At 60.9% G+C, this 56594-nt stretch carries 51 protein-coding genes, 1 tRNA gene and 1 pseudogene (1 of these 53 running past the window's edge); 30 read left to right on the forward strand and 23 right to left on the reverse strand.

Translation table 11 applies throughout. The features are described 5' to 3' along the window. Together LMG28727_RS33940 and LMG28727_RS00010 are read left to right on the forward strand one after the other, a co-directional pair. Positions 1-423: pseudogene (locus LMG28727_RS33940) on the forward strand (Y-family DNA polymerase); the annotation flags it as partial. Positions 424-428: 5 nt separating this feature from the next. Beyond that, a complete protein-coding gene (locus LMG28727_RS00010) occupies positions 429-4064 on the forward strand; it encodes an error-prone DNA polymerase (RefSeq protein WP_201640261.1) in 3636 nt (1211 codons plus the stop codon). A 25-nt stretch (positions 4065-4089) separates the two neighbouring features. Here LMG28727_RS00010 and LMG28727_RS00015 read toward each other — a convergent pair whose 3' ends face one another. After that, positions 4090-5040: a dTDP-4-dehydrorhamnose reductase family protein gene (locus tag LMG28727_RS00015; protein WP_201640262.1), complete on the reverse strand. Its 951-nt coding sequence runs from the start codon at positions 5038-5040 to the stop codon at positions 4090-4092. A 13-nt stretch (positions 5041-5053) separates the two neighbouring features. Then, complete coding sequence (locus tag LMG28727_RS00020) at positions 5054-5296, reverse strand: heavy-metal-associated domain-containing protein (protein WP_201640263.1); 243 nt, start codon at positions 5294-5296, stop codon at positions 5054-5056. A gap of 123 nt (positions 5297-5419) precedes the next feature. Between LMG28727_RS00020 and cueR the strand changes: the two genes are divergently transcribed. From cueR to LMG28727_RS00040, 4 genes are all read left to right on the forward strand, one after another. After that, on the forward strand, positions 5420-5845 hold the full coding sequence (gene cueR, locus LMG28727_RS00025; protein ID WP_201640264.1) for a Cu(I)-responsive transcriptional regulator: 426 nt from the start codon (positions 5420-5422) through the stop codon (positions 5843-5845). A gap of 306 nt (positions 5846-6151) precedes the next feature. Next, on the forward strand, positions 6152-6298 hold the full coding sequence (locus LMG28727_RS00030) for a DUF3563 family protein (protein WP_201640265.1): 147 nt from the start codon (positions 6152-6154) through the stop codon (positions 6296-6298). Positions 6299-6527: 229 nt separating this feature from the next. After that, positions 6528-6878 carry a hypothetical protein gene (locus LMG28727_RS00035; RefSeq protein ID WP_201640266.1) on the forward strand — a complete coding sequence of 117 codons (351 nt, stop codon included), beginning with the start codon at positions 6528-6530 and terminating at the stop codon, positions 6876-6878. A gap of 259 nt (positions 6879-7137) precedes the next feature. After that, positions 7138-8184, forward strand: a complete 1047-nt coding sequence (locus LMG28727_RS00040; RefSeq protein ID WP_201640267.1) for an ABC transporter substrate-binding protein — start codon at positions 7138-7140, stop codon at positions 8182-8184. A gap of 43 nt (positions 8185-8227) precedes the next feature. Here the strand turns inward: LMG28727_RS00040 and LMG28727_RS00045 are convergent, their stop codons facing one another. Both LMG28727_RS00045 and LMG28727_RS00050 read right to left on the reverse strand, forming a co-directional pair. After that, positions 8228-9073 (reverse strand): 23S rRNA (adenine(2030)-N(6))-methyltransferase RlmJ, encoded by an 846-nt coding sequence (locus LMG28727_RS00045; RefSeq protein ID WP_201640268.1) that lies wholly within the window; start codon positions 9071-9073, stop codon positions 8228-8230. A gap of 240 nt (positions 9074-9313) precedes the next feature. Beyond that, complete coding sequence (locus LMG28727_RS00050; protein ID WP_201640269.1) at positions 9314-10285, reverse strand: potassium channel beta subunit family protein; 972 nt, start codon at positions 10283-10285, stop codon at positions 9314-9316. Between the two features lie 223 nt (positions 10286-10508). Here LMG28727_RS00050 and LMG28727_RS00055 point away from each other — a divergent pair, with 223 nt between their 5' ends. Together LMG28727_RS00055 and LMG28727_RS00060 are read left to right on the forward strand one after the other, a co-directional pair. After that, on the forward strand, positions 10509-11306 hold the full coding sequence (locus LMG28727_RS00055; protein WP_201640270.1) for a 3-hydroxybutyrate dehydrogenase: 798 nt from the start codon (positions 10509-10511) through the stop codon (positions 11304-11306). Positions 11307-11316: 10 nt separating this feature from the next. Next, the gene (locus tag LMG28727_RS00060; RefSeq protein ID WP_201640271.1) at positions 11317-12555 is read left to right on the forward strand and encodes a DUF3734 domain-containing protein; all 1239 of its coding nucleotides are present in this window, start codon (positions 11317-11319) and stop codon (positions 12553-12555) included. A 128-nt stretch (positions 12556-12683) separates the two neighbouring features. On the opposite strand, the gene LMG28727_RS00065 is transcribed toward LMG28727_RS00060, so the two are convergent. Further along, the gene (locus tag LMG28727_RS00065; protein WP_201640272.1) at positions 12684-13883 is read right to left on the reverse strand and encodes an amino acid aminotransferase; all 1200 of its coding nucleotides are present in this window, start codon (positions 13881-13883) and stop codon (positions 12684-12686) included. Positions 13884-14392: 509 nt separating this feature from the next. Here LMG28727_RS00065 and uvrB point away from each other — a divergent pair. The 5 genes from uvrB to LMG28727_RS00090 all read left to right on the forward strand — a co-directional run bounded on the left by uvrB (position 14393) and on the right by LMG28727_RS00090 (position 20180). Further along, entirely contained in the window at positions 14393-16483 is a 2091-nt protein-coding gene (uvrB, locus tag LMG28727_RS00070) for an excinuclease ABC subunit UvrB (protein ID WP_201640273.1), read from the forward strand. Positions 16484-16830: 347 nt separating this feature from the next. Next, positions 16831-17379 carry an iron transporter gene (locus tag LMG28727_RS00075; RefSeq protein ID WP_201640274.1) on the forward strand — a complete coding sequence of 183 codons (549 nt, stop codon included), beginning with the start codon at positions 16831-16833 and terminating at the stop codon, positions 17377-17379. 134 nt (positions 17380-17513) lie between these two features. Next, positions 17514-17846, forward strand: coding sequence for a cupredoxin domain-containing protein (locus LMG28727_RS00080; RefSeq protein ID WP_201640275.1), 333 nt, complete (start codon positions 17514-17516; stop codon positions 17844-17846). 76 nt (positions 17847-17922) lie between these two features. Then, entirely contained in the window at positions 17923-18777 is an 855-nt protein-coding gene (locus LMG28727_RS00085; RefSeq protein WP_201640276.1) for an FTR1 family iron permease, read from the forward strand. Further along, positions 18774-20180, forward strand: a complete 1407-nt coding sequence (locus tag LMG28727_RS00090; RefSeq protein ID WP_201640277.1) for a 4Fe-4S binding protein — start codon at positions 18774-18776, stop codon at positions 20178-20180. Before LMG28727_RS00085 ends, LMG28727_RS00090 begins: the two co-directional genes overlap by 4 nt. A 271-nt stretch (positions 20181-20451) precedes the next feature. On the opposite strand, the gene hemP is transcribed toward LMG28727_RS00090, so the two are convergent. The 4 genes from hemP to LMG28727_RS00110 all read right to left on the reverse strand — a co-directional run bounded on the left by hemP (position 20452) and on the right by LMG28727_RS00110 (position 23091). Beyond that, the gene (hemP, locus tag LMG28727_RS00095; RefSeq protein WP_201640278.1) at positions 20452-20715 is read right to left on the reverse strand and encodes a hemin uptake protein HemP; all 264 of its coding nucleotides are present in this window, start codon (positions 20713-20715) and stop codon (positions 20452-20454) included. 209 nt (positions 20716-20924) lie between these two features. Beyond that, entirely contained in the window at positions 20925-21407 is a 483-nt protein-coding gene (locus LMG28727_RS00100; protein ID WP_201640279.1) for an SRPBCC family protein, read from the reverse strand. A 77-nt stretch (positions 21408-21484) separates the two neighbouring features. Then, the gene (locus LMG28727_RS00105) at positions 21485-21883 is read right to left on the reverse strand and encodes an OsmC family protein (protein WP_201640280.1); all 399 of its coding nucleotides are present in this window, start codon (positions 21881-21883) and stop codon (positions 21485-21487) included. A gap of 329 nt (positions 21884-22212) precedes the next feature. Further along, positions 22213-23091, reverse strand: a complete 879-nt coding sequence (locus LMG28727_RS00110; protein WP_201640281.1) for a pirin family protein — start codon at positions 23089-23091, stop codon at positions 22213-22215. Between the two features lie 122 nt (positions 23092-23213). On the opposite strand from LMG28727_RS00110, the gene LMG28727_RS00115 reads away from it, so the two are divergent. Continuing rightward, positions 23214-24200, forward strand: coding sequence for a LysR family transcriptional regulator (locus LMG28727_RS00115; RefSeq protein WP_201640282.1), 987 nt, complete (start codon positions 23214-23216; stop codon positions 24198-24200). Positions 24201-24547: 347 nt separating this feature from the next. On the opposite strand, the gene LMG28727_RS00120 is transcribed toward LMG28727_RS00115, so the two are convergent. The 10 genes from LMG28727_RS00120 to LMG28727_RS00160 all read right to left on the reverse strand — a co-directional run bounded on the left by LMG28727_RS00120 (position 24548) and on the right by LMG28727_RS00160 (position 32441). Continuing rightward, entirely contained in the window at positions 24548-24967 is a 420-nt protein-coding gene (locus LMG28727_RS00120; RefSeq protein WP_201640283.1) for an ExbD/TolR family protein, read from the reverse strand. 16 nt (positions 24968-24983) lie between these two features. Continuing rightward, on the reverse strand, positions 24984-25733 hold the full coding sequence (locus tag LMG28727_RS00125; RefSeq protein WP_201640284.1) for a MotA/TolQ/ExbB proton channel family protein: 750 nt from the start codon (positions 25731-25733) through the stop codon (positions 24984-24986). Between the two features lie 33 nt (positions 25734-25766). After that, positions 25767-26504 (reverse strand): energy transducer TonB, encoded by a 738-nt coding sequence (locus LMG28727_RS00130; RefSeq protein ID WP_201640285.1) that lies wholly within the window; start codon positions 26502-26504, stop codon positions 25767-25769. A gap of 263 nt (positions 26505-26767) precedes the next feature. Further along, the gene (locus LMG28727_RS00135; protein WP_201640286.1) at positions 26768-27007 is read right to left on the reverse strand and encodes a (2Fe-2S)-binding protein; all 240 of its coding nucleotides are present in this window, start codon (positions 27005-27007) and stop codon (positions 26768-26770) included. Between the two features lie 215 nt (positions 27008-27222). Then, positions 27223-28110: a glutamate racemase gene (gene murI / locus LMG28727_RS00140; RefSeq protein ID WP_201640287.1), complete on the reverse strand. Its 888-nt coding sequence runs from the start codon at positions 28108-28110 to the stop codon at positions 27223-27225. Positions 28111-28128: 18 nt separating this feature from the next. Beyond that, positions 28129-28263 (reverse strand): hypothetical protein, encoded by a 135-nt coding sequence (locus LMG28727_RS34480; RefSeq protein WP_268960417.1) that lies wholly within the window; start codon positions 28261-28263, stop codon positions 28129-28131. A gap of 31 nt (positions 28264-28294) precedes the next feature. Beyond that, complete coding sequence (gene bfr / locus LMG28727_RS00145) at positions 28295-28774, reverse strand: bacterioferritin (protein WP_201640288.1); 480 nt, start codon at positions 28772-28774, stop codon at positions 28295-28297. Between the two features lie 213 nt (positions 28775-28987). Beyond that, positions 28988-30511 carry a fumarate hydratase gene (locus tag LMG28727_RS00150; RefSeq protein ID WP_201640289.1) on the reverse strand — a complete coding sequence of 508 codons (1524 nt, stop codon included), beginning with the start codon at positions 30509-30511 and terminating at the stop codon, positions 28988-28990. 110 nt (positions 30512-30621) lie between these two features. After that, complete coding sequence (locus LMG28727_RS00155) at positions 30622-31191, reverse strand: TIGR00645 family protein (RefSeq protein WP_236591570.1); 570 nt, start codon at positions 31189-31191, stop codon at positions 30622-30624. Between the two features lie 356 nt (positions 31192-31547). Next, positions 31548-32441: a DMT family transporter gene (locus LMG28727_RS00160; RefSeq protein WP_201640291.1), complete on the reverse strand. Its 894-nt coding sequence runs from the start codon at positions 32439-32441 to the stop codon at positions 31548-31550. Between the two features lie 532 nt (positions 32442-32973). Between LMG28727_RS00160 and acs the strand changes: the two genes are divergently transcribed. From acs to LMG28727_RS00185, 5 genes are all read left to right on the forward strand, one after another. Next, the gene (gene acs / locus LMG28727_RS00165) at positions 32974-34956 is read left to right on the forward strand and encodes an acetate--CoA ligase (protein WP_201640292.1); all 1983 of its coding nucleotides are present in this window, start codon (positions 32974-32976) and stop codon (positions 34954-34956) included. Positions 34957-35158: 202 nt separating this feature from the next. Next, positions 35159-35548, forward strand: a complete 390-nt coding sequence (locus LMG28727_RS00170) for a DUF4212 domain-containing protein (protein WP_201640293.1) — start codon at positions 35159-35161, stop codon at positions 35546-35548. Positions 35549-35556: 8 nt separating this feature from the next. Then, positions 35557-37575 (forward strand): sodium:solute symporter family protein, encoded by a 2019-nt coding sequence (locus LMG28727_RS00175; protein WP_201640294.1) that lies wholly within the window; start codon positions 35557-35559, stop codon positions 37573-37575. 60 nt (positions 37576-37635) lie between these two features. Next, positions 37636-37726: transfer RNA gene (locus LMG28727_RS00180), tRNA-Ser, on the forward strand. A gap of 323 nt (positions 37727-38049) precedes the next feature. Beyond that, entirely contained in the window at positions 38050-39303 is a 1254-nt protein-coding gene (locus LMG28727_RS00185; RefSeq protein ID WP_201640295.1) for an MFS transporter, read from the forward strand. An 86-nt stretch (positions 39304-39389) separates the two neighbouring features. Here LMG28727_RS00185 and LMG28727_RS00190 read toward each other — a convergent pair whose 3' ends face one another. Further along, positions 39390-40196: a response regulator transcription factor gene (locus tag LMG28727_RS00190; RefSeq protein WP_201640296.1), complete on the reverse strand. Its 807-nt coding sequence runs from the start codon at positions 40194-40196 to the stop codon at positions 39390-39392. 119 nt (positions 40197-40315) lie between these two features. On the opposite strand from LMG28727_RS00190, the gene LMG28727_RS00195 reads away from it, so the two are divergent. The 5 genes from LMG28727_RS00195 to LMG28727_RS00215 all read left to right on the forward strand — a co-directional run bounded on the left by LMG28727_RS00195 (position 40316) and on the right by LMG28727_RS00215 (position 46676). Beyond that, on the forward strand, positions 40316-41719 hold the full coding sequence (locus LMG28727_RS00195) for an APC family permease (RefSeq protein ID WP_201640297.1): 1404 nt from the start codon (positions 40316-40318) through the stop codon (positions 41717-41719). 17 nt (positions 41720-41736) lie between these two features. Then, the gene (locus tag LMG28727_RS00200) at positions 41737-42855 is read left to right on the forward strand and encodes a DmpA family aminopeptidase (RefSeq protein WP_201640298.1); all 1119 of its coding nucleotides are present in this window, start codon (positions 41737-41739) and stop codon (positions 42853-42855) included. Positions 42856-42961: 106 nt separating this feature from the next. After that, positions 42962-43879, forward strand: coding sequence for a LysR substrate-binding domain-containing protein (locus LMG28727_RS00205; RefSeq protein ID WP_201640299.1), 918 nt, complete (start codon positions 42962-42964; stop codon positions 43877-43879). Positions 43880-44059: 180 nt separating this feature from the next. After that, positions 44060-45367 carry an MFS transporter gene (locus LMG28727_RS00210; protein ID WP_201640300.1) on the forward strand — a complete coding sequence of 436 codons (1308 nt, stop codon included), beginning with the start codon at positions 44060-44062 and terminating at the stop codon, positions 45365-45367. Positions 45368-45428: 61 nt separating this feature from the next. Beyond that, positions 45429-46676 carry a metal-dependent hydrolase family protein gene (locus LMG28727_RS00215; protein WP_201640301.1) on the forward strand — a complete coding sequence of 416 codons (1248 nt, stop codon included), beginning with the start codon at positions 45429-45431 and terminating at the stop codon, positions 46674-46676. 49 nt (positions 46677-46725) lie between these two features. Here LMG28727_RS00215 and LMG28727_RS00220 read toward each other — a convergent pair whose 3' ends face one another. After that, positions 46726-47637 carry a DMT family transporter gene (locus tag LMG28727_RS00220; RefSeq protein ID WP_201640302.1) on the reverse strand — a complete coding sequence of 304 codons (912 nt, stop codon included), beginning with the start codon at positions 47635-47637 and terminating at the stop codon, positions 46726-46728. Between the two features lie 124 nt (positions 47638-47761). On the opposite strand from LMG28727_RS00220, the gene LMG28727_RS00225 reads away from it, so the two are divergent. Next, positions 47762-48691: a LysR family transcriptional regulator gene (locus LMG28727_RS00225; RefSeq protein ID WP_201640303.1), complete on the forward strand. Its 930-nt coding sequence runs from the start codon at positions 47762-47764 to the stop codon at positions 48689-48691. Between the two features lie 160 nt (positions 48692-48851). Continuing rightward, positions 48852-49940: an asparaginase gene (locus tag LMG28727_RS00230; protein ID WP_201640304.1), complete on the forward strand. Its 1089-nt coding sequence runs from the start codon at positions 48852-48854 to the stop codon at positions 49938-49940. Positions 49941-50049: 109 nt separating this feature from the next. Here LMG28727_RS00230 and LMG28727_RS00235 read toward each other — a convergent pair whose 3' ends face one another. Then, the gene (locus tag LMG28727_RS00235; protein ID WP_201640305.1) at positions 50050-51024 is read right to left on the reverse strand and encodes a chemotaxis protein; all 975 of its coding nucleotides are present in this window, start codon (positions 51022-51024) and stop codon (positions 50050-50052) included. A 383-nt stretch (positions 51025-51407) separates the two neighbouring features. Between LMG28727_RS00235 and LMG28727_RS00240 the strand changes: the two genes are divergently transcribed. The 3 genes from LMG28727_RS00240 to LMG28727_RS00250 all read left to right on the forward strand — a co-directional run bounded on the left by LMG28727_RS00240 (position 51408) and on the right by LMG28727_RS00250 (position 55035). After that, positions 51408-51983, forward strand: a complete 576-nt coding sequence (locus tag LMG28727_RS00240) for a DUF4142 domain-containing protein (protein WP_201640306.1) — start codon at positions 51408-51410, stop codon at positions 51981-51983. 200 nt (positions 51984-52183) lie between these two features. Then, positions 52184-53890, forward strand: a complete 1707-nt coding sequence (locus LMG28727_RS00245; RefSeq protein ID WP_201640307.1) for a tetratricopeptide repeat protein — start codon at positions 52184-52186, stop codon at positions 53888-53890. Positions 53891-54009: 119 nt separating this feature from the next. Then, positions 54010-55035 (forward strand): aldo/keto reductase, encoded by a 1026-nt coding sequence (locus tag LMG28727_RS00250; RefSeq protein ID WP_201640308.1) that lies wholly within the window; start codon positions 54010-54012, stop codon positions 55033-55035. Positions 55036-55283: 248 nt separating this feature from the next. Here LMG28727_RS00250 and LMG28727_RS00255 read toward each other — a convergent pair whose 3' ends face one another. Then, on the reverse strand, positions 55284-56027 hold the full coding sequence (locus tag LMG28727_RS00255) for an SDR family oxidoreductase (protein WP_201640309.1): 744 nt from the start codon (positions 56025-56027) through the stop codon (positions 55284-55286). Positions 56028-56176: 149 nt separating this feature from the next. On the opposite strand from LMG28727_RS00255, the gene LMG28727_RS00260 reads away from it, so the two are divergent. Next, positions 56177-56594, forward strand: the start of a protein-coding gene (locus tag LMG28727_RS00260) for a LysR family transcriptional regulator (RefSeq protein WP_201640310.1). Its footprint extends 491 nt past the window's final position; 418 of the gene's 909 nt are visible here — the first part of the coding sequence; its start codon is at positions 56177-56179; its stop codon lies off the right edge, out of view.

Genomic DNA, 56594 nt, shown 5'->3' on the forward strand with positions numbered 1-56594 from the left:
ACCAACACAACCAACACAACCAACACAACCAACACAACCAACACAACCAACACAACCAACACAACCAACACAACCAACACAACCAACACAACCAACACAACCAACACAACCAACACAACCCAACCCGCCGGACCTTCCAACGCCCAACAATCCCTAGCCTTCCCTGACACCCCTTTACCTACCCAGCCGCGCCCCATCTGGATGCTCGACAAACCTCTACGCCTGATGGTGCGCGATCAGCGTCCGGTCTATCGTCGGCCGTTAAAAATGCTGACCCGCACCGAGCGGATCGAAGCGGGTTGGTGGGACGGCGATATCGTCGAGCGCGATTACTACGTTGCCGCTGACGATCGTGGCCACATGTTCTGGGTGTATCGCGAGCGCACGAAAGGTGAATGGTATTTGCAGGGCCTGTTCGGTTGAACACGATGAAAACTTCTCATCCATCGCCACTGGCTCAGCAGACGTCGACCGCTCACTTGCCGCCGTACGCAGAGTTGCATTGCCTGACTAATTTCACCTTCCTGCGTGGCGCTTCGCATCCGTATGAGTTGGTCGAGCAGGCCATGTCGCGTGGCTACAGCGCGCTCGCGATCACTGACGAATGCTCGTTGGCGGGTGTCGTGCGAGCTCACGTCAGGCTGAAAGAAATCAGAGATGAGCGGGAGCGTCAGCAGACAGAACGCGAGAAGGCAAAAGTCGCCGAAGTTGCAGACATCGCAGAAGCACAGGCATCCCCGGAAAACCTTAAGGAAGCCGCAACCCCACAAGAACAAACAACAAAAACCCAGGCAAAAAGCGAAGCAGAAACTCAACCCGAAGCCCAGCCGGAACCACAGGAATCCCAGGAACCCGACCCCTCCAAACCCATCCCTCAACTCATTATCGGCAGCGAACTCAATCTGACCGATGAACACGGCGAGCCTTTCTGCACGCTGGTGGCGTTAGCCACCAACCGCAACGGTTACGGCAACCTCTCCGAGTTGATCACGCTGGCGCGATCGCGCGCGGACAAAGGCAGCTACCGTCTCAGCCCATCAGACTTTACCGATTCACTACCGCATCTGGCGCATCTGAAAACGTTGCCCGATTGCGTGTTGCTCCTCGTGCCGCAGCGTACCGCGACGCTCTCGCACACGTTGCGTTGCGCGCACTGGCTTGCATCGTTCGCGACAGGGCGGGCGTGGGTCGCACTCGAGCTGTGGCAAACCGGCAGCGACGATCTTCAGATCGACGCGTTGCGAATGATTTCACAAGCGAGCGGCTTGCCTCTGGTCGCAGCGGGTGGCGTGCTCATGCACACGCGCTCCCGCAAGCCTCTCCAGGACACGATGACCGCGATCGGGCTCGTCACGCCACTGTCGGCATGCGGCTACGCGCTCGAAGCGAACGCGGAGCGGCACATGCGCACGCGTGTTCGGCTTGGCAAGCTGTATCCACGGGACACACTCGAAGAAACGTTGCGTATCGCTGCGCTCTGTCATTTTTCGCTCAACGAGCTCGCGTACGAGTATCCGGAAGAACTGGTGCCCGCCAGTGAGTCACCGTCGAGCTATCTGCGCAAGCTGGTCATGGCGGGTGCCATGGAACGTTGGCCGAAAGGCCTGGACCTGAAGCGGATCGGCCAGATCGAGAAAGAGTTGAGCCTGATCGCTGATCTGGAATACGAAAAGTATTTTCTGACGGTGCACGATATCGTGAGTTTCGCGCGCTCCAGAAACATCCTGTGCCAGGGGCGAGGGTCGGCGGCGAACTCGATTGTCTGCTACTGCCTGCATGTCACGGAAATCGATCCGATCAGCATGAACATGCTGATCGAGCGATTCATCTCTCGCGCGCGCAACGAACCGCCTGATATCGACGTCGACTTCGAGCATCAGCGTCGCGAGGAGGTGATTCAATATATTTACACGAGGTACGGTCGTCATCGGGCGGCGTTGACGGCATCGCTGATTACTTACCACACCCGCAGTGCGCTGAAAGATGTCGGCAAGGCGCTGGGCCTCGAGGCGTCGCTGATCGAGCGCATCAGCAAGTCGCAGCAATGGTGGGATGGTCCGGATGCGGTTGCCAGTTATCTGGCTGAAGCAGGCTTCGACGCCAGTTCTCACATCACAAAGTATCTGATTCGTCTCACGAACGAGTTGCGCACTTTTCCGCGCCATCTGTCGCAACACGTCGGTGGTTTCGTGATTGCGAAAGACAAGCTGTCGAGGCTTGTGCCGATCGAAAACGCGACGATGAAAGACCGCAGCGTGATTGAGTGGGACAAGGACGATATCGACGCGCTCAAGCTGCTGAAAGTCGACGTGCTCGCACTCGGCATGTTGTCCGCGATTCGACGCGCACTGGAATTTGTCGCGTTAAGGCGCGGGTTTCCGGTGTTCAGAATGCAGGACATTCCGCGCGAAGATCGCGGCGTCTATGAGATGTGTGGTCACGCCGACACGATCGGTGTGTTCCAGATCGAATCGCGTGCGCAGCAAAGCATGCTACCGCGCCTGAAGCCGAAAGAGTATTACGACCTGGTGATCGAAGTGGCGATCGTGCGGCCCGGGCCGATTCAGGGTGGCATGGTGCATCCTTATCTGCGTCGCAAGCAAGGTCTGGAGCCGATCGATTACGCGAAAGACGAATTGCGGCCCGTGCTCGAACGCACTCTCGGCGTACCGATTTTCCAGGAGCAGGTCATGCATCTGGCGATGGTCGCGGCGAAATATACCGGCGAGCAGGCCGATGAATTGCGACGTGCAATGGCCGCGTGGCGCAGAAGTGGCAATCTTGCGAAGTATCAGAAAGATTTGAGCGACCGCATGCGCGCGCGCGGTTATGAGCAGGAGTTTATCGACCGTATCTGCAGCCAGATCGAAGGCTTTGGCGAGTACGGGTTTCCGGAAAGCCATGCGGCGAGCTTCGCGTTGCTGGTCTATCTCAGCGCATGGTTGAAGCGCTATGAGCCGGCCGCTTTTCTGGCGGGTTTGCTGAACAGTCAGCCGCTGGGTTTCTATTCGCCTTCGCAACTCGTGCAGGATGCGAAACGCCACGGCGTCAAGGTGTTACCGCCCGACGTGACACACAGCGATTGGGAGTCGACTTTCGAACAGCGCGAATGTGAAGGGCGGCGGATTTCGCCGGCGCAGACATGTTTGCGTCGTCAGCAGGCGGTGTTGTCAGCGCAGCAATTGCGCGATCTGTCTTTGCGGCGATTGTCGGTGAGCCGGACGATCCGGGGGGCGGCAAAACGATTGGCCGCACGCATTTATCAGCCGTCGAATACGTATGGTTTGCGCGGTCCCGCTGTACGCCTCGGTCTGCATCTGATCAAAGGGCTCGCGCAAGAGGCGGTCGCGCGCATCATGGCAGCCCGCAAAGATGCACAGTTTTCCAATGTCGACGATCTGGCGCGTCGGGCCGCGTTGACGCGACGCGATCTGGAAGCGCTGGCCGCGGCGAATGCGCTGGTCGGTATCGCTGGGCATCGGCGGGAGGCGTGGTGGGCGGTGAGTGCGCAACACATCGTGCCGAAGCTGCTGCGTGACGCGCCGATTACCGAAGCGCCGCTGGCGTTGCCGCAGGCAACTGAAAGCCGCGAGATCGTCGACGACTACGCAAGTATCGGCTTGACGCTCAATCGTCATCCGCTCGCGCTGTTGCGGGCACGTCTTGCGCAGCAGCGTTTTCGCACCGCGGCTCAGCTAGCCGACGGCCGCCACGGCGCGCTGGTGCGTGCATGCGGCATCGTCACCGTGCGGCAGCGCCCAGGCACGGCGAACGGCACCGTGTTTGTTTCTATCGAAGACGAGACCGGTTCGGTCAACGTGATCGTCTGGCCTTCGCTGGTGGAAAAGCAGCGCAAGGCGCTGCTGGGCTCAACGCTGCTAGCGGTGTATGGCGTTTTGCAACGCGACGACGGTGTGGCCACCGGCGGTGACAACGCCGATAACAAAGCGAGAACAAACAGGCAGCAGAACCAGGGCGAGGTGGTCCATCTTGTCGCGCACCGCCTCGAAGATCTCAGCGAATGGCTCGGCGAACTGGCCACGACGAGCCGCGATTTTCATTGATGGCCGGTTGACTGGCTGACCGGCGTCAGGTGGCCAGCGTCTCACCTCGCCACGGAAACGCGGCCAGTACCTGCCGGATTGCCGTATCGAACGGCGTGCGACGGCCGATCCCGAGCGCCTCTAGCTGGCCTGAGGCCAGATGGCAGTTGTGCGGGCGCGGCGTCGCATCGGTCGGCGTGTGTTGCGGCGTCAGGTGTGCATCGAGTTGCAATGCGTCGGCAAGGCGCACGGCGATGTCGTATTTGGTCATGGGTTCGTCGCCCGACCATTGGACGATGCCGCGAATCGTCTCGCCGCGTGCATGTCGTTCGAGCATCTGCCGGATCACAAACGCGACGTCCGGCGTGAAGGTCGGATAGCGGATCGCCCACGCGTCCATGACGGCGGGCTTGCCATTCGTGACATTCGTGTCACCCGTTCCATGCGCGGAAGCCGATGCAGCAATCGCCGGCACGAGGCTGGTCACAGCCGATTCCGCCCAGCTCACGATAGGTCCATACAGTAATGGCAAACGCAACACGCAGCCCAGGCTGGTCGTTTCGATCAGCGCACGTTCGCCGTCGAGTTTGCTGTGCCCGTATGCATTGAGCGGCGCAGGTGTGGAGTCGTGCGCGTAAGGCGGGTGGGTGCCGTCGAACACATAGTCGGTGGAAATGGACAACGTCCACGCGCCACGCCGGCTTGCCGCTGCGGCAAGCACTCGCACCGCGTCGACATTCAATGCGCGGGCCAGCGCTGGATCATGCTCGCATACATCCGGACGACGCTCTGCCGCCGCAATCACCAGCGCGTCTGGTGCCACATGTTCGACAAACTGCTCGACTGCTTGTGCGTCGCGAATATCCAGTGGAATCGTATTCGGACCCGGCCGGCTAAACGACGTAGCAACGACTTGCCAATCAGCCTGCCGCGCAAGTTCGTTCACCAGCGCGCGACCAAGCAACCCGGATGCGCCGATCACAGCAACTTTGAACATGGTCGGGGCTCGCTTAGCGGGTTACGTTGCCAGTCAGACCGCTCGCCGTTCCGCTTGCTGCGGACTTGACCGTGTAGCCGGCTTCGTCGATCGCAGCTTTCAGCGCGTCGACCGATTGCGTGGAGTCGACCAGGACGCGGCCGGACGCGAGATCCACCTGGACCTGCGCGGCGTCGTCGTGCTCGCGAATCGCGTTGGTGACGGCGGCGACGCAATGCTGGCAACTCATGCCTTCTACGTGGAATTCGATGGTCATCGGGATTGCCTCGGGAAAAATCAATATGGCGATGGTTGAATTATGCCTGCTGATCTGTATTTGAGTAGATGACCTTCCCATCATAGGAAGGTGTACGATCGATTCACTTTGTGAGGAAAAGTCATGAATATCGGCGAAGCGGCTCGCATGTCGGGTGTCACGGCGAAGATGATTCGCTACTACGAAAGTGTGGGTTTGCTGGCGGCGAAGGCGCGTACGAGCGCAGGCTACCGTGTGTATGGACCGCAGGAAGTCCATTCGCTGCGCTTTATCCGCCAGGCTCGGCGGCTGGGCTTTCTGGTTGAGGATATTCGACGGCTGCTCGCGCTGTGGCACGACCGGTCGCGTGCAAGCGCCGAAGTCAAAGGAATTGCGCTGGAACACGTGGCAGAACTGGATCGCCGCATCGCCGAGTTGACCGACATGCGCGACACGCTCGCCCATCTTGCGGACCATTGCCATGGAGACGACCGACCCGATTGTCCGATTATCGAACGGCTCGCCGATACGGATTCTGCTTCGGAGAAACCGGGCTGTCATGCCGGTTGAGCTCGATGCGGAAGAGTGGGTGCAACCTTTTGAAGACAATTGGCGCAACCGGCGGCCATTTGCACCGTTATAGTGCGTAAAAGCGTAGGGCAACTTCGACAGGCGCAAAAAAATGCGTACGGAATCGTGTGAAATCAACAGCTTGAATGCACCACGGAAGTGCATCATTCCAAAACGGAATGCACGTCATTCGGGCATTTCACTAGCAAGGTTGCACCTTCGGGTTATAATCCGGGTTAACCCTTTTACGGGAAATCCCTGATGTCCAACTTCACCGGGGATTCAATCTGATCCTTGGAGAACATCATGTTTGCGTACATTCTTGAAAAGCTGAGCACGTGGTTTGAAACTGCAGAACGTAACCGTCGTGAAGCGTATCTGGCTTCGTCGTCGGATATCGTCCAACTCGAACAGCGTATCCGCTCGCTCGAAAGCAACGGCTACTCGCTGTAAGCTGCAGTTGCGTCATGCTGGACCCGGCAGCGTCTGTCGCGCGGCCATTGCAGTAAAGCGTCAAGCCCCGTCAAAAAGCGGGGCTTTGTCACATCTGGACCTCTGAATCTCGCTTTTGAGGCGTCCAAAAGCTAGTCCTGGCGAATCTCGACTAGCCGCGCGGCTCACACCGGGGTAAGGTAAAGCGTTGCACGAGCAATCCGGCATCTTCAAATCAACCGGTCCGCCTATGCCTTCTGTCCGCCCGCTCAAATCCAATCTGGCCGTGGCCGCTCTGGCTGCGTTGACGACAATGCTTGTCGGGTCGACGGCATTCGCCGCGTCGGATAACACCCGCAGGCCGGTCATCCTCGATTCGCAAGGCGGCATTTACGACGGTCAGGGCGGCACCATGCTCCAGACTGGCCCGCTCTCGCGGGAGCCGATCGTAGGCGCACAGCCTATCGCCGCACCCGCCGAGCTGGCGCCTCCAGATTCGTCGACACCCATGGTCGTCGCGCCGTATATCCAGCTTCCCGTGGGTGGTGGCTCAATGCCGCGACCGCAACCGCAGCCACGTCCGATTCTCCGCCCGCAATAAGAATTCGCAGCGCGCGTTCCTCCCGCAATTCTGTTCTGTTCCATTTCTGTCAAAGCTTCTCCGGCACGCCGGCCGCCCGGTCGTCGGGCGCTCGTGCATTCGCACTTGAGGTGAACTGCCGCGTGCCATTGGGGTTTCGGCGAATGGCCTGTCCGGGATCGTCCGACGACAATCGTTGCGCGGCCTTTCGCTGGCGATCCGCGTCATGCGTATCGTGTAGCGCCGTCGCATCGAATAAAAAGGACCAAGGAGAGATTGGATGCACGCTGACTGGATGCGCCGTGCCACAAGCGTCTGCGTGGCGCTGCTCGTGCTTGCTGCCGTCGCGCTACCCGGCGCCGCGCACGCTAAGGACACCCCGGAAACGCCTGAGTTGACCCTGGCCGTCGGTGGCTTGCCCGGTCTTTACTATTTGCCGGTACTTGCCGCGCAACAACTGGGCTACTTCAAGGAGGAGGGGCTGGACGTTACGCTCGAAGATTTTGCGGGCGGATCGAAAGCGCTGGAAGCGGTGGTGGGCGGCAGTGCCGAGGTAGGCGCCGGCGCGTTCGAACACACATTGTTCATGCAGGAGAAAGGGCAACACTACCGTGCGTTCGTTCTGATGGGCCGCGCGCCGCAGATCGTGGTCGCGGTACTGAAGTCGAAAGCCGATCAGCTCAAGACGCTGGCTGACTTCAAAGGTGCCAAAGTCGGCGTGAGCGCGCCGGGTTCGTCGACGGATCTCGTTCTTACCGTGGCCTTGCGCAAAGCCGGCGTGCAGCGCAACGAGATCTCGGCGATCGGCGTTGGCAGCGGCGCCACGGTGATGGCCGCGGTGAGCGGCGGCCGGATCGACGCGCTCTCCAATGTCGATCCGATGATGACCAAACTCACGCGCAGCGGCGCAATCAAGGTGCTGATCGATACGCGGACGGTGAAGGGCACGCAGGATGTGTTCGGCGGAACGATGCCTGCGGCGACGCTCTATGCGTCAGATGAGTTCATCCAGAAGAATCCGAAGACGACGCAGGCACTAGCCAACGCGATCGTGCACGCGAACCGCTGGCTGCAGACCGCGAGCGACGCTGATTTGCTGAAGATGGTGCCGCCAGCCTATTTGCTCAACGATTCGGCGCTGTATGTCGAGGCATTCCACAACGTGCGTGACGCCTATTCGCCGGATGGATTGATGCCGGCAGACGGGCCCGCGACTTCGTTGCGAGCGTTAGCGTCGTTTGATAGCCGGCTGGACGCGAAGAAGATCGATCTGAACGCGACTTATACGAATGACTTTGCCCAGAAAGCCGCGGCGCAGTTCAAGTAGACGGAGGAGCAGGCAGCGTTGAGCGCCGAACTCCTCTGCAACGTCAATCGCCGCGATATTCCACTGTGAATTCCGCAGCCTTGTCTTCGCCGAGCGCCTTAACCAGCCAGGGCATCTGCTCCTTCAGCGTTTTCGCGAGCGTATAAGGCGGGTTCAGAATGAACATGCCGCTGCCGAAAAGCCCGAAGCCGTCTGCCGGCGGGTTGCTGACGGTCAGGCTCACATGGAGCCAGTTACGCGCCTGCAGTTTCTTCAACTGCTCAGGAAAGCGCTGCGATTCCGGACGTCTCACCTGCGGATACCAGACTGCATAAGTGCCGGTCGGAAAGCGCTTCAGACTTTCTTCGACACAGCGCAGCGTGCGCGTGTAATCGCGTTTGTCTTCATAGGACGGATCGAGCAGCACCAGCGCGCGGCGCGGCGCCGGCGGCAGCAACGTGATAATGCCGTCGAAGCCATCGCCCGCGAACAGCATCGCGCGACGACCCGCATCGCGGAAATTGTGGCGCAGTACGTCGATTTCGGTGGTGTGCAGCTCGAACAGCCGCATGCGGTCCTGCTCGCGCAATTGCCGCCATGCGATATACGGCGAGCCGGGATAAAAGCGCAACTGGCCGTCTGGGTTCAGCGCACTGACTTCCTCGATGTAGTCGGCGAAGATCGGCGGCAGATCGTTGCGTTCCCACAGTTTGGCAATGCCGGTCTGGAACTCGCCGGTCTTGATCGCGAAGCCTTCCTTCAGCGAGTAAACGCCGGCGCCCGCATGCGTGTCGATATACCAGTAGGCTTTGTCCTTCTGGCCGAGGTAGCGCAAGAGCTGCAATACGACGGCGTGTTTCAGAACGTCGGCGTGATTGCCTGCATGAAAGGCGTGGCGGTAGCTGAGCATGATGAGGAGACGCTGAAAGAGACCATGCCGGTCCGGACGGATACGGCGGTGCGGTGCAAGGCGGCTGCGCAACGGACAAACAGTGCCGGTGCGCAGCGCGGTCGCGTATTGTACGCGACGCCGCGATGCGCTTTGCGGGAAGTTCCTCCTGAAGATAGTTCTTGCGATCCATCTTCAGATCCGCGTAGCACCACGCCGTTGCCGCAGGCAGTCATGCTACGCGCTCTCACGCAGGTCCGGTCAGTCGTACAGGTCGCCGATGATGTCTTCGATCTGCTTCTTGATCTCCGGCGTAATGCGTTGCGCGACCTCAGCCGATTTCATGTTCTCACCGATCTGCTCGACCCGCGACGCACCCGTGATCACCGTGCTGACGTTCGGATTCTTCAGGATCCAGCCAATCGCGAGTTGACCAATCGTGCAGCCCAATTCGTCCGCCACGGCGCCGAGCTTGCCGACCACGTTGTTCTTGCCCGCGTCGGTGACCATATTGCGCAGCCAGTCGTAGCCCTGCAATTGCGCGCGGCTGTCGGCCGGCACGCCGTCGCGGTATTTGCCGGTCAGCAGGCCGGACGCCAGCGGGCTCCACGTGGTCAAGCCGAGGCCGATGTCCTCGTAAAGCCGCTTGTATTCTTCTTCGACGCGCTTGCGATTAAACAGGTTGTATTGCGGCTGCTCCATCACCGGCTTGTGCAGATGGTGCCGTTCGGCGATGTCGTATGCGGCGCGGATTTCGTCGGCGCTCCATTCGGAGGTGCCCCAGTACAGCGCCTTGCCGCGCGTGATCATGTCGCTCATCGCCCAGACGGTTTCTTCGATCGGCGTGTTCGGATCAGGACGGTGGCAGAACGCCAGGTCGACGTAATCGAGTTGCAGCCGTTTGAGCGAAGCGTCGATCGCGTTCAGCAGGTATTTGCGGTTCAGCGTGTGGTACTGGTTCGGCGCTTCCGTGAGACCCCAGAAGAATTTCGTCGATACCACATAGCTCACGCGCGGCCATGCCAGTTCCTTCAGCGCCTGACCCATGATTTCTTCGGATTTGCCGCCGGCATAGGCCTCGGCGTTGTCGAAGAAATTGACGCCGGCGTCGCGCGCGGCGGCGAGCGATTCACGCGCCGCGTGAGTGTCCACCTGGCTGCCGTAGGTGACCCACGAGCCGATGGACAGTTCGCTGACTTGCAGGCCGGAGCGGCCCAGACGTCGATAATTCATGCATGCCTCCTTGTTGTTGATGTCACGGGAATTTCACCGAAAACGTCCAGTTTAAAGAGATATGGCGCGATGTGCGTTTTACCTATGGAGTTCACAGGGTTCATGCACAATAGCAGCGTTGGCCGCAATGCAGCATTCGGCTGGATGGCCTATGCCGTTTGGCTGACTTCACGGCGCTTGCGGCCCGTGGTTTCATTGCTCATCAACTGCATGGAGGTTCTGGATGTCGTCTACGAACATGAATCTGAATGGCAAGGTCGCCGTGGTGACTGGCGCCGCAAGCGGCATCGGCAAACAGATTGCGCTGACCCTTTCAGCGGCGGGCGCAGCGGTTGCGATCGCCGACCTGAATCAGGACGGCGCGAACGCCGTGGCTGCGGAAATCACGAAAGGCGGCGGTAAGGCGATCGGCGTGGCCATGGACGTCACGAGCGAAGAAGCCGTCAATCAGGGTATCGACAAGGTCGCGGCTGAACTGGGCTCGGTCGACATTCTCATTTCGAACGCCGGCATCCAGATCGTTAATCCAATCGAAAACTACTCGTTTTCCGACTGGAAGAAAATGCAGGCTATTCACGTGGACGGTGCGTTCCTGACCACGAAGGCCGCGCTCAAGCATATGTACAAGGACGACCGCGGCGGCATTGTGATCTACATGGGTTCGGTCCATTCGCACGAAGCGTCGCCGCTGAAGTCCGCGTACGTGACGGCGAAACACGCGCTGCTCGGCCTCGCTCGCGTGCTGGCGAAAGAAGGCGCGAAGCACAACGTGCGCTCGCATGTGGTGTGTCCGGGTTTCGTGCGCACGCCGCTCGTCGACAAGCAGATTCCCGAACAGGCAAAGGAACTTGGCATCAGCGAGGAAGACGTGATCAAGCGCGTGATGCTGGGCGGCACGGTGGACGGCGTTTTCACCACAGTGGAAGACGTCGCGCAGACGGTGCTGTTCCTCTCCACCTTCCCGACGGCGGCGCTGACCGGCCAGTCCTTTATTGTGAGCCACGGCTGGTACATGCAATAAGGAGCCACCCATGGCGCAACGCAATCTCAAGCGGGCGCGCGTGGGCGCGCCCGGCGACGGGGAAGGCGAGGGCGCAGGGCCGGCCACCGCTGCACGCCCGGGCCGGCACCTCCATTTGCCTAACTACGAAACCGTCGCACTGATGCTGCAAGGCGGCGGCGCATTGGGCGCCTATCAGGCTGGCGTCTTTCAGGGACTTGACGAAGCGGGCATCGCGCCGAACTGGCTCGCCGGCATTTCGATTGGCGCGTTGAACACGGCGATCATTGCCGGCAATCCGCCTGGAAAACGCGTCGAACGGCTGCTGCAATTCTGGGAGACGATTTGCCAGCCGGCATTCGGGCCGCCGTTGCCGGCGTTCATCGAACACGCGCTGTTCAACTCCAGTGATGCCGTGCGCAAGGCGTTCACGGCAACGCAGGCAATGGGCGCGATCGTCGAAGGACAGAAAGGCTTTTTCGTGCCGCGCTTTCCGCCGCCGTTGCCCACGGTGTCCGGGCCGCCGCAACAGGCCAGCTACTACGACACCACGCCGTTAAAGGCCACGCTCGAAGCGTTTTGCGATTTCGACCGGATCAACTCGAAGGAAATGCGCGTGTCGGTGGGGGCGGTCAATTGCGGTACCGGCAATTTTGCGTACTTCGACAACACCCACACCACGCTGAGGCCCGAGCATTTCATGGCGTCAGGGGCGTTGCCGCCGGGCTTCGCGGCAGTTGAAATCGACGGCCAGTTTTACTGGGACGGCGGTTTGATGTCGAATACGCCGCTCTACGAGGTGATTCAGTCCACGCCGCGTCGCGACACGCTCGCGTTCCAGGTCGATCTGTGGAGCGCGATCGGACCGGTGCCTGACAACATCACCGACGTTCAGGGGCGTATGAAAGACATTCAGTATTCGAGCCGTACGCGCCTCGTGACCGATATGCTGCAACGATCACAACGGTTCCGCCACGTGCTGCGCGAAGTGCTGGACCGTGTGCCCGCTGAAGGACGCGACGACCCGTGGTGCAAACTGGCCGAAGATCTCGCGTGCTCGAAGCGCTACAACGTGATCCACCTCATCTACCGGCACAAGGAGTACGAGGGGCATTACAAGGACTTCCAGTTTGGTCTGTCGACCATGCGTGAACATTGGCAAAGTGGGCTGGACGATATCCGCCATTCGCTTGCGCATCCTGATTGGCTCGATATGCCTGATAACGACGCAGGCTTCGTCACGCACGACATTCATCGCGATTCGCGTTGAAGCCGCGCTTGCCAAAACCGCCTGCGAAGTCCGGCCAATAAAAAACGGCGCCCTTTCGTCAGAAAGGGCGCCGCTTTCACAAGCATTTCTAGCAGAGCAGGCGACGAACGCCTCCTGCCCAAGCTCAATTACTTCAACACGTGAGCAATCGCGTTGGCGACCACGTCGAGGTTGCGCGTGTTCAACGCAGCCACGCAGATACGGCCCGTGCCCACCGCGTAGATGCCGAACTCTTCACGCAGACGGTCCACTTGCGCGCCCGTCAAACCGGAGTACGAGAACATGCCGCGTTGTGCGTTCACGAAGCTGAAGTCGCGATCCACGCCGCTTGCCTTCAGACGCTCGACCAGACCATTGCGCATTGCGCGGATACGGTCGCGCATTTCGCCCAGTTCCGCTTCCCACGTTGCGCGCAGTTCCGGCGAAGCCAGCACCGCTGCGACCACCGAGCCGCCGTGCGTGGGCGGGTTCGAGTAGTTCGTGCGGATCACGCGCTTCAGTTGCGACAGCACGCGTGTCGATTCTTCCTTGCTCGCGGTGATGATCGACAGTGCGCCGATACGTTCGCCGTACAGCGAGAACGACTTTGAGAACGACGACGAAACGAATACGTTCAGTTCCGATGCCGCGAACAGACGCACGGCTGCTGCGTCCGCTTCGATGTTGTCGCCGAAACCCTGATAGGCGATGTCGAGGAACGGCACGAGATTGCGCGCCTTCACGACCTCGACGATCTGCTTCCATTGATCGACCGAGAGGTCGACGCCGGTCGGGTTGTGGCAGCAAGCGTGCAGCACGACAACCGTGCCGGCCGCGTAACTGTTCAACGCGCTCAGCATGCCGTCGAAGTTCACGCCGTGCGTTGCCGCTTCGTAGTACGGGTACGACACGACTTCGAAACCGGCGCCTTCGAACAGCGCGCGGTGGTTTTCCCAGCTCGGATCGCTGATCGCGACCTTGCCATTCGGGTTCAGACGCTTCAGAAAGTCTGCGCCGATTTTCAGCGCGCCCGTGCCGCCCAGCGCCTGCGCCGTCACGACGCGGCCAGCCGCGAGCAGCGGCGAGTCGTTGCCGAGCAGCAGCGTTTGCACGGCTGCATCGTAAGCGGCGATGCCTTCGATCGGCAGATAACCGCGCGGCAGCGCGGCTTCGACGCGGGCCTTTTCAGCATCGCGGACAGCGCGCAGCAGCGGAATCTTGCCTTCTTCGTTGAAATACACGCCAACGCCCAAGTTGACCTTGGTGGGACGCGCATCGGCGTTGAAGGCTTCGTTCAGGCCCAGAATCGGGTCGCGGGGAGCAAGTTCGACGGCGGAGAACAGAGACATGATGGATGGGCAGCAGTAGTGAAAAGAGGGCGGCTTCGAGCGCGAGCGGCCCGGCCTGGCGCGTATGACGCAGAACGCGGATCAGGTGATGGACAGCGGCGGGCGAGCGCAACTTCGCATTGTAACGAATCCGCGGGCATTTTTAGGACGCCAAGGCTCGCAACAGGGGATTATTTGCTTGAAAAACAGGCACTCCGGCGTCATGTGGATGGAGCCGGTCAGCGTGGAAAGCGCCCGGCGAAGCCGTTGCACGGCGCTCGACCGTGGCCTGGGTGCGCGGCGCAACGACTCGAAAACGTCCTGAAAACGACCCGAAAACCGTGAGCTAAAAGCGACGGACTGTTTTTTCAAAGGGGCGGAAGCGGCGTCTCGCCTCAGGTGGCGGCAAGCCCACCGGAGGCGCCTGAAAACCTGCACGAGCCACCCCGATCCACGCGCAAGCTCGACCCAATGCGCGTTTCCCGCAACCCGTTAGAATGGTCCTTTGCCCAAGGCCGGTGCCGTCCCCCATGTCCGAACAACATCTGACTGAAGTCGAAGACACGCTCGACGAATCGAAATTCGCCACGTTCGAAGGCTCGCCGTTCCAGTTGTACCAACCGTACCTGCCCGCCGGCGATCAGCCGACGGCGATCGAGACGCTCGTCGAAGGGGTCGAGGACGGTCTCGCGTTCCAGACGCTGCTCGGTGTGACGGGGTCCGGCAAGACTTTCACGATGGCGAACACGATCGCGCGTCTCGGCCGTCCTGCCATTGTGTTCGCGCCGAACAAGACGCTCGCCGCGCAGCTCTATTCCGAGTTTCGCGAGTTTTTCCCGCGCAACGCGGTCGAGTACTTCGTGTCGTACTACGACTATTACCAGCCGGAAGCGTATGTGCCGCAGCGCGACCTGTTCATCGAAAAGGACTCGTCGATCAACGAGCACATCGAGCAGATGCGGCTGTCGGCCACCAAGAGCCTGATGGAACGGCGCGACGTGGTGATCGTCGCCACGGTGTCGGCGATCTACGGTATCGGCAACCCGTCCGAATACCATCAGATGATCCTGACGCTGCGTACCGGCGACAAACTGGGCCAGCGCGACGTCATCGCGCGGCTGATCGCGATGCAGTACAACCGCAACGAAGCCGATTTCCAGCGCGGCTCGTTCCGTGTGCGGGGCGATACGATCGATATTTTCCCGGCAGAGCACGCCGAGATGGCGGTGCGCGTCGAACTCTTCGACGACGAGGTCGACACGCTGCAACTGTTCGATCCACTCACTGGCCGCGTGCGCCAGAAGATTCCGCGTTTCACGGTCTATCCGTCGTCGCACTATGTGACGCCGCGCGACACCGTGGTGCGCGCGGTCGAAACGATCAAGAACGAGTTGCGCGAGCGGCTCGAGTTCTTCTATAGCGGCGGAAAACTCGTCGAAGCGCAGCGGCTCGAACAGCGCACGCGTTTCGATCTGGAAATGCTTCAGGAGCTGGGTTTCTGCAAGGGCATCGAAAACTATTCGCGGCACTTTTCCGGCGCGGCCCCGGGTGAGCCGCCGCCTACGCTGGTCGATTACCTGCCGTCGGACGCGATCATGATGCTCGATGAATCGCACGTGCTGATCGGTCAGTTGAACGGCATGTACAACGGCGACCGGGCGCGTAAAGAGAATCTGGTCGACTATGGTTTTCGCCTGCCATCCGCGCTCGACAACCGTCCGCTCAAGTTCAACGAGTTCGAGCGCAAGATGCGCCAGGTCGTGTTCGTGTCGGCCACGCCCGCTGATTACGAAAAGAAGACCGCCGGTCAGGTCGCGGAGCAACTGGTGCGGCCAACCGGCCTCGTCGATCCGGAAATCGAGGTACGACCCGCACGCACTCAGGTCGACGACGTGCTTGGCGAGATCAACGAGCGCGTCAAGGTGGGCGACCGCGTGCTGGTCACCGTGCTGACCAAGCGCATGGCCGAACAGCTAACCGAGTTTCTGGCCGACCACGGCGTCAAGGTGCGTTACCTGCATAGCGATATCGACACGGTCGAGCGGGTCGAGATCATCCGCGATCTGCGTCTCGGCACCTTCGACGTGCTGGTCGGGATCAACCTGCTGCGCGAAGGGCTGGATATTCCCGAAGTGTCGCTGGTCGCGATTCTCGACTCGGACAAGGAAGGCTTCCTGCGTGCCGAACGCTCGCTGATCCAGACCATCGGCCGGGCGGCGCGGAACGTGAACGGCAAGGCGATTCTGTACGCGGACAGGATCACGGATTCAATGCGCCGCGCGATCGACGAAACCGAGCGGCGGCGTGCCAAGCAGATCGCGTTCAACCTGGAGAACGGCATTACGCCGCGCGGCGTGGTCAAGCGGATTCGCGACATTATCGACGGCGTGTACAACGTCGACGACGCGCGCGCCGAACTCAAGGAGCAGCAGACCCGCGCGAAATTCGAGGACATGTCCGAGAGGCAACTCGCCAAGGAACTGAAGCGCCTCGAAAAGCAGATGATGGAGCACGCCAAAAATCTCGAATTCGAAAAGGCCGCGCAGACCCGCGACCAGTTGGCGTTGCTGCGCCAACGCGTGTTTGGCGCGAACGTCGGCGATCACATTTCCGGGGTCTAAGACGTTTTTCTCATTGGGGCGTGGCTATGTGCCGCGCCCCGTCAATTGCAGACGGCGAGCGGCCAGACGCGATCGCCTCCTCTGTCTTAAGCGCTTACCCGCGCCATTCCTTAAAACACCCTTAAGACCCTTTCGCGACAAGGATTGGGGCGTTCCGCAATTTGTCGTCCCTGGAGATCAATGATAAACTCCGTCAATATTGAGAATGGTTCGCATTAACGTTTCCGTTTATGCGGTTTGCGGACGGTCGATCGCCCGTTGAGGCCGGTGGAACCCGCTGCGCGCAGACATGCGCGACCAACTGTTCCAATGGGTTTGATCCAGTCTGATAAAAACAAGGAGTTTCAATGCGAATTTCTTCAGTGGTGCGCGGTGGCGCAGCAGCCGTTGCCGCAATGGCAGCGTTGTCGGCGACGGCGGCGGAATACCCGATCGCCAAACAGCAGATTCACGGCGGCATGGAAATCGGTGTCGTCTATCTGCAGCCGATCACGATGGAACCGGAAGGCATGATGCGCAAGGCGTCGGATTCGGACATTCACCTCGAAACCGACATCCACGCAGTCAAGAACAACCCGACCGGGTTCGCTGAAGGCGACTGGATGCCGTATCTGCAAGTGCACTACGAGCTGAACAAGGTCGGCTCGAAGAACGTGCAGAAGGGCGACCTGATGCCGATGGTCGCCAACGACGGCCCGCACTACGGTGACAACGTGAAGCTGGAAGGCCCGGGCAAGTATCACCTGAAGATGATCGTGGAACCGCCGATGCAGATGGGCCACATGGCTTTCGGCCGCCACGTCGACAAGGAAACCGGCGTGGGTCCGTGGTTCAAGCCGATCACGCTCGAGTATGACTTCCCGTTCGCCGGCATCGGCAAGAAGGGTGGCTACTGATCGCTGCCAGGCGCGCGGTGCGTCGTCGCTCCTTAAAAGCGGCAGTGAGGCATCGGCAGGTCAGTGATTGAGTCAATGCAGCAGGCGGCGCGCAGGCGATCAGACCCGGCGCGCCGCGTTTTCCGGAAGGGCTAATGAGAATCAACCGAAAGATCGCGATGTTGGCCGCCACGGCTTTGCTGGCTGGCGCAGCTCACGCAGCGGACCTGCCGACCTTCAAGCTGGAAATGAACGACGGCAAGCTGAATCCGGCTCGCATCGAAGTACCGTCGGGCAAGCGTATCAAGATCGAAGTGCGCAATGTCGGCAAGGGTGCGGCCGAATTCGAAAGCGTGCAGTTGCGTAAAGAAACGGTGTTGGCGCCGGGCGCCGAATCGTTCGTCGTGATTGCTCCTCTGGAGCCGGGCGAATACAAGTTTTTCGACGATTTCCACCAGCAGGCGCAGGGCGTAATCGTCGCGAAGTAATCGTCTGAACGCACGCGCCGGCCCTGCAGAGGCGGCGCGTTCGCCAGGCAGTAGAAGGATCGAAGGGAGAGCTTGAATGGGTCAGATTCTGTTCGTCGTATGGCGGGAAAGTGTCGAGGCGTTGCTGGTCGTCGGCATCCTGTACGCGTGGTTGAAAAATGGCGACGACGATGCGCGGCGCGGTTTGCCTTACCTGTGGGGTGGCGTGGCGGCCGGTTTGGTCGCGGCGGTGGCGCTGGGCGCCGCGCTGGTCGGTTTCACCGAAGTGCTGTCGGGCGACGCGCAGGATTATTTCCAGACCGCGATGGTGCTGGTCGCCTGCGTGCTGATCGTGCAGATGGTGCTGTGGATGAAGCAGCACGGCCGCACCCTCAAGCGTGACATGGAACAGTCGCTGCAGAAGAGCAAGCGCGACTCGAACTGGTGGGGCGTCGCGTTGCTGGTCGCTCTCGCGATTGCACGCGAAGGCAGCGAAACAGTGATCTTCCTGTACGGCCTCGGATTCGGTCAGTCGGGTCATGTGGGCGGCAGCCAGATGCTTGCCGTCGCGCTCGGCCTCGGCCTCGCATTCCTGACTTTCTACGTGCTGCAACTGGGCGGCAAGATCTTCTCGTGGCGGCTGTTTTTCCGCGTCACCGAAATCATGCTGCTGTTCCTCGGCGCGGGCCTGTTCCAGACCGGCGTCGACAAGCTGATCGACAAGGAAATCCTGCCGACCATCATCGACCAGGTATGGAATTCGTCGGCGCTCCTCGATGACTCCAGCACCGTCGGTTCACTGATCTCGACGCTGACCGGCTATCGCGCCCATCCGGCGCTGATGAACCTGATTGCCTACGCGGTCTACTGGGCGGTCGTCTACCTGCTGGTGCGCCGGGCCAACCGAAAAAACAGCAAGCCGGCGCAGCAGGCGGCAGGGCGCGCAGCATGAGCACCGTCATGACCCGTCCGGGCCGCCTCGCGGCGGCTGGGCAGTGGATGCAGCGGCACGGCGCCGTGATCCGCGGCATTCAATGGGTCGTGGTCGCGGTGTATGCGTTTCTGATCATCGTCCCGGTGCTGATGCCGCTGCCGGACGATACCGCGCATCTATGGAACAACCTGACGCTCGCCGCGCAGTTCGTGTTCTGGGGCATCTGGTGGCCGTTCGTGCTGCTGTCGATGGTGATGCTCGGCCGCGTCTGGTGCGGCGTGCTGTGTCCGGAAGGCGCGCTCGCCGAGTTCGCCAGTAAATTCGGCCGCGGCCGGGCGATTCCGCGCTGGATGCGCTGGGGTGGCTGGCCGTTCGTCGCGTTCGGCATCACCACGATCTACGGTCAGATGGTGAGCGTCTACCAGTATCCGAAAGCGGTGCTGCTGGTGCTGGGCGGGTCGACCTTCGCGGCGATCATCATCGGCTTGTTATACGGCCGGGAGAAACGCGTCTGGTGCAAATATCTGTGCCCCGTCAACGGGGTTTTTTCGCTTCTGGCGCGGCTCGCGCCGTTTCACTACAAGGTCGATGAAGACGCGTGGCGCCGCTCGTACAAGAACGGCGAGCATGGGCATCGCGTGATCCCGATCAATTGCGCGCCACTGGTGCCGTTACGCAACATGAAGGGCGCATCGGACTGCCATATGTGCGGCCGTTGCAGCGGACACCGCGACGCGATTGCGTTGACCTGGCGCAAGCCGTCGTCGGAAGTGGTGCAGCTTGGCGACAAGCAGGCCAATGCGTGGGACACCGCGTTGATCCTGTACGGTCTGCTCGGCATCGCGATTGGCGCATTCCACTGGACCGCTTCGCGCTGGTTCGTCGACCTGAAGATGTTCTTCGCCGGCTGGCTGGTCGATCACAACATTCTCTGGCCGCTCGACACCAACGCGCCGTGGTTCCTGTTCACGCACTATCCCGAACAGAACGACGTGTTTTCGTGGCTCGACGGCACGATGGTGATCGGCTACATCCTCGCGACCGCGCTGGTGTACGGCACGACATTGCTGGTATTGCTGGCGGGCGCGACGCGTATGCTCGGGCGCTTCAACACCGTGCGTTTGCATCATCTGACGCAGGCATTGATTCCGATTGCAGGCACCGGCGTGTTCCTCGGCCTGTCCGCTACGACGTTGTCGTTGCTGCGCGCCGAGCACGTGTCGCTGTGGTGGGCGTCGGACATGCGCATTGCGATTCTGGCGATTGCCAACCTGTGGAGCGCGTGGCTCGCGTGGCTGGTCACCCATCGTTATAGCGAGCGATTCATTCAACGCGGTATTGCGATGGTGTGGTTCGTTGCGGCATTGGCGGTAGTCGATAGCGCGTGGTGGTTGATGTTCTGGGGCTGGTCGTCGAAGTAACGCCCAAGCTTTTCGCCGACCTTGGCGCTGCATAAAAAAAGCCGTGGAGATGATCCCACGGCTTTTCATTTTCTGCGTTAGCGTTACACGGCATGTCGTGCAATCGCATTGGGTGAGAACCAAAAAAAGCGGCCTGGCTTGCTGCGACGGCTGGCTTGGTGTCTGCACGAAGGGGTCTAGTTCTCACGTGCAAGCCGTCGTTGCTGGCTACTGCCTAACACCTCTCTGGGAGGTGGTCCCCACAATACCCGGTACTGACTGCAATTCGTTCTTACTTGGTCAGGATCAGCTTGCCTAAGCGCGTGGCACGCAGCTGGTAGGTTTCGCCGTTATGCAAGATGCTGATGTGGCTGTGGCCTTGCAGCAGTGCGTCGCTGCGGACCGAGCGCTCCGAAGACGTCTCGGCCGAACCGCTCGCACGGTCCGCGGCAGGCTTCGCTGCGGAGGTGCTCGCCGTCGACGCTTTCGGACGGCTGGTCAGCGCGGCTGCCGAACGGCGCAGGCTGAGGGTAGAGGTTCGGTTGAGATCGGTCATTCGTTTTAGGTGTTTGTCGATTCGATGGATTAATTCTAAATGATAACTATTCCCATTTACAAGGAAGAGAAATTGATCGGTTTCTATTTCTGATAGTCGGGTGGAAAGGAGTAGCAGATCGAACGAGGCCGCTCATGGCTAGCGGCCTCATGGCAGGCGGACGGCGGCGCGGACAGGGCGTCCGCGCAGCGTTCAGGGCAACGAGTGGTTCAATGCAACGAACCCGGCGCCTGCTTCGTCTGCACGTACTGGCGGATCAGCCGAACCGTGTCGATATCGTTCTCCCGATACGCGGACTTCACGATCTCCTGCGTTTGCACCGCGTCCTGATCGGTAGAAACAGGCAGCGTGGTCGCGTACTCGAAGCGCAGGAACAGTTGCAACTCGTCCGGCTGCTCGATCGTCATGGTCAGCGAGCCGCCCACGTAATCTGCGGTCGGCAGGATGTCGTAGCGCACGCTGCGGCTTTCCTCCAGCGTGACGCGATCGCGCACGGTAGCTTTGCCATAATGCAGCTCACGTTCGAGCACATTGCCTTCGCGCGACAGAATCGTGCAGCTGTCGAGCCCCATCACGAACAGTTGCGGCTGCTCGGCGCGCAGCACGAGACCCTCCCACAACTGGTCGCGGGTCATCGAGTCGACGAATGGATTCAACGGATCGTTGATCTGGATAAGGTGTTCGAAATTCAAGACGACAGCGTCCTATGAAAGCGTTGCAACACGTGCGGCCCGTGCGAACCGGGCCGGCTCTTCAGCCCCTCGCCGCATTATGCGACGGCGAGGCCCGAACGGATCGTGATGGAATGCGTGAGAATCTTGTGAACTGGGCACGCATTGGCGATTTGCAAGAGCCGTTCCCGCTGCTCGTCGGACAGATCGCCTTCGAGCACGATCTTACGGTCGATCGTCGAGCCTTCGGCGCCAGTTTCGATCGACAGGGTCACGCGCACATCGTTGAGCGGCCAGTTCTTGCGTTGAGCGTACATTTTCAGCGTGATCGACGTGCACGCACCGAGACTCGACAGCAACAGCGTGACGGGCGTCGGACCGCGATCGCCGCCGCCGAGCGACTCGGGTTCGTCGGCCAGCCACGTGTGCTTGCCGTCGTCAAATAAGACCTGGTAATTCGTCGAACCGATGTGGGCGGTGACGGTGGGCTCTGCCATGCGCGCTCCTGAACAGGACGGAAAATCGCCGCGCGCCAACGCTCATTGCGATAAAACGGCGAGACGCGCGGTTCGAGCCGCTATTGTGAACGAAAGTGAACGGAATTACCGGGGTTGGCGCCTTCGTGCTGACCTGCGTGAAGGTGGGGGATGTCTGTGGGCCTGCACGGGAAACGGCAGGCGTAGCGCGCTGTTTGTGGCATCTGAGTCGCCTATGTATTTTTAACCGCGTCCGGCCGAGGCGATTGAAAAAGGTGGGGGTAGAGCGATTCGCCCGGCAATCTCCCCCACCTCGACGCGACGCTCGTCGCGAACGCCACGCGTCGGGTTCAGTGCGATATCTCGCCCATACGGCCAGCCTGGTAATCCACCACCGCCTGGCGGATTTCGTCCTCCGTATTCATCACGAAAGGACCGTAGCGCACCACGGGTTCCTTCAGCGGCACGCCACCCAGCAACAGCACCTCAAGCGGTTCCGTGCCGGCGGTCAGCGTGACGGAGTCGCCGTCGTTCTGAAACACCACCATCTTCTGCGCGTCGATTTCCTGCTTCGCTTCGCCTTCGCCATAAAGGCCCTTGCCAGACAATCCATAAGCGAACACGCGATAGTCCGCGGGCACCGGCTGTGTGACAGTTGCGCCGGGTTGCAACGAGAAGTGCTGATACAGGATCGGCGTGCGCGTTTCGATCGCGGCCTTCACACCGAGCGCTTCGCCGGCGATTACCTTGACGCGTACCTTGCCGTCCGCAGAGGTCGCGACCGGAATGCTCGAAGACGGCATTTCCTGATAACGCGGCGCGATCATCTTGTCGCGGCGCGGCAGATTCACCCACAGTTGCAGGCCGTGCACGCGTCCGCCGGTCCGCACGAACGAGGGATCGGGCATCTCGCTATGCACGACACCCGCGCCGGCAGTCATCCATTGCACGTCGCCCGCATGCAGGGTGCCGGAATGGCCGGCCGAGTCTTTATGGCCGAACTGGCCTTCGAGCACATACGTCACCGTTTCGAAGCCACGATGCGGATGATCGGGCGCGCCCTTGGCCTCACCTGGCGCGTAGTCGATCGGGCCCATTTCATCGAGCAGCAGAAACGGATCGAAATCCATCAACAAGCGGGTAGGAAACGGACGGTGGACGACGAAGCCGCCACCTTCGGTCGTGCGTACGGCGGGAAACGTGCGTTCGATCGTGCGTGCCGAAGTCATCAAAGTCACCTTGAAAAATGGGGAATAGCGTTATTTTTGAAACATGGAGCTATTATAGGGACCGTTTTTCGAGGTGCCAGCCGCCGTCACGCAATGGATTGTTCTATTACTGGAACGATGAGATGAAGATCGATTCACATAACCTGAATGACCTGATGTACTTTTCGCAGGTCGTCGAACACGGCGGGTTTTCCGCGGCCGAGCGGGTGCTGGGCATCTCGAAGTCGCGGTTGTCGCGCCGTCTGACCGAGTTGGAGGCGTCGCTCGGCGTGCGTTTGTTGCAGCGCTCCACGCGTAAGCTGGCGCTGACCGAGGCCGGTCAACTGTTCTATCAGCACTGTCAGGCGATGCTGAGCGAGGCGCAGGCGGCGGTCAACGTCGTGCAGCAGCTACGCTCGTCGCCGCGCGGCACGGTGCGGGTCAGCGTGCCGGTCACGATCTCGCAGACCATTCTGTCGACCATCCTGCCGGAATTCATGCACCGCTATCCCGAGGTGAAAGTGGTGATGCGGGTGACGAACCGGGTGGTCGATCTGTTCGAAGATTCCATCGACGTCGCGCTGCGCGTGCGCTCCGATCCGCCGGAAAACGCCAACATTGTCGTGCGGCCGTTATGGCGCACGCAGCAGATGCTGGTCGGCGCGCCCAGTCTGTTGCAGCAGAATGCGCCGCCGTTGCTGCCTGCCGATCTGAATCGCTTCGAAACGCTCGACGTGCCGACCGGCGACGGACGCCACGTGTACAACCTGATTTCACCGGACGGCACACGTCACGCGCATGAGCACGATCCACGCCTCGTGACGGCCGATCTGATGACGATCCGCGAAGCCGTGCTCTCGGGCGTCGGCATCGCTGCATTACCGGAAATGATGTATGGCTCCGCGTTGCGTGCGGGGCAGTTGTCGCCGGTCATGCCGGGTTGGACCTTTCCCACGCCGCAGTTGTACGCGGTATTCGTGTCGCGCCAGGGAATGGTGCCGGCGGTGCGTGCGTTCGTCGATTATCTGGTTGAAATGCTCGATCCCGACGATGGAAAACACATCATGGGCGAGTGTCCGGTGCGAGAAGCCAAAGCCGCGGCACAAGCGTCGTTCGCTACGGCGATATAGCAGGTCCCAAGCATCGCAGCATCGTTTTTAGCATTTAAGCGCGGACTGTCATGAGTACTTTCAATGGCTGTTTTCTTGAATGCGCGCGTTCGCGGACCTATAGTGAAATCCCTTCGCTAAGGAGTCTCTTATGCGAAAACTCATGGCCGCTATGATAGTCGGCCTGATAGGGCTGAGCGCGCTGTCCGTGTCGATCACGGCTGTCGCATGCGATGATTCTAGTAGCCCTCATACTTCGACCGAGGGCAAATGATCACGCCGCCCGAAGGCGCCGAGTGCGCACAAAAAAAGGCCTTCATCTGACGATGAAGGCCTTTTACTTTTAGCCCTTGTTTTAAGGGCTTTTGTTACTTTTTGGTCGGCTGCGTGACGAAGCCGATCTTGGTGAGGCCGCCAGCTTGCGCCGCCGACATCACCTGCGCCACTTTCTCGTACGGGACCTTGCGGTCCGCGTCCAGATGCAGTTCCGGTTGCGGCTCTGCTTGCGCGGCCGCGGCGATCTTTGCGTTCAGCGTCGCGTCGTCGACCTTCTGGTCGTCCCACATGACGTTACCGTCCGCGTCGATCGCGATGGTGACCTGCGCGGGCTTCGTGTCTTCCTTCTGACTGCTTGCATGCGGCAGATCGATTTTGACCGCGTGACGGATCACCGGAATCGTCACCATGAAAACAATCAGGAGAACCAGCATGACGTCGACGAGCGGCGTCATGTTGATTTCGTTCATCAGGCCGTCGTCATCGTCGCCGGCGAAGGGGCTCATTGCCATCGGATTGCCTCGTCGATCAGTTGACGCGGGTCGCGAGACGCAGGCCGTCGCCAGCCGCTGCGCCAGCGCCGCGCTTGGACGACGACAAACGTGCGCCCGTCACGAAGAACGCATGCAGACCGTGCGCGAAGCGGCTCAGCTTGGCGACGAATGCCTTGTTGGCGCGCGTCAGTGCGTTATAGCCGAGCACAGCGGGAATCGCGACGAACAGACCGAATGCGGTCATGATCAGCGCTTCACCAACCGGACCGGCGACCTGGTCGATCGACGACTGACCGCTTGCGCCAATCGCCAGCAGCGCGTGATAAATGCCCCACACCGTGCCGAACAGACCGACGAACGGCGCCGTGCTGCCAATCGACGCGAGAATCGCGAGGCCGCTCTGCATGCGCGTGACACTTTCGTCCATCGTGTCTTTCAGGCAGCGTGTGACCCAATCCGACACGTCCATACGGTCGTGCAGATGCGGTTGCGTCTGATGATGGTGATCGGCCGCTTCCTGCCCCGACAGCGCGAGCGCGAGGAACGGGTTGTCCTGCGGCGTCGACGAACCGGCGCCGAGTTTCTTGATGCCGTCGGCGAGATCGTCCGAATGCCAGAACGCCTGATCGGCATTCTTCGTGAGGCGCTTCAGGCGCATCACGTTCCACGCCTTGATGACGATCACGCTCCACGACATCACCGACATGATCAACAGCGCGAGCGCGATACCGCGCGTCACGAAATCCCCTTGCGCCCACACGTGCGCCAATCCGTAGTTTTGCATTGCAATTCCTTATTTTTAAAATCTGCTTCAGTTTCAGTCGTCCAGACTGAAGGCGAAAGGCTGGTTGTACGCGGCCCGAATCGGCTGGCCGTTTTCAAGATAGGGTTTGCAGGAACTGGCGCGCACGGCGTCGAGCGCTGCGTCGTCGAGGCGGCTGAAGCCGCTGCTCTTTTTGAGCTCGATGCTTTCGAGTTTGCCGGTCAGGCCGACCACGAATTTCACGTAGGCGGTGCCGGTTTCACCACGACGCTTTGATAGCGACGGGTAATCCGGCTTGGCGATATTGCATTCCAGGTGCGACACGTTCTTCGGCGCAGCGATGTCCATTGTCTGACGGCCGATGGCGGGCGCGGCCGGTGCTGGCGGCGCAACCGGAGCAGCCGGCGCGGGTGGCGTCGGGTCCGGTGCTGCGACTGGCGTGGGCGACGGCGCGGCAGCCTCATGCAACGGCGTGGGCGTCGGCGTGGGTTTCGGGGTCGGCTTCGGCTGAACCTTGGGCTTCGTGTGAACCGGCTGCGTCGGCGTGGGCGGCGGTGGCGCGATGGATTGCATCGCGACCGGCGCGGCAAGCGGCGCGGGCGGCAACAATTGCGCCGTCATCACGTGCGATTCGAGCGCAACCTGCGGGGGCTCATGACGCAAGGTCATGATCACGGCCAGCAACGCAACGTGAACCCCAGCAACAATGGCGGTCGCGGCTAGCGCGCGGGAATTCGTTCGAACGGATGAAGCCGGCGGAGCGCCGGTAGAAGCGATATGCGAGGCCTGCATTTCAGTGGGGCAACGCGCTGTCGAGGCAGCGCGTCCAGCTAGACATCGTCATGTTCGGAAGATCAGCAGCGAAATGAACAAAGTAGTCACGAAACCAATCAGCAATTCCATCTCAAACTCCTTTAAACGGGTGAGCGGGTAGCTGGCTGGTACGGGTACTGGCTTGCTGACGGCAGTGGGATAAAACGAACAGCGAACGAACGGGTCCGTTGAATGAATGGCAGACAGTTCAGACGCGGCTCGCGCCGCGTCGAAATGATGCGTCAGGCGGCCTTGAGTTCGTAAAACGTCAGCGGTACGGCTTGCGTCTGATGATGGTCCACACCACAGCGGCTCGCGCAGACGCCGCTTTGCAACATCACGTCGCGCACCGATTCCTCGCACTTGCCACAACAGGAAGCGACACCCAGCTCAAACTGAAGCTCGTCGAACGAATCGACACCTTCCGCAATCGATGAGCGGATCGTTCGGTCAGAAACAGACTTGCAGACACAGACAATCATGGCAGGGCGTCATAGCTAACGTTAATGCGAATTATTATCATTCTGTTCGAGCCGTTTGGCAAGCGTCATGAATGATTTTTTGTAACAAAACCAGACTCTTAGAAGGGTTTCGTCTACGCAGCGGCTTCTGGCGGGGCGCGCAGCCTCGGGCAGAAGCGCTCAAGAAGTGTGCAGAAATACGCCCGGAGGCGCTCTGGCAACAGGCGCGACGCTGACTATGCCGCTTGGGAGTTCGGGGCAGCGGTGCGGCGCGAAGGGATCACCACCGTATCGACATAGGTGTCTATATGGAGGAGGGTGGCGGCCAGTTGCTGCTGATGGCGGCCGTCGCCGGTCGAATAAAAACGGGGCGGAACAGCGGCCGCGTTGTCCGGCGCAGCGCGCAGGCCGTGTTGATCCAGCACGCGTTCGAGCTGGCGGGCGATCGCCACGCTGGTGTCGATCAGTGTGAGCCGGTCGCCGACGATATCGCGAATCGCCGCATCGAAAAAGGGATAGTGCGTGCAGCCGAGCACGAGCGTGTCGGCGCCCGCGTCGAGCATCGGCTGAAGGTAGCTGCGCAGCAGCGCGCGCAGTTCGGCCGAGCTGATATCGCAACGCTCCACCGCCTGGACGAGCCCGTGACCCGGCTGGCATAAAAAGCGGCAATCGGCGGCGTAGCGTTCGAGCAGCCCCTGAAAGCGCGCGCTGCGCAGCGTCACTTGCGTGGCAAGCACGCCGGCGACGCGAGTTTTCGATTGCAACGCGGCAGGTTTGACGCCAGGTTCTACGCCGACCAGCGGAATAGTCAGCTTTTCGCGAACCTGGGCAATGGATTGGGCGGTCGCCGTGTTGCAGGCCACCACCAACGCCTTTGCCCCTTGCTTCACCAGCCATTCGCCGATGGCGAGCGTGCGGTCGGTGATGAAGTCGTCGTCGCGCTCGCCATACGGGGCGTACAGCGAGTCGGCGACGTAGAGCAGTGCTTCGTCGGGCAATTGCGCCCTGACCGCCCGCAGTACCGATAAACCGCCGAGACCCGAATCGAAAATGCCAACCGGTGCGCGCGAAGCGTCACTTGGGGTGAGCGTGCTGACGGTAAGGGTCGGCGATGATTCGGGCATAAGCGGCGATCACGCGCGTTACGCGCGCTCGAAGGAGAGTCGGGAAAACAGGATGCGCAAGTATATCGTCAGCGCGGCGCGGGTCAGGGTGAAGGCGAAAAAAATGCCACGGCAGAGGCCGTGGCATTTGAGCGAACGCATGAGTTGATTCATGAGCGTTGCGGTGTATTGCAGCGTGGCCCGATCAGGACTCGATGCCGCCCATTGCCGATTGCTGGTAGTTCTGGATTCCGATCTTGCCGATCAGGTCGATCTGCGTTTCAAGCCAGTCGATGTGTTCTTCGGTGTCGTCGAGAATCTTCGTGAAGATTTCGCGCGAGATGAAGTCGCGAACCGATTCGCAATGCACGATGGCTTCTTTACACGTGCTCTGCGAAATCTGTTCAAGCTTCAGATCGCATTCGAGAATCTCTTTGGTCTCTTCGCCGATCAGCAGCTTGTGCAGATCTTGCAGATTGGGCAGGCCGTCGAGCATGAAAATACGTTCGATCAACCAGTCGGCATGCTTCATTTCGCCGATCGATTCGTCGTATTCATGCTTACCGAGTTTTTCAAGGCCCCAATGCCGGTACATGCGCGCATGCAGGAAATACTGGTTAATGGCGGTCAGTTCGTTTTTCAACTGGGCGTTCAGATATTCGATGACCTTTGTATCGCCTTGCATGGTGTGTCCTTTTAGGGGTTTCTATGGTGGTTTCCAATTTTCCAGAACAATAAACGGCGAAGCTCAAAAAGCCAAGCCAAAAATGCAGTTTTGGGCTTGATTTTGAAGGTTTTTTTGCGTGATGCTTATTGTTCTCATTTCGTCATAAAAAAACCGGGGCACGAGGCCCCGGTTTCTATTTTCAGTTGATCTGACTATCGGTCAATCTGGCGATCAAACCGTTGCGACTGGAATCTTGCCAATCTTTGCCTGCCATTCTTTCGGGCCGGTCTGATGCACCGACGTACCGGTCGAATCGACCGCCACCGTGACCGGCATATCCTGGACGTCGAACTCGTAAATGGCTTCCATGCCGAGGTCTTCGAACGCGAGAACCTTTGCGCTGCGAATCGCTTTCGACACCAGATACGCTGCGCCACCCACCGCCATCAGATAAGCCGCCTTGTGTTTCTTGATGGCTTCGATTGCAACGGGACCGCGTTCCGCTTTGCCGATCATCGAGATGAGGCCGGTTTGCGACAGCATCGTCTCGGTGAATTTGTCCATGCGGGTAGCCGTGGTCGGGCCTGCGGGACCCACTGCTTCATCACGAACAGGGTCGACCGGGCCGACGTAGTAAATCACGCGGTTGGTGAAGTCCACCGGCAGCTTTTCGCCCTTGGCGAGCATATCGGCGATGCGCTTGTGCGCCGCGTCGCGGCCCGTCAACATCTTGCCCGACAGCAGCAGCGTCTGGCCCGGCGTCCAGGACGCAACCTGTTCCGGCGTCAGCGTGTTCAGATCGACGCGCTGGCTCTTTTCCGTGTCCGGTTCCCACTGCACTTTCGGCCATGCGTCGAGCGACGGCGCTTCCAGCTTCGCGACACCCGAACCATCCAGCGTGAAGTGCGCATGGCGCGTTGCCGCGCAGTTCGGGATGATCGCGATCGGCTTGGACGCAGCGTGCGTCGGGGCGGCCATGATCTTCACGTCGAGCACGGTAGCGAGACCACCGAGACCTTGCGCGCCGATGCCGAGCGCGTTGACCTTCTCATGCAATTCAACGCGCAATTCTTCGATCCAGTCTTGCGGGCCGCGTGCGATCACATCCTGAATGTCGATCGGGTCCATCAGCGATTCCTTGGCCATCACCATCGCTTTTTCAGCGGTACCGCCGATGCCGATGCCGAGCATGCCCGGTGGGCACCAGCCTGCGCCCATGGTCGGCACGGTCTTCAGAATCCAGTCGACGATCGAATCCGACGGATTCAGCATCGCGAACTTCGACTTGTTTTCCGAGCCGCCGCCCTTGGCTGCAACCTGCACGTCGACGGTGTTGCCCGGCACGATCTCGTAGTGGATCACGGCCGGCGTGTTGTCTTTCGTGTTCTTGCGCGCGCCTTCGGGCGGGCTCACGATCGACGCGCGCAGCACGTTGTCCGGGTTCAGGTAACCACGGCGCACGCCTTCGTTGATCATCTCGGTAACGCCCATCGTCGCACCGTCCCAACGCACGTCCATGCCGACCTTCACGAACACCGTGACGATGCCGGTGTCCTGGCAGATCGGGCGCTTGCCTTCGGCGCACATACGGCTGTTGGTGAGAATCTGGGCGATGGCGTCTTTCGCGGCCGGGCTCTGTTCGAGTTCGTACGCGCGGCCGAGTGCCTGGATGTAATCGAGCGGGTGGTAATAGCTGATGTACTGAAGCGAATCAGCAATGCTCTGAATCAGATCTTCCTGTTTGATGACGGTCATAGCTAGCTCAGTGGGGACAACGGCGCTTCTATTCCGATCACGATGCAGTGCGGTCGGTTGCGCGCCTTAGGGATGGAAACTTGTAATGTCTGAATCGCAGTCGGGCGCGGTCAGTCGTGCGCCTTCATTGGAGTCGAACCTTTAGCCGAGCCGACGGCGTGCAACATGGCCGGCTCTTCAAAATGCTTGGGATGCGTATGCGTGGTGAGGCGGTCGACCACTGCCATCACGAGCGCCGACACGAGGAACGCGACGTGAATGATCACCTGCCACATGATGGTATGTGTCGAGTTCTGGTCGGGGCTGATGAAGGTCTTCAGCAGATGGATGGACGAGATGCTGATCAGCGCCATCGACAGTTTGACTTTGAGCACGCCGGCATTCACGTGGTCGAGCCATTCCGGCTCGTCCGGATGACCTTCCACGCCCAGCCGCGACACAAACGTTTCATACCCGCCGATGATCACCATGATCAGCAGGTTCGAGATCATCACCACATCGATCAGGCTGAGCACGACCAGCATGATGTTGGTTTCGTCGAGCGTCATCGAGGCCGTGATGAGATGCCAGACCTCTTTCAGAAACAGCACGACGTACACGCCTTGCGCGACGATCAGGCCGAGATAGAACGGCACCTGCAGCCAGCGGCTCATGAAAATGATGGCGGGCAGCGGACGCATCGGGCGGCGCTGACGGAGAGAGTCGGGTCGCGAAGCGGACATAGGCAAGAGTCAGATGAAACGCGGTTGACGGAACAGGGACCAGATGCGCGGACTCGAGGTGCGGGCCGTTGAGCGGGCGCTGCACAGGAATCGGGCACGCAAAACCAGGCGCCGACGGCGCGGTGCACAGCCAGGAGAGGCCGGAAAAGCTCGCGTCAGGCGCGCTATTGTACAGCGTCGGGTCGGTTTGCTGCGGCGCGGCGGGCAGGGTGACGGATAGACGCTTGAGCAGCCGCGTGCGCGGTGTCAGCCCGTGGCGCCGGAGATCGGCGCCGCCGCGCCACGGTTCACGAGCCTCGCGCGCGGCGTTCCGGTCAGGACGCGACCGGCGGCACCCGCTTTGGCTTCAGGCTGGCGAGGCCAATCCCCGCGATCACGCAGGCGAGCGCGAAGCCGTGCGCGAGGGTTGGCCGCTCGCCGAGAAACGCAATGCCATAGATCGCCGCGGCCACCGGCAGCACGGCGCTGAAGACCCCCGCGAGACTGCCCGGCACATGACGGATGCCCTTCATCCATAGCCAGAACGAAAAGATGCTGGCCGACAGTCCGTACCACAGCACCAGCGTCCACACGCTGAGCGGCACCGCGCGATAGTCGAAGTGCGCGAGCGCGCCGGCGCCGAACGGCAGCATCAGCAGCAGGCCGAACAGATGCGTGTACGCGCAGATGTCGATCGGCTCGAGCGTTTGCGTGAGACGGCGCGACAGAATGATATAGAGCGATTCGCAGCACACCGCGCCGAGCACCATCAGATTGCCGGCGAGCGACGTCTCGCCACCCGCGTTCTCTGCCACGTGCACGAGGTTGATCACGACGACGCCGACGATAGCCAGGGCGATCGACGCGAGCGCGCGTCCGTTCGGACGCTCCTTGAGGATCAGCCACGACAGCAGCGCCACGACCGCCGGGATCGTACTGGTGATCACGCCGGCCGCGACGGCGCTCGTGCGGTGCACGCCGTTGAGCATCAGCAGCGTAAACCCGAAAGTGCCGAACAGCGCCTGCAAAAACAGATTGACCCATTCGCCGCGTTTGACGCGGCGCAATTTGGCCATGCGCAGCAGTGGCCACAATACCGCCATCGCGATCACGAAACGCAGCAGCGCAAATAGAGGAACAGGGACGAATTCGACGATCGATTTGCCGATACCGACATTGCTGCCGACCAGCAGCATCGACGTAATGAGAAGCAGGGAGTAGCGATTCAAGCTGGAATCCAGACGGCTAGTTCAGTTAGCATTGTAAGAGGCCGTGTGAGCCAGCGTAAAGAAGGGTGGCTGGCTGCATGACAGGGCGGCATGCAGGATGCGCGCGGCGCAAGCGGGTTCGACATGCCGATCTGCTAGTTCGACTCCATGAATGCGCGGTAACGCGTAGCATGCGCGCCATGCATTCGGCGTCTCGGCTTGCATGGTGTGCAGTCGGTTCGCGCTCTAAGGGTTTTCGCTTGCCAGTCCGGGCCGCTCGCGTAAGTGGCCGGTAAGTTGCAGCGCTTATGTTTAAGCCCAGGCGACACAGTTCGTCGCGCACCTTTTCATGTTGCAATGCCGCATGAGCGTGCCGTACCGACGAGCGAGCGGTGCCGTGCCGCGACGATCGGTGATCGACGGTCGGGGCAGCGCGCCGCGTGCATCGTGCATGGTCGTGTAGTCGAGAGCGGCTTGAACAACGTAGCAAGACATGACGCGCGATACGCGCGTCGGCATGGATTGACGTTTCATCTTCACCAAGGGGTTGTCGATGTCTGCGATTGAATCGGTTCTTCAGGAACGCCGTGTTTTCCCGCCCTCCGCTGAAGCAGCGGCTGGCGCAGCGATCTCCGGCATGGACGCATACCGGGCGCTCGCCGCTGAAGCGGAGCGCGATTACGAAGGTTTCTGGGGGCGTCTCGCCCGCGAAACGCTGAGCTGGAACACGCCTTTCACCAAGGTGCTCGACGAATCGAAAGCACCGTTCTATACGTGGTTCGAAGACGGTCGGCTGAACGCGTCGTATAACAGCATCGACCGTCATGTCGAAGCGGGTAACGGCGAGCGCGTGGCGATCGTCTTCGAAGCCGACGACGGCACCGTCACCAACGTCACCTATCAGGATCTGCTGCAACGGGTGTCGCGTTTCGCGAACGCGTTGAAAAAGCGCGGCGTGAAGAAGGGCGACCGCGTGGTGATCTATATGCCGATGTCGATTGAAGGCATCGTCGCCATGCAGGCTTGCGCGCGGATCGGCGCGACGCATTCGGTCGTGTTCGGCGGCTTCTCGTCGAAGTCGCTCAACGAACGACTGGTCGACGTGGGCGCGGTCGCGCTCGTCACGTCGGACGAACAGATGCGCGGCGGCAAAGCGCTGCCGCTGAAGAACATCGCCGACGAAGCGCTCGCCATGGGCGGCTGCGAAGCGGTCACGAGCGTGATCGTTTATCAGCGTACGGGCGGCAAGGTCGCATGGAACGACGCCCGCGATCTGTGGATGCATGAGCTCACCCAGGCCGAGTCGGATCAATGCGCGCCCGAGTGGGTCGGCGCGGAGCATCCGCTGTTCATCCTCTATACGTCGGGGTCGACCGGCAAGCCGAAGGGCGTGCAGCACAGCACGGGCGGCTATCTTTTGTGGGCCGCGCAGACGCTGAAGTGGACCTTCGACTGGAAGCCCGCCGACGTGTTCTGGTGCACCGCCGACATCGGCTGGATTACCGGGCATAGCTATATCACGTATGGTCCGCTGGCGCTCGGCGGCACCCAGGTCGTGTTCGAAGGCGTGCCGACCTACCCGAACGCGGGCCGCTTCTGGGACATGATCGCGAAGCACAAGGTCTCGCTGTTCTATACGGCGCCCACGGCAATCCGCTCGCTGATCAAGTCCGCCGACGCCGATCCGAAAGTGCATCCGAAGAGCTATGACCTGTCGACACTGCGCATCATCGGCACGGTCGGCGAGCCGATCAATCCGGAAGCGTGGATCTGGTATCACGAGAATGTGGGCGGCGGCCGTTGCCCGATCGTCGATACGTGGTGGCAAACCGAAACCGGCGGTCACATGATCACGCCGCTGCCGGGCGCCACGCCGCTGGTGCCGGGTTCGTGCACGCTGCCGCTGCCGGGCATCATGGCCGCGGTCGTCGACGAAACCGGGCAGGACGTGCCGAACGGGCAGGGCGGCATTCTGGTCGTGAAGCGTCCGTGGCCGTCGATGTTGCGTAATGTGTGGGGCGACCCCGAGCGCTACAAGAAGAGCTACTTCCCCGAAGAACTCGGCGGCACGCTGTATCTCGCCGGCGACGGCGCGGTGCGCGACAAGGAAACCGGCTACTTCACGATCATGGGCCGGATCGACGACGTGCTCAACGTGTCGGGCCACCGGCTCGGCACGATGGAGATCGAGTCGGCGCTGGTGTCGAATCCGCTCGTCGCCGAGGCCGCCGTGGTGGGCCGTCCCGATGCGACGACCGGCGAAGCGGTCTGTGCGTTCGTCGTGCTGAAGCGCGCGCGTCCGGAAGGCGAAGAAGCGGTGAAGCTCGCCAACGAACTGCGCAACTGGGTCGGCAAGGAGATCGGACCGATCGCCAAACCGAAGGACATCCGCTTTGGCGAGAATCTGCCGAAGACGCGTTCGGGCAAGATCATGCGCCGCCTGTTGCGCTCGCTTGCGAAGGGCGAGGCGATTACCCAGGACGTGTCCACGCTGGAGAACCCGGCGATTCTCGATCAGCTTGGCGAGTCGCTCTGAGGTTCGACTTTGCCCGGTCTCATGGGGCAGGTGTCAGGTCGAAGCGTGTCGCGCCATACGTTTGCGACCTGATCTCCAGCCTGACGCCCGCGAGGGCGTAGGGGTTCGAGCCCTCTTCCTCGCACCATAAGAATCACGTCGCCCAAGCCACCGCGCGGTCAATCCCGATTGCCTGCGCGGTGGCTTTTTGATACATAGGCGCATGACCGCGCCGCACCACTCCTCTCATGCAACGCTGAACCCCGCGCCCGAACCGCCTGCGGTCTCGGCGGCGATGGCGCGCGCGCATCGGACCTACTGGCGCTTCAACCTCGTGCTGATCGCCGCGCTGATGGCGCTTGGCTTCGTCGTCTCGTTCGTGTTGCCGTTGATGGCGCCCGCGTTGTCGCAAGTGCGTGTCGGCGGCTTCAGGTTGCCGTTCTACTTCGGCGCACAGGGCGCGATCCTCGTGTACCTTGCGTTGATCGTCGTGTATATCGTGCTGATGCAGCAAGCCGACCGTCGGCTGCAACGCGCTTTCGATGCCGATGCCAACGAGCGTCGGCAAGCCGATGCCAGCGTGCCCGCCAACGAACGCGAACGCGGACGCTGAGCCACTCGATGAAGCTCACGCATCGGCTCATCCGCTCTTACGCGCTTTATACGCTCGGCTTTCTGCTTTTCATTTACGTAATGTGGCGCATCGAGCGCACGACCGGTCCGGGTGTGTGGATCGGCTATGTGTTCCTGTTCGTGCCGATCGCCGTGTATGCAGTGATCGGCTTGCTGTCGCGCACGTCCGATCTGGTCGAATACTACGTCGCGGGGCGGCGCGTACCGTCCGCATTCAATGGCATGGCGACCGCTGCCGACTGGTTGTCGGCGGCGTCGTTCATTGGTCTCGCCGGCTCGATCTATGCAACCGGATACGACGGCCTCGCGTATCTGATGGGCTGGACCGGCGGCTATTGCCTCGTCGCGTTCCTGCTCGCGCCGTATGTGCGCAAGCTCGCGCGCTACACGATTCCCGATTTCCTCGGCACGCGTTTTTCGAGCAACGCGGTCCGCGGACTCGCGGCCCTGGCCGCCATTCTTTGCTCGTTCGTTTATCTGGTCGCGCAGATTCAGGGCGTGGGGCTGATCGCAACACGTTTTATCGGCGTGGATTTCGCGGTCGGTATTTTCTGCGGACTCGCGGGCATTCTGGTGTGTTCGTTTCTCGGCGGCATGCGCGCGGTCACGTGGACCCAGGTCGCGCAGTACATCATCCTGATCGCCGCGATCCTGATACCTGTGTCGATGATCGCGCACAAAGACGGCCTTGGCTGGGTGCCGCAATTCAGCTACGGTCGATTGATGGAGCGCATGGAAAGTCTCGAGAAACAGGTGCGCGACGCACCGCTCGAACAGACCGTCCGTGACGATTACCGACGCCGCGCGACGCTGATGCAGATGCGACTCGACACGTTGCCGCAATCGTTCGTCGACGAGAAGCTGCGTCTTACGCAGGAGGTCGCTGATCTACGCCGCCACAACGGCCCATTGCGCGACATCAAGGAACGCGAGAGGGCGCTCGAACAGTTCCCCCGCGACGCCGCTGCCGCGCAGATTGTCTGGACCCAACGCCGCGATGAAATGCTGATGCGCGCGGCCGCGCCGGTGCCGATGCACGAACCGTTTCCCACCACCAGCGACGAAGACCGGCGCACGCATGAGCGCAATTTTCTTTCGCTGCTGCTGTGCCTGTCGTTGGGAACCGCGAGCTTGCCGCATATCCTGACGCGCTATAACACGACGACGTCGGTGGCCTCCGCGCGCCGCTCGGTCGGCTGGACGCTTTTCTTCGTCGCGCTGTTTTATCTGACGGTGCCGGTGCTGGCCGTGCTGATCAAGTACGAGATGCTGACCAGCCTGGTCGGCCATCATTTTTCGGATTTGCCGCAGTGGCTGACGCAATGGCGCAAGGTCGAGCCGAGCCTGATCAGTCTGGCCGACACCAACGGCGATGGCATCGTGCGTTGGAGCGAGATTCAGATGCAGCCCGATATGGTCGTGCTCGCCGCGCCCGAAATCGCGGGGCTGCCGTATGTGATGTCGGGGTTGATTGCGGCAGGCGCGCTGGCCGCGGCGCTTTCCACTGCGGATGGTTTGCTGCTCACGATCGCCAATGCGTTATCGCACGACGTGTATTACCACATGGTCGATCCGGGCGCGTCGAGTCAGCGGCGCGTGACGATCTCGAAGATCCTGCTGCTGGGCGTGGCGTTGTTTGCGTCGTATGTGGCGTCGTTGAATACGGGGAATATTCTGTTTCTGGTGGGCGCGGCGTTTTCACTGGCGGCGTCCAGTCTGTTTCCGGTGCTGGTGCTGGGCGTGTTCTGGAAGCGCACGACGCGGCTTGGCGCGGTGGCCGGCATGGTGGCGGGGCTGGTGGTGTGCATCTATTACATCGTCTCGACGTACCCGTTCTTTACGCAGATGACGGGGTTCGCCGGCGGCCGATGGTTCGGTATCGAGCCGATCAGTTCAGGCGTGTTCGGCGTGCCGGCGGGGTTTCTGGTGGCGATTGGGGTGAGTCTGATCGACAGAAAACCGGATGCTTATACGATCGCATTGGTCGACTATATCCGGCATCCTTAGACGGCTTTGCGGATGGGTGTGGCATAAGGCGCGAAGTTTGCTATAATTCGGCTCCCCGCCGGAGAGATGGATGAGCGGTTTAAGTCGCACGCCTGGAAAGCGTGTATAGGTTAATAACCTATCCGGGGTTCGAATCCCCGTCTCTCCGCCAAGAACAAATGATAAGCCGTTGAATCCACTAGGATTCAACGGCTTTTTGTTTTGGCGCCCCGCAGACGGCTATCCGGTCGATGGCAGAACCCGCTCCGATCCCCGCCAGCATCCACCGCGAACAGATTGCGTACAATTGCCGCTCCTCCCCGAACCGGCGAAAGAAGAGTGCGTGCCACACACCCCGCGCGAAGCCGTCAGCTGAACCAGTCAGCACAACCTCACTGCGAGTTCGGGTTTGAAGCCAGCATGACCACCCATCATCACCTAACGGCGATCGAGACCACTTGCGCCATTGGGCCAGCCCCGTAACGAACTCACACCATGTCCACCGACCCGACCGGCTCCGAATCCTTCAGCTTGCCAAAACACCCCGCATTCCAGCGGTTCTGGTGCACACGTATCTTCTCGTCGCTGTCATTCCAGATGCTCGCCGTCGCCATGGGCTGGCACATCTATGCGCTCACTCATAGCGCGTTCGCGCTTGGCCTCGTGGGCCTAGCGCAGTTTCTGCCGATGTTCGCGTTGACGCTCGTCGTCGGCCACGTCGCCGACACATTCGACCGCCGCCGCATCGCAGCCATCTGTCAGAGTCTCGAAAGCGTCGCTGCGTTGCTATTCGCGTTCGGCACGTTCGGTGGCTGGATCAGTGCGCCAGTCATCTATGTGCTCGCAGCATGCGTCGGTGCGGCTCGCGCGTTCGAATCGCCGGCAGTCGCTTCGCTGCTGCCGGCCGTCGTGCCTCGTGGGCAATTGCCCAAGGCGACCGCATGGGCCACGTCCGCGAATCAGACTGCGCAGATCGCGGGGCCTGCATTGGGCGGCCTGCTTTACGGCATCGGCCCCGGCACGGTCTATCTCGCGTGCGCGCTATCGTTCGCCGCCGCTGCGGCGGCCGTGTGGAGTATTCCGCTGCAGACCAAACCGGCCGTTCGCGCACCGGTTACGCTCGAATCGGTGTTCTCGGGTATTGCCTTTATCCGCAAGGAGCCCGTGATTCTCGGTGCGTTGTCGCTCGATCTTTTCGCGGTGCTGTTCGGCGGTGCGACTGCATTGCTGCCCATTTTTGCGCGCGACGTCCTGCACGCGGGTCCGTTGGGTCTTGGTCTGCTGCGCTCAGGCACGGCCATTGGTGCACTTGCAGGCACGATCTGGCTCGCGCATTTTCCGTTGCGTAACCGGCCCGGCGCGGCGATGTTCGGCGGCGTGATTGCATTCGGTCTAGCCACACTGGTGTTCGGTCTGTCGAATCAGTTTTTCGTGTCGCTGCTTGCGTTGATTGTGCTGGGCGCGTCCGACACCATCAGTGTGGTCGTGCGTCTGTCACTCGTACAGTTGCGTACGCCGGATGAAATGCTCGGCAGGGTGAGTGCGGTCAATTCGCTTTTCATCGGGACGTCGAATCAATTGGGCGAATTCGAATCGGGTGTGACCGCAGGGTGGTGGGGCGCACGCCCCGCAGTGTTGGTGGGCGGTATCGCAACGATCACAGTCGCATTGCTATGGATGAAGTTATTTCCGGAACTTCGGCTGACCCGTTCGCTGGAAAAAGAGCCAGAACTGGCGCCGGCCAAATGAGCAGACTCAATCCTGAGTGCCAGATCTGATCGACGATTGAAGATGAGCCGCTTCCAGATCTGGAAGCGGTTTTTTTTGACCGGGATCTATTTGATCTCGTGTTCCAACGCCTGAATAAACAACGAAAATAATTCAGGCTGCGTCGAAATGCCGAGCTTGTTATAAAGATTTCGCCGGTGCACTTTCACTGTTTCCGGCGAAATTCCGAGCCGTTCGGCAATTGCCTTCGATGAATTTCCCCGCAATACCAGGCGCGCTATTTCCATCTCCCTGTCGGACAGCAACTCGGCGCCAAATACAGCGAGTGTCTGTTGGACCCGTCCTGGCAGATCGCCATTATCGCAATTGTCGTTCGAGAGGGTGTTCATGCATGTCAGATGCTGTTTGATGAGCGAAATCACCCACGGTGTGCACACGGCTAGCCGCCCGATCGAGTCGGGGTGAAATCGCGTTCTCGCGCCGAACGACAACATGACCGTGCCTTTTATAGTCGTCTGATTGACGACCAGTTGCACTTCGTCTTCTCCCACCACATCGCGGAAATAGGTCAGAAAGTACTCGCTTTGCCGGAATAGATCAGGCGCAATTTCTTCCAGCCGATGTAAACCATCCGCCAGACCTTCATGCGCGGATTGCAGGAACGGGTCCAGAAGATAGAGCCCATTCAGATAAAACGGCACGGGTGACGGTGACCCTGCTCCTGCTGGACAGTACTCGGCAAACACATGGGGCGTGCCGTCCGCGACGACCTGCAAGGCGAGTGCATTGTCGAAAGGAATAACTTCGTTAAGAAAGAGAATCAGGTTCTTCCAGAACCTCGGTTTATTGAGATTGTCGATCAGGCGCGCGAGCGCGTGATGGGTTGCGATTTCCGTGAACAATCGACTATTCATGCGTCTGAATCCTGTTGAGTAACCCTAATCGGTAATGGCGCGATGTAAGTTGGAGTCCTACACTTTGCCGACGGTGTTCAAGTATGAGTGCCGAACCAATCGTTGCAAAGGAGAGCACGATGCAAACCACGGATTTCTCGGCCAGAACACCGGACCTGCCGTTGACGCCGGATACCTCACGCACCCTGAAACAGTCGCTTGGCGTGTGGGATGTCGTGATGATCACCGTATCGGGCGTCACGCCTGCCAGTTCTCTATTCGTCATCGCGCCAGTTGCGATCCAGCAGGCCGGCAGCGGAGCGGTTATGTCATTCATTCTGGGTGGCACGCTCGCGTTGGCATTTGCGCTTTGCTATGCGGAATTGGGCGCGGCCCATCGCAGCGCGGGCGGTGAATATGTGATGGCGAAGCGCGTGTTTGGCGCGCTGCCAGGCTATCTCATTTTCATCGCTATGCTGGCGATCTGCGCATTCATTCCTGCCGTGCTGGCGAGCGGCGCAGCGCATTATCTGAACAACGCACTCGGCACAAACTTTAGCGACGAGTCGGTAGCGCTTGTCGTCGTCGTGATGGGGTATGTCGTCGGCACGTTGAACATCAAGATTAACGCGTGGATTACGGGGGCATTTCTGGCTGGAGAAGTACTGGTTCTGGTATTGATCGCCTATCTCGGATTCTCGTCGCCGCACCGCGCGATCAGTGCGCTGATTACACCCGAAGTGGCGAGTAACGGCACGCTTATTCCAGCCACTATTGCGATGCTGATTCCGGCAGTCGGTACGGCGATTTTCTGTTTCAACGGCTTTGGCGCGGCGGTCCTTCTGGCGGAAGACCTGGAAGGTGGCAACCGTAATGTGGCCAGATCGGTGATCTATTCGCTGCTGGCGATCCTGCTGGTGGAGTTGATTCCGTTGACGGCAATCGTAATCGGCGCTCCGTCATTGGTCGACCTGTCAGACAGCGCCGATCCGATTGGCTATGTGATCGGCGAATTGGGCAGCCCCGAGATGACGCGCGTCGTCAGCGCAGGCATTTTCCTGTCGGTGTTCAACGCCATCATCGCTCTGGTGATTCAGATAGGACGTCTGCTCTACAGCAGCGGGCGTCATGCATTGTGGCTGCGCGGCTGCAATCGCGCCTTTACGCACATCCATCCGAAACTGGATTCGCCGTGGCTTGCCACGCTGGTGATGGCGGTTCCGTCGACCCTGCTGCTGTTCGTATCGAGTCTCGACCAATTGACGGCTTTCACGGTTGATCTGCTGCTGGTGATCTACATCACAGTCGCATTGGCGGCCTTGTTGAGCCGCATGATCAGACGGGATGTCGATCATCCCTATCGCATGCCGTTCTGGCCTCTGCCGCCGCTGGTGGCCATCTCTGGCGCGTCATACACGCTGTACACGACGCTGGCCGCCGCGAGCGGGCCGCGGGACCTGTACATCATTGGCGGGCTGCTGCTGTTCGGGTTGGTGATGTACGCAGTGTGGGCGCGCCATAGCGCAACGTTTCATGAAATTTAAACAGAAGGAATAGAGCAATGCGTATCAGGGAACTCGGCGTGCGTATCGGGCGCGGCATGCCAGGGCGCTTTAATTCGATTACCGATGTCGACGGCGTTCGCGTCGGGCATCACACGTTGAATATCGAGGCAGGCGACGCGTCGGTGCATACCGGCGTGACCATCATCGAGCCGCGTGCAGGCCTTGCACGCAGTCAGCCGTGTTTTGCGGGCTGCCATGTACTGAATGGCAATGGCGATGCAGCCGGTCTTGAATGGATCCGGGAAGCCGGCTGGCTCGCCACGCCAATCGCGGTCACCAATACACACAGCGTGGGTGCGGTGCGAGATGCATTGATCGCGGCCGAACGCAACGAAGTGAAAGACAGTGTGTACTGGTGCATGCCGGTCGTTCTGGAAACCTTTGATGGAATCCTGAACGATATCTGGGGGCAGCACATTACCGTCGATCATGTCCGCCGTGCGCAAGCCGACGCAAGAAGCGGGCGGGTGATGGAGGGCAACGTCGGCGGTGGCACGGGAATGATCTGCCACGAGTTCAAGGGCGGTATCGGCACGGCGTCGCGGGTATTGCCACCCGCTGAAGGTGGCTGGACGGTGGGCGCGTTGGTGCAGGCGAACTATGGCAGACGGGACGCGTTGCGTGTCGCGGGCTATCCGGTGGGGGAGGTGCTGCGCGATATCCATTCGCCGTTTCGCGATACCGCGGGTGGCCGTCGGGGAGAAGCGGGTATGGGATCGATCGCGGTCACGCTGGCGACCGACGCACCGTTGCTGCCGCATCAATGCACGCGGCTCGCGCAGCGAGCCAGCGTCGGCGTTGCCAGGATGGGCGGCGGAACGGAAGACGGGAGTGGCGACATATTCGTCGCGTTTGCGGTGGGCAATTCCAATTTGCCGGTGACGGACTACACGCGGATTGGCAAATCCAGCACCGTCGTCACGATGGTGAATAACGATCACATGTCAGCGCTATTTATGGCCGCCGCTGAAGCGGTCGAGGAAGCGATTGTCAACGCGCTGCTGGCTGCGACCGACATGACCGCGCGAGGCGAGCGAGCGGAGGCGATCGGCGCTGCACGATTATTGTCGGCGCTTCACGAAACAGGTTGGCGGTCGACCCGCATGCCGGTCTGAGCGGGCCCATTCCCGTCGGTTGAAGAAGTGCGCGTGCCGATCCACGCCGGTTCGCGTTGATTCGCACCCGCTATGATGATGCCATCGTCACTCGGCCAATATCATCATGCGCATTGCTCCTTTACCTCCGCTGCAATGTCTGGTCGCGTTCGAATCGGCCGTGCGCCATGCGAGTTTCACTAAAGCCGCTGCGGAGCTGCATCTGACGCAAAGCGCCGTGAGCCGGCAAATCGCACAACTCGAAGACTTTCTGGGCCGCTCGCTGTTCGTGCGTGAGCACCGCGCATTACGTTTGACGATTGCGGGCGAAGGGTACGCGAAACATGTGCAGTGGTTGCTCGCCACGTGCTCGGAAGCCACACTCGACGTGATGAAGCGCTACGGCGATCTGGAACTGACGATCGCATGTTCATCGGGTGTCGCGGTGTTGTGGCTGACACCGCGACTCGGCGCGTTTCGTGCCGCGCATCCGAATGTGAAAATCAGAATGATCGTGCGTGACGGGCTCGCATCACTGTCGCCCGCGGAATTCGACGTGGGGTTGTACTACAGCCGTCAGCGCGCCGAACCGCATTTCACCGCACGTCGCATTTTCGACGAAGAGGTGTACCCGGTGTGTTCAGCCGGATATCTCGGTGGTCGGGTGCTGGAACCAGCGGATCTTGCGCACGAAACCCTGCTGATGCAGGAAGACGGTCAACGGCAATGGATGTCATGGCCCGAATGGTTCCGTCTGAACAACGTTCAGATGCCGGCGTCGCCGCGAGCGGTCGTCGTCAATCATTATCCGCAACTCGTGCAGATGGCGATTTTGGGGCAGGGCATCGTGCTCGGCTGGCGTCATATGATCGACGCCTGCCTGAACGAAGGGGTGCTCGTGCGGGCAACACAAGCGTCGGCGAGTCATGGCGGCGGCTATTACGTGGTGTCGCCGAACGACCGCTCGCAGAATCAGGCGGCGCGCCTGTTCACGCGCTGGCTGTTCGAGCAGGCCGACGAGCAGATGGGTAGAGCGGCAGGCTGACGCCATGCGGGAAATAAGGTTCGCATGCGCTACACGCATGCATGCATGCGAATCTTTCGTTTCGAAAACAAATCAGGTCTCTCTACGATCAGTGTCATGCATGCGAAAGCGCCATTCGATCACGGCGTGGCGCGTTGCCGACCTAATTGCCCGACAGGCAGCCAGATGAGGAAAGAGACCATGCAAGGAACGCTTTCATCCGCCGTCCCGCTTTCCGTGGACACGCTCGCGCGGCAGCGGCGCCGCGCCATTGTTGCGACCGTGCTCGGCAATGGGCTCGAGTGGTTCGACTTCACGGTGTACAGCTTCTTCGCGGTCATCATCGCGAAGCTGTTCTTCCCGACCGGCAATGAACTGACTTCGCTGCTGCTGGCCGTGGCCACCTTCGGTGTGGGCTTTTTTATGCGGCCGGTGGGCGGCATCGTACTGGGCGTCTATGCAGATAAAGTCGGCCGGAAAGCGGCGCTCTCGCTGACCATTCTGTTGATGGCAGCCGGTACAGCGCTGATCGGCCTCGCGCCGACCTATGACCAGATCGGTCTGTGGGCGCCGGTACTGATCGTGCTCGCGCGCTTGCTGCAAGGCTTTTCCGCCGGCGGCGAAATGGGCAGCGCGACGGCCTTCCTCACCGAATATGCACCAGCGGACAAACGTGCGTTCTATTCGAGCTGGATTCAATCGAGTATCGGCTTTGCGGTGCTGCTGGGCGCCGCGGTCGGCACGTTCGTGACGGCCAGCCTGAGTGCCGAGTCGCTGCACTCATGGGGCTGGAGAATGCCGTTCCTGATCGGCATTCTGATTGGACCGGTCGGCTATTTCATTCGCAGCCGCATGGACGAAACGCCAGCCTTTAGCGCAGTTGCCGAAGAGGCCAAAAACGATTCACCGCTTGCCGATGTATTCCGCAGCTTTCCGCGCGAGACGTTTGCCAGCTTTTCGATGGTCATTCTGTGGACCGTTTGCACCTACGTGCTGCTGTTCTATATGCCGACGTATTCAGTGCGTACGTTGCATCTGCCGCAATCGACCGGTTTTCTCGCGGGCATGTTCGGCGGCTCGATGATCATGTGCTTCTCGCCGGTGGTGGGCATGCTGGCGGACCGCTTCGGCCGGCGACGCTTTCTTTCGGGTGCGGCTGCACTGATCCTCGTGCTCGCATGGCCAATGTTCGCCTATATCAACAGCGCGCCTGGTCTCGCTTCGTTGATGGTATTTCAGGGCGTGTTCGGCCTGCTGATCGCGACCTATACGGGGCCGATTCTCGCGGCGTTCTCCGAACTGTTCCCGACCAAAGTTCTGTCGACCGGCCTCTCGGTGGCGTACAACTTTGCAGTGACGATTTTCGGCGGCTTCGCACCGTTCTTTATCACGTGGCTGATTGCGTCGACGGGCAGCAACATGGCGCCGGCGATCTACGTGATGATCGCGGCGGCGATCAGCCTGTGCGGTACTTTCTTCGTACGCGATCCGCGTCAACGCCGAGCTTGAGCAGGCGCGTCCGGCACGCTCCACGCCGGACGAATTCGTTCATCCAGTCAGGAAGATTCAAATGAGCATTACGGTAATCAGCGGCGGCAACGTACTCGATCTGGCCCAGGGTGCATTGCTGGAACACCATCATGTCGTGATAGAAAACGGCCATATCGTCGAACTCACCGATCGTCCCGTCGACCTGCCGAACGCACGCGTGATCGACGCTCGCGGCAAGACGGTGATGCCGGGTCTGATCGATTGTCATGTCCATGTGCTGGCTTCGCGCGCGAACCTCGGTGTCAACGCGGCACAGCCGAATATCCTCACAGCGATTCGCGCATTGCCGATTCTTAAAGCGATGCTCGGCCGTGGTTTCACCAGCGTGCGCGATGCGGGCGGCGCGGATTGGGGTTTGACGCAGGCGCTCGAAAGCGGCCTGATTCCGGGCCCGCGGATTTTCCCATCCGGTAAGGCGCTATCGCAGACCGGCGGTCACGGCGATTTCCGGCCGCGCGGCGACGTGCTGGAGCCGTGCTCCTGTGCGTTCCGCGCGGGCGCGATTGCGCGCGTGGTCGACGGCGTGGATGCGGTGCGGCTCGCCGTGCGTGAAGAGATCCAGAAGGGTGCGACGCAGATCAAGATCATGGCGTCAGGCGGCGTCGCGTCGCCAACCGATCCGATCAGCAACACACAGTATTCCGAGGACGAAATTCGCGCGATCGTCGCCGAAGCAGAAGCGGCCAATACTTACGTGATGGCGCATGCGTACACGGGCCGCGCGATTTCGCGGGCGATTCGCTGCGGTGTGCGCACCATCGAGCACGGCAACCTGGTCGACGCTGAAGCCGCGCAACTGATGCATGAGCACGGCGCATTCGTCGTCCCGACGCTGGTGACTTACGACGCGCTCGCCAGACACGGTGCGGATTACGGCTTGCCGGCAGACTCGATCGCGAAGATCGAAACCGTGCGGCAGGCAGGGCGTGACTCGCTCGAAATCTACGCGAACGCTGGCGTGCCGATGGGTTTCGGTTCGGATCTGCTCGGCGAGATGCATACGTTCCAGAGCGACGAGTTGCGCATTCGCGCCGACGTGCTCGGCAACCTGGAAGCGTTGCGCTCCGCTACCACGATTGCGGCGGATATCGTCAATCTGAATGGCAAGCTCGGCGTGATCAAAGCGGGCGCGATTGCCGATTTGCTGGTGGTCGACGGTGATCCGCTCAAGGACATCAGCGTGCTGACCGGTCAGGGCGAGCGTCTGACTTATGTGTTGCAGCGTGGCGAGGTAGTGAGCGAGCGGGGCGCAGTCACGTCGCGTTGATTGCATCAATCCGTGCACAGATAGCACAGCGTGTTCGCGCAGGTGTTCTTCATGCCTGCGCGACCCTCGTGCGCCATGCGGTCCAGCGTACCGTCGCCAGAATCGACGCCGCCACGATCAGCGCACCGCCGACCCACGCGGTCAACGAAATCCTTTCTCCTAGCCACAGGCACGCGAACAGCGCGCCAAACGCCGGTTCGCTGCCCATCAACAGCGAGACCCGCGTCGGACTGCTCCGTTTGATCGCGAAGTTCTGCGCGAAGAACGCGAACAGCGTGCACGCCAGCACCAGATAAGCGACATAAGCCCAGAACGAAGCGTGTCCCGTCAGCGTCGGCAGCGCTTGCCACTGTTGCGGTGCGAATAGCCACGCGGCTGCCGCGCTGCCAGATGCGACGACACCCGACTGCACCGCCGTCACCGATAAAGCCGGCAGCGTCGAATCGCGCATCACGCGTTTGGTCACGCACACGGTCAATGCGCGCAATAATGCGGCGAGCAGAATGAGCGCGTCGCCGGGGTTCAACTTCAGTGCGCCGTCATCGGCAAGCAACCACGCGCCTGTTAGCGACAGCACGACCGCGACCCACTCGATACGGCTCGGTCTGCGCTTGAGCAACTGCCATTCGACCAGCGGCGTTAACACCACGCACAGACTGATCAGAAACGCGGCATTGGCGGCGCGTGTCATCAGGATGCCAAAGGTTTCGCACAGGAAGATGCCAAGCAGCAGAACGCCGGCAATCAGCACGCCGCGCAGCGTGCGGATATTGGCGCTACGCAGGTGGCGCAGTGCGGGCGACAGGATCACAAAGGTGATGCCAAAGCGCAACGCCAGCAAGCCCAGCACCGGATAAAACATCAGCGCGCTTTTGACGACGCCGTAACTGGTGCCCCACACCACCGCAACTCCGAGCAGCATCAGATCGGAAAGAAAAAGCAGTCGTTGCTGTTTCGACATGGCAAACCTCGTGCAAGAGAGCACGTATTGTCGAATGATGCGTGGGAGATGATAATCGGGTCATCGTGCAAAGCGTTTATGTCGAAAATGCACAAATGAACCGTTAGTTTCCGAGACCGCCGCGATGACGCCTGCCGAGCTTTTCGACTTGTTGCCCGATATGGCGGTGTTCGCGCGCGTCGTCGAGGCCGGCAATTTTTCGGTGGCCGCGCGCCAGTTGGGCAGCACGCCGTCTACGGTCAGCCGCCAGATCAAGCGGCTCGAAGACGCGCTCGCCACCCGTCTGCTCGAACGGTCCACCCGCAGCGTGCGCGTGACGGAGTCCGGCGCGCAAGTGGTGCGATTCTGTCGCGACATGGTCAGCGCCGCGTCGGGTGCGGTCGACGCCGCGGGGCAACTGTCGGGCCGCGCGCAAGGCAAGGTGAGCCTCAGTGCGCCGACGCAATTCGCGAGGGCGGTGATTCATCCGCTGATTGCAGGCTTTTTGCGTGCTTACGAGGAAGTGGATCTGCAACTGCGCTTCACCGATCACGACGTCGACCCGCTGGCCGACGATGTCGATCTGGTCATCCGTCTGACCGAGCATCCGCCGCAAGGATTGGCGGGGCGCCGGTTGGGCACGGTGCGCTGGCTACTGGCGGCGTCGCCCGCCTATCTGCTTGAGCGCGGCACGCCCGGGCATCCGCGCGACCTGTTGAAACACGCGTGCATCTATCTAGGCGAAACGGCCGACGACAATCGCTGGCGTTTCCGCCGCGGTGCCGAAACCCACAGCGTCGACGTCAAGGGGCGCTACATCGCCAATCATGTCGGCGCCAGACTGGAAGCGGCGCTACAGGACTTCGGCGTCGCGAGCGTGCCGCAGTTCGCCGCCGAAGCAGCATTGCAACGTGGCGAACTGGTGCAGGTGCTGCCCGAGTGGCGGATCGACGCGCACCCTTATGCTGGATCAGTGTGGCTGCTGTATCCGCCGAACCGTTTTTTGCCGCCGAAGGTGAGGGCGTTGATCGATTATCTGGTCGAACACCTTCACGTCACCGACAATACGGCCTGATGGCGTGGCGCCCGAAGCGCGCAACGTAGCAGCGAATAGTGACCGCTGAACAATTCGCCCGCAGCGGGTGGTTCGTTAGCGAAACGAACCTGTAACCAACCGCTCGCACTTTCCATGATTGAATGCAACCGACGTTAGAACGATCTCGAGGAGAACCAGCATGACCCTGCGCGAAGCCGGACCGATTGCGGCCACTGTTTATCGCGGCGATTCGATTGAAAACTCGCATGTCGCCCATGTCGCGGTTGTCGATGCAAACGGGCGTCTGCTGTATTCGTTCGGCGACCCGTCGCGCATGACGTTGGCGCGCTCAGCCGCGAAGCCGGCGCAAGCGCTCGCGGTGCTGGAAACGGGCGCGCTCGAAAGTTTCGGTTTTGACGAAGCCGATCTCGCGCTGATGTGCGCGTCGCACAGCAGCGAGGCGCGTCACATCGAGCGGACTCGCAGCATGCTGGCGAAAGCGCAGGCCAGCGAGGCAGACATGCGTTGCGGCGGCCATCCGCCGCTGTCCGATGCAGTGTACATCGACTGGCTCAAGCGGGATTTCAAGCCGGGTGCGGTATGCAGCAACTGCTCCGGCAAGCACGCCGGGATGCTGGCCGGTGCGCGTTCTATCGGCGCCGCGATCAACGGCTATGAGCAGCCTGAGCATCCGTTGCAGGTGCGCGTGAAGCACACCGTCGCCGATGTATGCGATTTACCGGACGACGCAGTGCACTGGGCGATAGATGGCTGCAATCTGCCGACCCCGGCGTTTCCGCTGGACCGCCTCGCGCGTCTGTTTGCGAAGCTGGCGGCGTCGCAGGATCAGGTGTCGGCGGCGAATGCTGCGTCGACCGTTTCGATCACACCGCGCACGCAAGCACTCGCGCGGATTTATCGTGCGATGACGGGCTATCCGGAACTGGTAGGCGGCGAGGGCCGGTTCTGTACGGAATTGATGCAGGCCTTCGACGGCGCACTGGTCGGCAAGGTCGGCGCGGACGGCAGTTATGCGATCGGCGTGCGGGCATCGTCACAGACCGCGAAACTGGGCGCGGAGGGCGCGCTCGGTATTGCCGTGAAGGTCGAAGACGGCACGGTGAGCGTGTTGTACGCGGTGGCGGCCGAATTGCTTGGGTTGCTGGAGATTGGAACCGCCGGGCAACGTGCGAAGCTGGACGCTTTTCGCGCGCCGAAGCGCGTCAACACGATGGGCGTTGAAACGGGGCGCCTGGCATTTTCAATCGGCCTCGCGGCGGCGCGATAAACATAGCGGATTGCTGCGCTGTGATGGCAGCGGTTGATCGTGGGCCAATGCTGCTAAATATGGCGAACATGGCCTACGCAACCGCCGCTTTAGTCCTCACTACTTTCCACTACGCAGCCGCCGCCGCAGGCGCAACCCCCAACGCACTGCGAATCGCATCGGCCAATTCGGACGCGGCGAACTTCGCCACGTACCCATTGGCACCCGCATTCTTCACATGCGCTTCATTCGCCGCGCCCGTCAGCGACGAATGGATGATCACCGGAATATCGCGCGTGCGTTCATCGGCCTTGATCTGACGCGTCAGCATGAAGCCGTCCATCTCCGGCATTTCCAGATCGGTCAATACGAGTGCGATGCTGTCGCGCGCCCGCGTACCGCTGGACTGTGCTTCGCGGGCGACCTGCTGCAAGGTATTCCACGCTTCTTCGCCGGTCTTGGTCATCACGTAATCCGCGCCGATCGCGCTAAGAGCCTGCTCGATCAGCTTGCGCGCGAAACCGGAGTCGTCGGCGGCGAGAATCTTTGCGCCACGACGAATACCCAGTGCTTCGCCGACCGATGCCGGATCGACCGCCGGATGCTGCGACGGAAACACATCGCGCAGTACCTGCTCGACATCGATCACCTGCGCGAGCCGCGAGTCGCCCGTATTGCCGTCGATCCGCGCAATGCTGGTGACGAGATTGCCGCCCGCCGCGCCCTCGGCGGAGAGCACCTGATTCCACTCCAGCCGCACGATATCGTCCACTTCCTCGACCGCAAACGCTTGCGTCGACCGTGCGAATTCGGTAACTAGCAGAATGTTCAGCCCGCGCGTCGGCTCGCAGCCCATCAGGCGCGGCAAGTCGATCACAGGGATGATCTGCCCGCGTATATCCACCGCGCCCATCACGAATGGCGATGAACCGGCAATGGGCGTGATCGCCGGCATCGTCGAGATTTCACGCACCTTGAACACGTTGATGCCGTACAACTCGTGCGCATCACTGCCGGGCACGGAACCCAGTCGATACAGCAGCAGTTCGAATTTATTCGAACTCGTCAGATTGCTGCGTTCGTTCGCACGATTTTCTTCTGCCATCGACTTTCTCCACGATTCACGATTGCCCTGCTTGATGCTTGACGTACTGCGGCTTACCCATTGCGCGCCATGGATGCATTGCGTTGGCCCGGGCGCGAGGCTGATCTCCTTGTTATCGGCGGCGCTGCCAAAAAATTAAGCGATTCGTTCCGGTTTCACGCGGATCGTTTAGCGCATTTCGCAGGCATTGATATGAAGGTTACCTAAGGTTACAGAAGCGACAGCGACGTTTCACATGGTCCGGGACGCGCCTTCTAGAATCGTCGGCGATTAAAGCGTGGCGTCACGTATCGACGGAAAGCTTTCTGCAAGGTTGTTGCACGCAGAGAGGTCCACGGCGCACACGCATCGTTGCCGTTTCGCTTCCACCTCAAGGAGAACCTATGATCCGCTTGCCTCTCGCCACTCTCACCAGCGCCTGCCTGAGCGGGCTTCTGGTTGTTGCCACGGCAGCCAGCGCGCAAACCCCCGCGCCGTCGGCGCCCGCTGCTGCTGCGGCCGATGCGAGCCGTCTGCATGCCGCGGACCAGACCTTCATCGCCGATGGCACGCAAGGTGTCGCCACGCAACGCGACGCCGCGCGCATTGCCACATCGCGTTCTACCGACCGCGACGTCAAGGCATTTGCCGAGCGCGTGTCGACCGATAACGCGAAAATCTCCGAAGCATTGCGCGCGGCCAGCCCGCGCGGCGTCGACGTGCCGAATAACGATCCCGACGCGGCCGTGCTCGCGAGCATCAACAATCTGCGCGGCGCCGATTTCGACAAGACGTATATCGAACAGGTCGCGCTGGCGGGAGAGCAGAAGACGTTGTCGGCATTCCAGGCGGAAATTGCTTCGGGCCGCGATGATCAGTTGAAGGCCGCAGCGAAGAAGGCGTTGCCGACTATCCAGGAGCATTACGCGCTGGCGCAGGATCTTGCGAAGCGCAAGCACCTGTCTACGACGGCACAGTAAAGCAGGGCGTTTTACGTTTGCGCGCGTCACGTCACGTCGCGGCACGTCGCGGTGTGACGTGACGCGCGGCATCGCAGGGTAGGTTGATTGAGTGCTTTTCGGCGATAATCGTTTTCTTCTTTCGAGCCTGCGCGTCACGTGCCGATGGCTCCCGAAAGCACCATGACGATTTTCACCCGCACTCAATTCAAGCTCACGCTATGAGCAAGCCTGCAAATCTGCCGCAACAGTTGGACTACATGCTTCGGCAAGCGGTCGCCCTGCAACAGAGCGGCGCGCAAATCGAGGCCGAAGAACTCTATCGCGAGATTCTCGAACTCAAGCCCCGCCATTTCGACGCGCTGCAATTACTCGGCGCGCTGATGCTGCAAACGGGACGTCTGCAAGAAGGCATCGATCTGCTGAAGAAGGCGCTTGCCGTCAACGCGAAGCAGCCTGCGATTCATTCGAATCTCTCGTACGCACTCAATGCGCTGCAGCGTTTCAACGAAGGCCTGGTCAGCGCCGACCGCGCGTTAGCGTTGCAACCTCAATTTGCCGATGCACTGAATAATCGCGGCAACGCGCAGGCGGGCCTGAATAAGCCACTCGACGCACTCGGCAGTTTCGATCGCTGTCTTGCGCTGACGCCGGAGTTCGCACCGGCCTGGAACAATCGTGCCTGCGTGCTGCGCGATCTGGGTCGTCCCGCCGACGCACTGGCCAGTTGCGACCGCGCGCTCGCGTTGCAGCCAACTTATCCCGATGCGTGGAGCAATCGCGGGAATGCGCAGAGCGACCTGAACCAGCCGCAGGAAGCGGAGCGCAGTTATCGGCGCGCGCTCGAACTGGCACCCGCGTTCGCTGACGCGTGGAACAACCTCGGCCTCACGCAGATCGATCTCAGCCAGCACGCGCAGGCGCTGTCGAGTTACGAGCGGGCACTCGCGCTGAATCCGGCATCGGCGGAAACCCACTGGAACGAGTCGCTATGTCTGCTGCAAATGGGGCGCTTCGAAGCCGGCTGGCAGAAATACGAATGGCGATGGCAACGCGGCCGGATCAAGGCAGGCAGCCGCCAGTTTGCGCAGCCGCTGTGGCTGGGCGATTTTCCGCTCGACGGCAAGACGATTCTGTTGCATGCGGAACAGGGGCTGGGCGACACGTTGCAGTTTTGCCGCTATGCGGCGATGGTGTCGAAGCTGGGCGCGAAGGTCGTGCTTGAGGTGCCGTCCGAATTGATGCGCCTGATGGGCACCCTCGATGGCGTCGCTCAGTTGATCGAAGCGGGCCACGCGCTGCCGCCGTTCGATTGTCATTGTCCTTTGCTGAGTCTGCCGCTTGCGTTCAGGACGGACGAGCGCACCATTCCCTCTGCTGCGCCTTATCTGTTCGCCGACCCGGAAGCGGTGCGCGAATGGCGCGAGCGGCTGCACGCAGCGTCGGATAACCGGCTGAAAGTCGGTCTCGTGTGGGCAGGCGGAAACCGGCCGCATGTCGCGGAATTGCGCAAGAACGACGCGCGCCGTTCGATCAGGTTCGAGCAGTTGACGCCTATTCTCGAAGTGCCGAATGTGCGTTTCTTCAGCCTGCAAAAGGGCGCGGCGGCGCAACAGTTGTCCGCGAGTGAACGGCGCAGTGTCGTCGAAGACTACACGGACGCGTTGCACGATTTCGCCGATACCGCCGCACTGGTGGCCAACCTCGATCTGGTCATTTCCGTCGACACCTCTACCGCGCACCTGGCAGGCGCGCTCGACAAGCCCGTCTGGATCCTGAACCGCTTCGACACCTGCTGGCGCTGGATGCTCGAACGCAGCGACACGCCGTGGTATCCATCCGCGCGACTGTTCCGCCAGCCTGCGCCTGGCGACTGGCCCAGCGTGATGCAGCACGCGCACGACGAACTGGCTGCATTGAGCGCCTGAATCGAGCGCCCGACGTCTGAAACAGGCGAATTCAACCTGCACGCGCGCCGACGCATTTGCGCAGACGCGCGTAGACTGAACGTCCGTTTTATCGACGGCTATGCCACGGAGAATCATCAATGGAATACAGACATCTGGGTGCATCCGGTTTCAAGGTACCTGTGCTGAGTTTCGGCACGGGCACGTTTGGCGGTAAGGGCGAATTTTTTCAGGCGTGGGGTGCGACCGACGTCGCCGAAGCACGCCGGCTGATCGACATCTGCTTCGACGCGGGCGTGACCATGTTCGACAGCGCGGACATCTATTCGGGCGGCGCGTCCGAGTCGGTGCTCGGTGAAGCGCTGAAGGGCAAACGCGACAAGGCGATCATTTCCACCAAGGCGACCTTCCGATTCGACGATGGTCCGAACAGCGTCGGTTCATCGCGCTTTCATCTGACCCAGGCGGTCGACGCAGCGCTCAAACGCCTGCAAACCGATTACATCGACCTGTTCCAGTTGCACGGCTTCGACGCGAAAACGCCGATCGCCGAAGTCATGTCGACGCTCGACGACCTCGTGCGCGCCGGCAAGATCCGCTACACCGGTGTGTCGAATTTTTCGGGCTGGCATCTGATGAAGTCGCAGGATGTCGCTGACCGCTATGGCTATCCGCGTTACGTCGCGAACCAGACCTACTATTCGCTGGTCGGCCGCGACTACGAGTGGGAGTTGATGCCGCTGGGTGTCGATCAGGGCGTGGGTGCGGTGGTGTGGAGTCCGCTCGGCTGGGGACGTCTGACGGGCAAGATCAAGCGCGGTCAGCCGTTGCCGGATTCGAGCCGGCTGCATAAGACCGCCGACATGGGACCGCCGGTGCCGGACGAATACCTGTTCCGCGTGCTCGACGCGATCGACGAAGTGGCTGCGGAAACCGGCAAGACGGTCCCGCAGATTGCGTTGAACTGGCTGCTGCAGCGGCCGACGGTGTCGACGGTGCTGATCGGCGCGCGCAATGAAGAGCAACTGCGGCAGAACCTTGGCGCGGTCGGCTGGAATCTGACGCCCGAGCAGGTCGCGAAGCTCGATGCGGCGAGCGCTGTGCGGCCCGCGTATCCGTACTGGCATCAGGAAGGGTTTGCGGAGCGCAATCCGAAGGCGGTTTAACGCTTTTTTCGTGCGGCGTTTGCGGCACGTATCCACTTGGGGATGCTGTGGCGCGCTAGCGGCCTGCGCGTTGAACAGGCCGCGGTCATCGCGGCGGCCCGCATCGGCATCTTTATCGCCTGCGGGCCGGGCTTAATACTTCATGAGCGGCGGTGAGGCGACCTTGTGTGCCGACCGCTCCAGCAAACCGGCAACACATGGCGTCGTCCACCCGCAGCCGTATCCGAAGCTGCGGGTGCATCGACCCGTCAGGCCAACCCGCCGTTGGCCCGCAGCACCTGCCCATTCACCCAACCCGAATCCGTTCCCGCAAGAAACGACACCACAGCGGCGATATCGTCCGGCTGACCCAGGCGTTGCAGCGGCGGCATCTTCGAGAACGTCTCGATCTGCTCATCGGTCTTGCCTTCGAGAAACAGCGCGGTCGCAATCGGACCCGGCGCCACTGCATTGACGGTGATGTTGCGGCCGCGCAGTTCCTTCGCAAAGATATGCGTGAACGATTCGACGGCCGCTTTGGTCGCCGTATAGATCGCATAACCCGGCATGTTCAGCGCCAGCACGGTGCTCGAAAAGTTGACGATGCGTCCGCCGTCGTTCATCCGCGTGGCCGCTTCGCGCAGTGTGTTGAAGGTGCCGCGCACATTGATGTCGAAGGTCTGGTCGTACAGCGCGTCGCTGGTATCGGCGAGCGGCACGGTCTTGAGCACGCCCGCGTTGTTGATCAGCACGTCCACCTTGCCGAGTTGCTGTTCAGTGGTCTCGAACAGATGGCGCACCTCGTCGGCCTTCGACACATCGGCTTTGACCGCAATCGCGTTGCCGCCCGCCGCCGTGAGTTCGGTGACGAGCGCGTCGGCTTCTTTCGAACTGGACGCGTAGTTCACCACGACGGCGAACCCGTCTTTGGCGAGCCGCTGCGCGATCGCCGCGCCGATCCCACGCGATGCACCGGTGACGATAGCGACGCGAGCGTTGTGAGTCGTGTTCATGATTCGTTTCCTTCGATGAGTGAGCAGGTGACACGAATCATTGCCTATTTGTCCGCATAGATAATCAGCGTAGACTGGCCATCATCATTCCATTTGCTTTAACAATGGCCTAAATGGGCGGTCAGAACCGCCGGGAGCGCGCGTCGACCATGGATCGTTTCGAAGAAATGCGGGTGTTCGTGCGAATCGCCGAGCGGCAGAGTTTTACGCGCGCATCGGATGACCTGCAGATTCCACGCGCCACCGTGACCAACCTGATGAAGCGGATGGAACAGCGGCTCGGCGCGCGGCTACTGGAACGCACCACGCGTACGGTGCGGCTCACCCCCGACGGCGACGCTTACTATCGTCGCTGCGTGCGGCTGATCGCCGACATGGAGGAGGCCGAAGGCTCGTTTTCGAACCTCGCGCCGAAAGGGCTGCTGCGGGTGAATCTGCAGGGCACGCTGGCGAGGTACTTCGTCGTGCCCGCACTGCCGGCTTTTCTCGCGCGGTTTCCCGACATCGAACTGACCATTGCCGAAGACGACCGCCTCGTCGATCTCGTGCGCGAAGGCATCGACTGCG

The organism is Paraburkholderia metrosideri (assembly GCF_904848625.1).
GTDB lineage: Bacteria > Pseudomonadota > Gammaproteobacteria > Burkholderiales > Burkholderiaceae > Paraburkholderia > Paraburkholderia metrosideri.

Bases quoted from the DNA above. Each gene is read 5' to 3' on its own strand.
- LMG28727_RS00010 (WP_201640261.1), top strand. From the start codon at position 429: ATGAAAACTTCTCATCCATCGCCACTGGCTCAGCAGACGTCGACCGCT.
- LMG28727_RS00015 (WP_201640262.1), bottom strand. From the start codon at position 5,040: ATGTTCAAAGTTGCTGTGATCGGCGCATCCGGGTTGCTTGGTCGCGCG.
- LMG28727_RS00020 (WP_201640263.1), bottom strand. From the start codon at position 5,296: ATGACCATCGAATTCCACGTAGAAGGCATGAGTTGCCAGCATTGCGTC.
- cueR (WP_201640264.1), top strand. From the start codon at position 5,420: ATGAATATCGGCGAAGCGGCTCGCATGTCGGGTGTCACGGCGAAGATG.
- LMG28727_RS00030 (WP_201640265.1), top strand. From the start codon at position 6,152: ATGTTTGCGTACATTCTTGAAAAGCTGAGCACGTGGTTTGAAACTGCA.
- LMG28727_RS00035 (WP_201640266.1), top strand. From the start codon at position 6,528: ATGCCTTCTGTCCGCCCGCTCAAATCCAATCTGGCCGTGGCCGCTCTG.
- LMG28727_RS00040 (WP_201640267.1), top strand. From the start codon at position 7,138: ATGCACGCTGACTGGATGCGCCGTGCCACAAGCGTCTGCGTGGCGCTG.
- LMG28727_RS00045 (WP_201640268.1), bottom strand. From the start codon at position 9,073: ATGCTCAGCTACCGCCACGCCTTTCATGCAGGCAATCACGCCGACGTT.
- LMG28727_RS00050 (WP_201640269.1), bottom strand. From the start codon at position 10,285: ATGAATTATCGACGTCTGGGCCGCTCCGGCCTGCAAGTCAGCGAACTG.
- LMG28727_RS00055 (WP_201640270.1), top strand. From the start codon at position 10,509: ATGTCGTCTACGAACATGAATCTGAATGGCAAGGTCGCCGTGGTGACT.
- LMG28727_RS00060 (WP_201640271.1), top strand. From the start codon at position 11,317: ATGGCGCAACGCAATCTCAAGCGGGCGCGCGTGGGCGCGCCCGGCGAC.
- LMG28727_RS00065 (WP_201640272.1), bottom strand. From the start codon at position 13,883: ATGTCTCTGTTCTCCGCCGTCGAACTTGCTCCCCGCGACCCGATTCTG.
- uvrB (WP_201640273.1), top strand. From the start codon at position 14,393: ATGTCCGAACAACATCTGACTGAAGTCGAAGACACGCTCGACGAATCG.
- LMG28727_RS00075 (WP_201640274.1), top strand. From the start codon at position 16,831: ATGCGAATTTCTTCAGTGGTGCGCGGTGGCGCAGCAGCCGTTGCCGCA.
- LMG28727_RS00080 (WP_201640275.1), top strand. From the start codon at position 17,514: ATGAGAATCAACCGAAAGATCGCGATGTTGGCCGCCACGGCTTTGCTG.
- LMG28727_RS00085 (WP_201640276.1), top strand. From the start codon at position 17,923: ATGGGTCAGATTCTGTTCGTCGTATGGCGGGAAAGTGTCGAGGCGTTG.
- LMG28727_RS00090 (WP_201640277.1), top strand. From the start codon at position 18,774: ATGAGCACCGTCATGACCCGTCCGGGCCGCCTCGCGGCGGCTGGGCAG.
- hemP (WP_201640278.1), bottom strand. From the start codon at position 20,715: ATGACCGATCTCAACCGAACCTCTACCCTCAGCCTGCGCCGTTCGGCA.
- LMG28727_RS00105 (WP_201640280.1), bottom strand. From the start codon at position 21,883: ATGGCAGAGCCCACCGTCACCGCCCACATCGGTTCGACGAATTACCAG.
- LMG28727_RS00110 (WP_201640281.1), bottom strand. From the start codon at position 23,091: ATGACTTCGGCACGCACGATCGAACGCACGTTTCCCGCCGTACGCACG.
- LMG28727_RS00115 (WP_201640282.1), top strand. From the start codon at position 23,214: ATGAAGATCGATTCACATAACCTGAATGACCTGATGTACTTTTCGCAG.
- LMG28727_RS00120 (WP_201640283.1), bottom strand. From the start codon at position 24,967: ATGGCAATGAGCCCCTTCGCCGGCGACGATGACGACGGCCTGATGAAC.
- LMG28727_RS00125 (WP_201640284.1), bottom strand. From the start codon at position 25,733: ATGCAAAACTACGGATTGGCGCACGTGTGGGCGCAAGGGGATTTCGTG.
- LMG28727_RS00130 (WP_201640285.1), bottom strand. From the start codon at position 26,504: ATGCAGGCCTCGCATATCGCTTCTACCGGCGCTCCGCCGGCTTCATCC.
- LMG28727_RS00135 (WP_201640286.1), bottom strand. From the start codon at position 27,007: ATGATTGTCTGTGTCTGCAAGTCTGTTTCTGACCGAACGATCCGCTCA.
- murI (WP_201640287.1), bottom strand. From the start codon at position 28,110: ATGCCCGAATCATCGCCGACCCTTACCGTCAGCACGCTCACCCCAAGT.
- LMG28727_RS34480 (WP_268960417.1), bottom strand. From the start codon at position 28,263: ATGAATCAACTCATGCGTTCGCTCAAATGCCACGGCCTCTGCCGTGGC.
- bfr (WP_201640288.1), bottom strand. From the start codon at position 28,774: ATGCAAGGCGATACAAAGGTCATCGAATATCTGAACGCCCAGTTGAAA.
- LMG28727_RS00150 (WP_201640289.1), bottom strand. From the start codon at position 30,511: ATGACCGTCATCAAACAGGAAGATCTGATTCAGAGCATTGCTGATTCG.
- LMG28727_RS00155 (WP_236591570.1), bottom strand. From the start codon at position 31,191: ATGCGTCCGCTGCCCGCCATCATTTTCATGAGCCGCTGGCTGCAGGTG.
- acs (WP_201640292.1), top strand. From the start codon at position 32,974: ATGTCTGCGATTGAATCGGTTCTTCAGGAACGCCGTGTTTTCCCGCCC.
- LMG28727_RS00170 (WP_201640293.1), top strand. From the start codon at position 35,159: ATGACCGCGCCGCACCACTCCTCTCATGCAACGCTGAACCCCGCGCCC.
- LMG28727_RS00175 (WP_201640294.1), top strand. From the start codon at position 35,557: ATGAAGCTCACGCATCGGCTCATCCGCTCTTACGCGCTTTATACGCTC.
- LMG28727_RS00185 (WP_201640295.1), top strand. From the start codon at position 38,050: ATGTCCACCGACCCGACCGGCTCCGAATCCTTCAGCTTGCCAAAACAC.
- LMG28727_RS00190 (WP_201640296.1), bottom strand. From the start codon at position 40,196: ATGAATAGTCGATTGTTCACGGAAATCGCAACCCATCACGCGCTCGCG.
- LMG28727_RS00195 (WP_201640297.1), top strand. From the start codon at position 40,316: ATGCAAACCACGGATTTCTCGGCCAGAACACCGGACCTGCCGTTGACG.
- LMG28727_RS00200 (WP_201640298.1), top strand. From the start codon at position 41,737: ATGCGTATCAGGGAACTCGGCGTGCGTATCGGGCGCGGCATGCCAGGG.
- LMG28727_RS00205 (WP_201640299.1), top strand. From the start codon at position 42,962: ATGCGCATTGCTCCTTTACCTCCGCTGCAATGTCTGGTCGCGTTCGAA.
- LMG28727_RS00210 (WP_201640300.1), top strand. From the start codon at position 44,060: ATGCAAGGAACGCTTTCATCCGCCGTCCCGCTTTCCGTGGACACGCTC.
- LMG28727_RS00215 (WP_201640301.1), top strand. From the start codon at position 45,429: ATGAGCATTACGGTAATCAGCGGCGGCAACGTACTCGATCTGGCCCAG.
- LMG28727_RS00220 (WP_201640302.1), bottom strand. From the start codon at position 47,637: ATGTCGAAACAGCAACGACTGCTTTTTCTTTCCGATCTGATGCTGCTC.
- LMG28727_RS00225 (WP_201640303.1), top strand. From the start codon at position 47,762: ATGACGCCTGCCGAGCTTTTCGACTTGTTGCCCGATATGGCGGTGTTC.
- LMG28727_RS00230 (WP_201640304.1), top strand. From the start codon at position 48,852: ATGACCCTGCGCGAAGCCGGACCGATTGCGGCCACTGTTTATCGCGGC.
- LMG28727_RS00235 (WP_201640305.1), bottom strand. From the start codon at position 51,024: ATGGCAGAAGAAAATCGTGCGAACGAACGCAGCAATCTGACGAGTTCG.
- LMG28727_RS00240 (WP_201640306.1), top strand. From the start codon at position 51,408: ATGATCCGCTTGCCTCTCGCCACTCTCACCAGCGCCTGCCTGAGCGGG.
- LMG28727_RS00245 (WP_201640307.1), top strand. From the start codon at position 52,184: ATGAGCAAGCCTGCAAATCTGCCGCAACAGTTGGACTACATGCTTCGG.
- LMG28727_RS00250 (WP_201640308.1), top strand. From the start codon at position 54,010: ATGGAATACAGACATCTGGGTGCATCCGGTTTCAAGGTACCTGTGCTG.
- LMG28727_RS00255 (WP_201640309.1), bottom strand. From the start codon at position 56,027: ATGAACACGACTCACAACGCTCGCGTCGCTATCGTCACCGGTGCATCG.